Genomic DNA, 54,909 nt, shown 5'->3' with positions numbered 1-54,909 from the left:
AGGAGGAGTACTACCGGGCCGGCGCGCCGCTGCGTGTCTCGCAGAACGGGATCTTCCTTCTCGCACCGATCCTCTTCGAGCACGGGACCAAGGACCAGCAGGACCGCTTCCTGCCGTCGATGGCCACCGGTGAGCGGATCTGGGCGCAGTGCTGGAGCGAGCCCGAGGCCGGCTCCGACCTCGCGTCCCTGAGGTCGACGGCCCGTCGCGACGACACGCGCGGGGGCTGGGTGCTCAACGGCCAGAAGATCTGGTGCTCGCGTGCCGCCCTGGCCCACTGGGGCTTCGGCCTGTTCCGCAGCGACCCGGAGGCGCAGAAGCACGCCGGCCTGACCTACTTCCTCTTCCCGCTCGACGCCGAGGGCGTCACGGTGCGCCCGATCGCCCAGCTCGACGGCGAGGAGGGCTTCGCCGAGGTCTTCTTCGACGACGTCTTCGTGCCCGACTCCGACGTCCTCGGCGCGCCGGGCGACGGCTGGCGGGTCGCGATGAGCACCGCGGGCAACGAGCGCGGCCTGTCGCTGCGCTCCCCCGGCCGGTTCACCGCGGCCGCCGACCGCCTGGTGGCGCTGTACGACGAGAACCCGGACCCGCGCGTCGCGGACCGGGTCGTCGAGGCCTGGCTCCGGGCCGAGGCGTACCGCCTCTACACCTGGGGCACGGTCACCAGGCTGAAGGACGGCGGTGACATCGGGGCAGCGGGCTCGGTGAACAAGGTGTGGTGGAGCGAGCTCGACATCGCCCTCCACGAGACCGCCCTCGACCTGCTCGGCCCGGACGCCGAGCTCGCGTCGACCTGGCTCGATGGCTACACCTTCTCGCTGTCCGGCCCGATCTACGCCGGCACCAACGAGATCCAGCGCAACATCGTCGCCGAACGGATCCTCGGCCTGCCCCGCGAGCCCAAGGGAGTCCAGCGATGAGGTTCGAGCTCACGACCGACCAGCGGGACTTCGCCGCATCGCTCGACTCCCTGCTGGCTGCCGCCGACTCCGTCGCCGCCGCCCGCAGCTGGGCCGAGGGCGACCACGCCGCGGGCCTCAAGCTCTGGGAGCGGCTGGCCGAGCAGGGTCTCACCATGCTCGCCACCGAGGCGACGCCGGTCGAGGTCTGCGTCGCGTTCGAGGCCCTCGGCCGGCACGCCGTGCCCGGGCCCTGGGTCGAGTCGGCGGCCTACCTGCCGCTCGCCCTCGGCGCGGAGGTGGAGGGTGTCGCCACCGTCGCGGCGCCTCCGCACACGCCGTACGCCCTCGACGCCGACGTCGCGGACCGGGTGTACGTCGTCGACGAGGCCACCCTGCGCGCCGCCACCGTGGGTGCGAGCCACGTCTCCGTCGACCGGACCCGCCACCTGTTCGAAGTGGCGGCCGGCGAGGTCGTGGAGACCGCCGGGAGCACCGACGCGGCGTACGACCTCGCGGTGCTCGCCACCGCGGCCCAGCTCCTGGGCGCCGGTGAGCGGGTGCTCGCCGACTCCGTCGCCTATGTGAAGCAGCGCAGGCAGTTCGGCCGCGAGATCGGCTCCTACCAGGCGATCAAGCACCAGCTCGCCGACGTGCGGATCGCGCTCGACTTCGCCCGCCCGCTGGTCTACGGCGCGGCCATCGAGCCGACACCGCGCGCGGTGTCGGCGGCCAAGGTGGCGTGCGCGGACGCGGCGTATCTCGCCTCCCGCACGGGACTCCAGGTGCACGGCGCGATCGGCTACACCCAGGAGTTCGACCTCAGCGTCTGGATCACCAAGATCCGCGCCCTCGTCACCGCATGGGGCACGCCGGCCGATCACCGGGCCCGCATCCTCGAGTCGCTGCGGAGCGCGCGATGAGGTTCGAGCTCAGCGAGGAGCAGGCCGAGCTGGCGGCGACCGTCCGCGCGCTGCTGACCAAGCGCGCCGACTCGGCCGCGGTCCGCGCCGCGTCGACCTCGGAGACCGGATACGACGAGGCGCTCTGGGCGACTCTGTGCGAGCAGATCGGGGTGGCGGCGCTCGCCGTCCCCGAGGAGTACGACGGCGTGGGCGCGTCCTTCTTCGAGACCGCCGTGGTGCTCGAGGAGCTGGGCCGCACCGTCGCACCGAGCCCGTTGCTCGCGACCACGGTCGCCACCGAGGCGCTGCTGGCCGGCGGCGGCGAGGAGGCGAAGAGGCGGCTGCTCCCCCGCATCGCCGCCGGTGCGATCGCGACCATCGCGCTCGACGACGGCCCTGTGCTCGACGCGGACCGTGCCGACGTGGTGCTCGCGGTCCGTGGCGACGACCTGGTCGAGGTGAGCGGCGCGACGCCGACCTGGCTGGAGTCGATGGACCAGAGCATCCGACTGGCCCGGCTCGACCTGTCGGGTGCCGAGCTCACCGTGATCGGCGACGCGCGCAGAGCCCGGGCGCGCGCCGAGCTCGTCGGAGCCGCCGCCGCCTCCGCTCTCGCGGTCGGCCTGGCCGACCGCGCACTGCAGATGACGGTCGGCTACCTCAAGGAGCGGGTCCAGTTCGGCCGTCCGATCGGCTCCTTCCAGGCGCTCAAGCACCGGATGGCCGACCTGCTCGCGCGCGTCGAGATGTCCCGCTCCGCGAGCTGGGCGGCGTCCTACGCCCTCGCCGACCCGGCGTCCGACCCCGCCGAGGCCGCCTTCCTGACCCACTCGGCCGCGTCGTACGCCCTCGGGACGGCGACCCTGGCCGCGAGCGAGTGCGTGCAGCTGCATGGCGGCATCGCCATCACGTGGGAGCACGACGCCCACCTGGTGTTCAAGCGCGCGCACGCACTCGGGCAGCTGTACGGCGCACCGCACGCGCACCGGGCAGCCGTGGAGCTCTGAGCCCGGGCAGACGCCGCCGGGTCGGGCCGGCGGAGGTCGGTCCCTCGGGCCGCACCGCGGCCGGGGAGAACGCGTCCTCACCCTGGAGCGCCGCGCTCAGCGACGGCGCGGCGAGGCGCACCACCTCGTCCACGGACGCCGACGCGATCGGCTCCAGGCGCAGGACGTAGCGGGTCATCGCCAGCCCGATCAGCTGGGAGGCCACGAGCTCGGCCTTCATCGCCGACAGGGCACGCCGCTCCACCACGGGCTGGAAGCGGGGGTTGAGGACGGCCCGGTTGATCCAGCCGTAGAGCTTGGGCGCGTCCGGTCCGACCTGGGTCGACTGGCGCACGAGCCGCAGCATGCGCTGACGCGTGCGCGGGTGCTCGCACAGGAGCAGGAAGCGCCGCAGGAGGCGGATCGCGAAGTCCTCGGTGGGGTCCAGGCTGTGCATCGGCATGGTGCCTCGATGGTGCCCGACGACGGACCCGGTCGGTCAGCCGACGGGGCTGGTGCATCGGGTGGCGCTCACCACATCGGGACTGCGGTCGAGCGGCACGGGACAGGGGCCGACGGTCACCGTGACGGGCGCGCTGCGCCGGGAGCCGCCGCGCACCTTGACCCGGTACGCCAGGGTGCCCGGTGACGGCGCCTGGGTGAACACGGTGACGCGACCCCGGACCCGCGCCTTCGCGATCCGGTGCCACGACCCGCCGGGCACGGTCCGGACCTGGAGCACGATGCGTCGCACCCGCCGGGTGCGGGCGACGAGCTGGTAGGCCTCGCCGTAGCCGACCCACGGCGTGCTCGCGGCCAGCCGGAGCCGCTGCCTGCGCGGCGGCCGCTCCGCCGACTCCGGCACCCGACGGCCGGCCACCGGTCGGGCGACGCCCGTGCCGGCGAGCGCGAGCAGGCCCTCGATCGAGGAGTCGAACGGCGTGGCGAGCAGGATCGAGGGGCCCGACGTCGTGCGGCGCGAGGTGACGGCGAAGATGAACCCGGTGTCGGCGCCGGCCATCCGCACGAACCACGGGCCGCCGCTGGCCCCGCCCGTCAGCGGACACGACATCTGGGCGTCGGTCGGCGTCTCCGGGAACTGGGTGGCGAACGTCGAGCCGACGCACTCCTGGCGGCTCTGCCCGTCGTACGGCGCCTGGGCCGGCCAGCCGACCACCCGGACACCGTCCTCGCGCACCGGGTAGTTCCAGGCCAGCGCGTTGCCGCCCACGACGTCGACGAGATTGAACCCGCCGACCGGCGCGACCCGGATCAGCGCCTGGTCGCGTGCCACGGGATCGTCGCACCGGTTCACCCACTCGCTCTGCGCGATCGCAGCGGTGCCGACCCAGGTGCCGTAGGGACGGGCGTTGTGGTCGTAGCCGGGCACGAACAGGAAGCTGCTGAAGTAGGTGCCCGCACGGCACCCGAACAGGACCGGCGTTCCGCCCGGATTGACGCAGTGCCCGGCGGTGACGACGAGATCCCTCTCGGGGGTGTTGATCGCGGCGGCGGAGCAGACGTAGTCGGCGCGGCCGTCGGTGAAGAAGAGCTTGCCCGTGCTGCGCAGCCCCTCGCCGGCCCGCGCGACGGACCGGCCCGTGGTGGACGTCGACGCCGCCGCCGGGAGCACGGCCCCGGAGGGGTCCAGGTCGAGGGGACGGGCCTGGCGCATCCGCTCGGCCGTCCAGTAGGCCCGGACGTCGGTGTGCTGCAGCGCAGCCACCACTGCGCCGGAGCCTCCCGTGGGCGAGGGTGGCGGGTCGGCCGCCGCGGCCGGTGTCGGGGCCGCCAACGGCGCACTGACCAGCCCGGTGAGCTGCACGGTGAGCATCCCGGCCAGGAGCACCGTGAGCAGCCGGCCCGGCCGCACCGACCTGCGCGTCATCGATCCCCCCAGATCGGTTCGTCGTCCTCGGTCAGGGGCTCAACGTCCGCGCTCGGCGGAGGTCACGAGTCGGTGGTGCGGTAGCGGCCCTTGAAGTAGAGCAGCGGCTCCGTGACGGCCGCGTCGTCGGGATGCGCCTCGAGATGCTCGACCTTGCCGACCACGATGAAGTGGTCGCCGCCCTCGTAGACGGCGTGGATGGTGCAGTCGAGGTGGGCCAGGGTGCCGGCGAGAACCGGTGACCCGGTGGCCGCTGCCGGCGTCCAGTCGAGCCCGGCGAACTTGTCGATGCCCTTGGTCGCCATCCGCCCGGAGACGTCCTCCTGGTCGGCGGCGAGGATGTTGACGCAGAACCGGCCCGAGCGCTGGATCGCGGGCCAGGCCCGGGAGCTGCGCGCGGGGACGAAGGTGATCAGCGGCGGGTCGAGGGAGACGCTCGCGAAGGACTGGCAGGTCATCCCCACCGGCTCGTCCCCGCTCATCGTGGTGATGACGGTGATGCCCGAGGCGAAGCAGCCGAGGGTGTCGCGAAACCGGCGAGCCGCGGCCTGGGCCTCCGGGTCGTCGTGGACCGCGACCTCCTCGCCGGGGCGCAGCTCGAAGTCGACCTCGGCGTCCCCGAGCCAGGACTGGATCAGCTCGGGATGCGGCCAGGTCTCCCGCGCGTCAGGACTGATGCCCTCGGGGATCTCGCTCACGTCCCTCACGCTAGTAGCCACTCACTGGCCGCCGAACACGTGGCCCCAGTACGAGACCGCGGTGGACTCCCGCGCGACCCAGCGGGCGTCGTCGACGGTCATCCCCTCGGTGCCGAACTCGACGTCGAAGCCCCCGGGCGACTTCACGTAGAACGAGATCATCTCGTCGTTCATGTGCCGACCGAGCGTGGCCGACAGCGGTGCACCGTGCTTGCGGACCCGCTCCAGCGCCCGCCCGACGTGGTCGAGCTTGTCGACCTCGAGCATGACGTGCACGCACTTGCTCGGGTTGGGCATCGGCAGGAACGCCAGCGAGTGGTGGCGCGGGTTGACGCCGAGGAAGCGCAGCCACACCTTGGTGCCGGGCTCCTTGCCGACGAACTCGCCGGGCATGCTCATCGAGTCGCGCAGCCGGAAGCCGAGGACCTCGGTGTAGAACCGCAGCGCCTCCACGTCGTCGAGCACCGGCACCACGATGTGCCCCATCCCCTGGTCGCCGGTGACGAAGGTCGCGGCGTACGGCGTGACGACGGGGCGCGCCTCGTAGGTGATGCCGTGGAAGAGCTCGAAGACGTTGTCCCACGGGTCGCGGAACCGGATCAGCTCCTGGACCCGGCGCTCGTCGAGCTCGTCGGCGCTGCCCTCCTCGAACTCCACGCCCGCCTTCTGCAGGTGCTCGCGGGCCGACTGCAGCGCCTGGTGGTCGGCGAGCTCCCAGCCGGTGCAGTCGAGCTGGTCGACGTCGGAGGGGAACACCACGATCCGCGCGGAGACCTGGTCGATGCGCCAGTACTGGTGCGCCGGGTTCGGGCCGCGACCCTCGGCGAGGCCGAGGACCTTGCCGGCGAAGGTCTGCCACGCGTCCAGGTCGGTGCTCGCGACCCGGATGTAGCCCATGGACTTGATGTCGATCGTCATGAACGCTCCTTGTGACGGGCGAGGAAGGCGGTGCAGACGTCGGCGAACTCCTCGGCCGCCTCGATCTGGGCCCAGTGCCCGCAGTTGGGGAAGACGTGCAGCTGCGCCTTCGGGATCTGCTTGAGCGCGACGAGCGCGCCGTCGAGCGGGTTCACCCGGTCCTCGCGGCCCCAGGTCAGCAGGGTGTGCTTGCGCAGCCGGTGCGCGTCGCGCCACAGCATGCCGTCCTCGGCCCACTCGGGGTTCCAGAACGATGCGCCCATCGAGCGCATGGCCTCGAGCGAGCCGGGTGCGGTCGCGTCGGCGAAGCGCTCCTCGACGAGCTCGTCGGTGACGAGCGCCTGGTTGACCACCATGGTCGAGATGAACGCCCGCAGCGCCTCCCGGCTCGGGTTCATGGAGAAGTCCATCAACCGCTGCACGCCCTCGGTCGGGTCGGCGTGGAACAGGTTCACCGACAGCCCGCCCGGGCCCATCAGGACCAGCCGGCCCACGCGGTCGGGGTGCTCCAGCGCGAACCGCATCGCGGTGCCGCCGCCCAGCGAGTTGCCGAGCAGGTGGACCCGCTCGATCCGCAGCTCGTCGAGCAGCGCGAGGAGGTACGACGCCGAGTGGCGGAAGTAGTTGGCCCGCACCTCGGGCTTGTCCGAGGCGCCGAAGCCGGGCTGGTCGACCAGAAGGGTCCGGAAGCTCGCGGCGAACCGCGGCAGCGCGGAGCCGAAGTTGCTCCACGCCGAGGCGCCCGGGCCGCCGCCGTGCAGCAGCACGAACGGCAGGCCGCCACCGACCTCGCCCGGCTCCCCCGCCTCGTAGTAGTTGAGGGTGATGTCGCCCGCCTTCGCCGAGCGACGGGTCGCCTCCTTGGAGAGGTCCATCAGTACATCCCCGGGTCGACCTTGTGCCCGAACTGCTGGCCGCCGTACATCTGCAGCGCGCGCTCCGGGTCGTTGGCCGCGTGCACGCGGCCCGCGTGCGCGTCGCGCCAAGCGCGCTGCAGGTAGGTGCCCTCGGCGAGCGCGCGGCCGCCGGAGGCCTCGAAGAGGGTGTCGATCGCCTCGATCGAGCGGGCAGTGCCGAGCACCTGGTCGCGCCGCACGCGCAGCCGCAGCTCGAGCGGGATCTGCTCGCCCTTGGCGACGTGGGCCTGCTCCTCGCGGATGTTGCTGATCAGCAGCGCCCAGGCGGCGTCGATCTCGGAGGAGGCGCGGGCGATGCGGACCGCGGCGAACGGGTCGAGGGAGGCCTTCTCGCCGAGGTAGGCGGCACGGACGCGCTTGCGCTGCATCTCGACGTGCTCGGCGTAGGCGCCCTTCGCCATGCCGATGATCGGGGTGGCGATCGTCGAGGTGAAGATCGAGTGGAAGGGCAACTTGTAGAGGTCGCTGGTGTTGACCGCCTGACCCGGGCCGCGGCAGGCGCCGGTCTCCCCCATCGAGAGCGTGAACGCCTCGGGGATGAAGGTCTCCTCGACGAGGATGTCGTTGGAGCCGGTGCCGCGCAGGCCGACGACGTTCCAGACGTCGACGATCTGGTACTTCTCCCGCGGGACCATGAAGGTGCGGAAGTCGACGACCTGACCCTCCTCGTTGAACACCAGCCCGCCGAGCAGCACCCAGCTGCAGTGGTCGGAGCCGGACGAGAAGCTCCACTTGCCGGAGAGCCTGAAGCCGCCCTCGGTGATGACGGCCTTGCCGGTCGGCGCGTACGACGACGACAGCCGCACCCTCTGGTCCTCGCCCCACACGGCCTGCTGGGCCTCGTCGGCGAAGAGGGCGACCTGCCACGGGTGCACCCCCACGACGCTGGCCACCCATCCGGTGGCGCCGTCGGCGGAGGCGAGGTCGCGCACGGCGGTGTAGAACGCGACGGGGTCGGCCTCCAGGCCGCCGTACCGCTTCGGCTGGAGGAGCCGGAAGAAGCCGGTCTCCTCGAGCTCCTTGATCGAGGAGTCCGGGATGACCCGGAGTCGCTCGCCCTCCTCGGCCCGCTCGCGGATGGTCGGGAGGAGGTCGCGCACGCCGTCGAGGACGGCGGCCACCTCGGGCGCGAGGTCGTGGTTCATGGGAGCTCCTGGGTCTGCGACAGTGGATGCAGCACCAGATTAGAACAGGTTCTACTTTTGGCACAAGCGGACCCCCCGACGCCGAACGGGGCGCCGGACCCGAAGGTCCGGCGCCCCGCCGTCAACGCGTTGGCCCGAAGGCCGGCTGAGCGATCAGCCGAGCTGACGCCACCACACGTCCTGGGCGCCCTCGGCGTCCCAGTGCAGCGCGTCCTTGCCGTAGATCACGGTCTCGCAGCCCTTGGCCTTGACCTTCTTCACCTTGACGTTGAAGTAGATCGTGTCGAGGCCGCTGCCGCACTTGATCTTCATGCCCTTGTAGGGGTTCTTGACGTAGACCTTGTCGTTGCCGGCGCCCGGCTTGACGACGGTGTCCTCGGTCGGGTCGGCGATGACGAGGGTGTCGTCGCCGCCGCCGCCGATGGCCTTCACGAAGCCGGTCAGGTACCCGCCCTCGGGGTCGCCGAGCAGGTCGTTGCCCGCGCCACCCTTGATGACGTCACCCTCGCCGGTCTCCTCGTAGAACCGGTCGTTGCCGACTCCGCCGATGACCTTGTCCTTGCCGGGGCCGCCGGCAAGGGAGTCGTCGCCGGCCGAGCCCTTGAGCTTGTCCTCGCCCGAGCCGCCGTAGAGCGAGTCGTAGCCGTTGCCGGCCTTGAGCTTGTCGTTGCCGGAGCCGCCGTCGAGGCTGTCGCTGCCCTCGGAGCCCTTCAGCTTGTCGTTGTCGTCGCCGCCGTCGAGGAAGTCGTTGCCGAAGCCGCCGAAGAGCTTGTCCTTGCCCTCGTCGCCGCTCAGCGAGGCGCCGCGGTAGCCGTCGGGGACGCTGGTGTTGGTGACGTAATCCCAGCGGGTCTCGGTCTGGGTCGGGTCGCCGTTGCCGGCACGGAGCTTGTCGTTGCCCTCGCCGCCGGCCGCGAAGTCGTCACCGTCGCCGGTGTTGATCTTGTCGTTGTCGAGGCCGCCGTCGATCCGGTCGTGGCCGGCCTCGCCGAAGATCTTGTCCTTGCCGTCGCCACCGGCCAGGCGCCAGTCGTTGCCGTTGCCGCCGAAGATCTTGTCCTTGCCGGTGCCGCCCTCGATGCGGTCGTCGCCCTCGCTGCCCCAGATCTTGTCGTTGCCGCCCATGCCCAGGATCTGGTCGCCCTCGACGGTGCCGAGGAGCTTGTCCTTCTTCGGCGTGCCGGCGATGTCGGCGGCCAGGGCCGGAGCGGCCGTGCCGAGTGCCAGGGTCGCCGCGAGGGCGCACCCGAGCGCGTTCATCTTCTTCATGTCGTCTCCCAAGACGTTACGAGAGTTGGAGTGTGATGGTGCGAGGACGAACTGCCCCGCCCCCGTCGTGCGCAAACGTACCGTCCCAAGTCCGGATTCTGTGCACCGGCCCACACGTCGAAGTAGAACCTGTTACAGTTTTGGCCATGAAGGACTCGTACGACGTCGTCGTGGTCGGCGCCGGCGGCGCCGGCATGTCCGCCGCACTCGCCGCTGCTCACCGCGGTCTCGACACCCTCCTCATCGAGAAGAGCGGACACTTCGGCGGCTCGACCGCCCGCTCCGGCGGCGGCGTGTGGATCCCCGGCAACTACGCGCTCCGCGACGCCGGCCAGGTCGACGAGGGCGACCTGGCGGCCGCGAAGACCTACCTCGACTCGATCGTGGGCGACGTCGTGCCGAAGGTGCGTCGCGACACCTATCTCGACCGGGGTCCCGAGGTGCTCGACTTCCTGAGGGAGACGACGCCGCTGCGCTTCGCCTGGGTCCCCGAGTACGCCGACTACCTGCCCGAGCAGCCGGGAGGACGTCCGCGCGGGCGCAGTGTCGAGCCGGTCCCGATGGACGCCCGCTTCCTCGGCGAGGAGCTGGGGAGGCTGCATCCGCCGTACACCAAGGCTCCGGCGAACCTGATCGTCACCCAGGCCGACTTCCGCAGGCTCAGCCTGGGCCTGCGCACCCTCCGCGGCCCGCTGACGATGCTCAAGGTGATGGTCAAGCGGCTGCTGGCCATCCTCACCGGCAAGCGGATGTACGCGATGGGCAACGCGATCGCCATCGGACTGCGCAAGGGCCTGGTCGACGCGGGCGTGCCCGTCGCCTACGACACCCCACTCCAGGACCTGCTCGTCGAGGACGGTCGCGTCGTCGGCGTCGTGGTCGAGCATCAGGGCCGCCGCCGCGAGATCCGGGCGCGACGAGGGGTGATCCTCGGGTCCGGCGGCTTCGAGCACAGCCAGGAGCTGCGCGAGAAGTTCCTCCCCCAGCCGACCTCGGCCGCCTGGTCCACCGGTGCGGCCTCCAACACGGGTGGCGGTCTGCTGGCCGGCACCGCGGCCGGCGCCGCGACCGACCTGCTGGACGACGCCTGGTGGGGACCGACCATCCCCCTGCCCGGGCGTGCGTGGTTCTGCCTGGCCGAGCGCAACCTGCCGGGCTCGATCATCGTGAACTCGGCCGGCGCGCGGTTCATGAACGAGGCCCTCCCCTATGTCGAGGCGACCCACGAGATCTACCGCGGCGAGAGGACCGGCGTCAGCCACGTCCCGTCGTACATGGTCTTCGACCAGACCTACCGCAACCGCTACCTGTTCGCCGGCGTCCCGGGGCGCCAGCCGTTCCCCGGCCGTTGGTACAAGGAGGGCGTCGTCGTGCGCGCCGACACGCTGGCCGAGCTCGCCGCTCGGATCGGGCTGCCCGAGGGCACTCTCGAGGCCACCGTGCAGCGGTTCAACGGGTTCGCGCGCTCGGGGGTCGACGCGGACTTCCGTCGGGGCGAGTCGGCCTACGACAAGTACTACTCCGACCCGACGGTGAGGCCGAACTGCTCGCTGGCCCCGATCGAGAAGGGCCCGTTCTACGCCGTCAAGGTCGTCCCCGGCGACCTGGGCACGAAGGGCGGCCTGGTCACCGACGAGCGCGCGCGCGTGCTCCGCGAGGACGGCTCGGTCCTGCCCGGCCTGTACGCCGCGGGCAACGTGTCCGCGGCCGTCATGGGCAACACCTACCCCGGACCGGGCGGCACGATCGGGCCCGCCCTCGTGTTCGGCTACCTCGCTGCGGAGGACATCGCCCATGCCGATTGACCCGTCGATCGCGATCGGGGCCGACCTCGGCTCGCGCACCTTCTCGTGGACCGAGTCCGACGTCCTGCTCTACCACCTGGCTGTCGGCGCAGGATCCCGGCCGGGGGACAACCTCTCCCCCACCGCGCTGCGCTACACGCTCGACGACGCCGCCCTGCAGGTGCTGCCGTCCTTCGGCGTCGTCGCCCCGACCTTCCACGAGACCGACCCGCCACCGCTCGACCTCCCCGGCTGCGACATCGACCTGGCCCAGGTCGTGCACGGCTCCCAGTCGATCTCCGTCTCCGGTCCGCTCCCGACGTCCGGTACGGCGAGCGTGCGCACCACGCTCACCGACGTCTGGGACAAGGGCAAGGCGGCCGTCATCTGGCAGGAGGGCGTCGCGACCGCCGGCCCGGACGGAGCCGGCGAGGAGCTGTGGCGGGTGCGCTCGTCCATCTTCGTCAAGGGCGAGGGCGGCTGGGGCGGCGAGCGCGGCTCGGCCACCCCGGTGCTCACCCCCGAGCGCGAGCCCGACCACCTGTCGTCGTACGCCGTCACTCCGCACCAGGCGCTGCTCTACCGGCTCTGCGGCGACCGCAATCCCCTGCATGCCGACCCCGCCTTCGCAGCGGCTGCGGGCTTCCCCGCGCCGATCCTGCACGGCCTCTGCTCCTACGGCATCGTGCTGCGCGAGCTCACCGACGGACTGCTCGGGGGCGACGCCTCGCGAGTGGGCGGGTTCACCGGCCGGTTCGCCGGCGTGGTGCTCCCCGGCGAGACGATCCGGGTGGCCGGTTGGCGCGACGGCGGGCAGGTCATCGGGTCCGCGACCATCGCGGGCGGCGAGCGGGACGGCTCCCCCGTCCTCGCCGACTGCGTGCTGTCGCTGGCATAGGTCGCGCCGCTACGTTGGGCAGGTCTCCGACGAAAGGACCCACCATGCCCACTCGCACCGGACGCACCGCCTGGAACGGCGGCCTCCAGGACGGCACCGGCCAGGTCGAGCTGACCTCCTCCGGCGCCGGCACCTTCGACGTCTCGTTCCCCAAGCGGGCCGCGGACGACGCCGACGGCACGACGAGCCCCGAGGAGCTCATCGCCGCGGCCCACTCGGCGTGCTACGCCATGTCGCTGTCGAACGAGATCGCCCAGGCGGGAGGGACGCCGGTCGCACTCGACGTGTCGGCCGACGTCACGCTCGGCCCTGACCCGGCCGGCGGCTTCCGGCTGACCGGCATCGTGCTCACCGTCCGCGGCGAGGTCGAGGGGCTCGACGCCGCCGGCTTCGAGGCCGCGGCGGGCGCGGCCAAGGTCGGCTGCCCCGTGAGCAAGGCGCTCTCCGACGTTCCGATCACCCTGGACGCGGCGCTGGAGGGCTGACGGCCAGGTCGACCGGGTCACCGACCCGGATCGTTCCTCCCTCGAGGACCCGCAGCACGGTCCCGGCCCGGCGTCGGAGCGCCTCCTGCGCTCCGGCGCCGATCGTGTCGTCGAGCAGCTTGCACGGCGCCGCGACCCGCACCACCTCCAGGAGCACCTCGCCGACCCGGATCCGCGCGCCCGGCTCCCGCGGCACGATCCCGTGGCTGAGGGTGATGTTGCGCCGGGTCAGCGCGCTCGGCACGTCGCTGCCGAAGACGGCGGCCGCCTCGTCCAGGCTCTGCCGGCTCTGCACGGTGACGTGCCGGTGCCGGGTGCCGTGGTAGCGGTCGCCCACGATGCCCTTGCCCGCCTCGACCTCGACGACCTCCCTGGTCTGCATCGGCAGGCGGCTCGCCTTCGCGATGTGGATCGCCTCCACCACCGCGGTCGCGGCGTCGAGGGTCACGACCGTGCCGCCGCGGCCCTCTCCCGCAGCGCGGCGACCATCGCGTCGGGATCCTGGGCGGAGTAGACGGCCGAGCCCGCCACGAACACGTCGGCGCCGGCCTCGGCGCAGCGCTCGATGGTCTCCAGGGAGACACCGCCGTCGACCTGGAGCCAGGTCTCGAGGCCGTGCTTGTCCATCATGGCCCTCGCCCGGCGGATCTTGGGCAGGCACAGGTCGAGGAACCGCTGGCCGCCGAAGCCGGGCTCGACGGTCATGATCAGCACCATGTCCAGCTCGGACAGCAGGTCCTCGTAGGGCTCGATCGGGGTCGCGGGCTTGAGCGCCATCGACGCCCGCGCGCCGGCGGCGCGGATCTCCCGGGCGAGCCGGACGGGCGCCTTGGCCGCCTCGACGTGGAAGGTCACCGAGCCGCAGCCCGCCTCGACGTACGCCGGTGCGTTGCGGTCGGCGTCCTCGATCATCAGGTGCGCGTCCAGCGGCACGGGGCTCACCCGCGCGAGCGCCTCGACCATGGCCGGCCCGAAGGTCAGGTTGGGCACGAAGTGGTTGTCCATCACGTCCACGTGGACCCAGTCGGCGCCGGGGATGCGGGCGACCTCTTCGCCGAGGCGCGCGAAGTCGGAGTTGAGGATCGACGGAGTGATCTGGATGTGGCCCACGGGCGGCCAGTCTAGACGCGCGCGCCGGAACGACTGACGACGGATCTGTGGATTCCGCTCCGCAAGGGCCGTGAGCGGCGGATCATGGAGGGAACCGACGATCCAGGGGGGAGGCAGACCATGCCGATGATGAACAGCGAGGCCCGCAAGCGGGCTGTCGAGCGGGAGCTGATGGCGGACCCTCGCGCCGACGCCCGCCGCCTCGCCGACGAGTGGGACCGGGAGGCCGACCACGAGGACGCCTGCGGCAACGGCTTCGCGGCCGTCATCCTGCACGCGCACGCCCGTGAGCTGCGCGCCGCCCTCGACGAGCCGGACCAGCCCGCTCAGCCGCTCAGCGCCTGACCGATCGCGGCCACCCCGTCCGCCACCTCCCCGAACGAGGTGGAGAGCGGCGAAAGCCCGATCCGCAGTCCGTCGGGCATGCGGAAGTCGGGGATGACGTCGCGCTCCCACAGGGACGCGGTCACCTCCCGCATCCGCGGATGGGCGATCGTGATGTGTCCGCCGCGGACGGCGGGGGCGCGCGGGGAGGCGACGCGGACGTCCGGCAGGTCGCGGTCGACCAGCGCGACGGCGTACTCGGTCAGCGCCACGGACTTCGCCCGGACCGCCTCGATGCCGGCCTCGGCGAGGAGCTCGACCATGTCCTCCAGGCCGAGCATCCCGACGATGGGCGGAGTCCCGCTGAGCAGTCGGCGAATCCCCCGCGCCGGCGCGTACGACGGTCCCATCGTGAACGAGTCCGCCGCACCCATCCAGCCCTGGACCGGCTGCGCGAAGGAGCCGTCCTCGAGGTGCCGGGAGGCGACGTACCCGAAGGCGGGTGAGCCGGGACCGCCGTTGAGGTACTTGTAGGTGCACCCGACCGCGACATCGACCTGCCATGCGTCGAGCTGCACCGGGACGGCGCCGCTGGAGTGACAGAGGTCGACGAGGATCCAGGCGCCCGCGTCGTGCGCGAGCCGGGCGAGCCCCTCGACATCGGCCAGGTAGCCCGACCGGTAGGCGACATGGCTGACCACGACGAGCGCGGTCTCGGGCCCGAGCACCGGCGCGAGATCCTCCGCGGTCACTCCGCCGTCCGGGTCGGCCTCGATCCAGCGGACCGTCAGTCCGCACTCGGCGGCGACCCCCTCGACGACATAGCGATCCGTCGGGAAGTTATCGCGGTCGACCACGATCTCCGAGCGACCGGGTCGGGCGGCCACGGCGGCCCGCGCCATCTTGTAGAGCAGGACCGTCGTCGAGTCGCCGACCGCCACCTGGCCGGGCGCGGCGCCGAGGACGACCTCGCCGAGGCGGTCGCCCAGCGTGAGCGGGAGGTCGTACCAGCGCTCGTCCCACCCGCGGATCAGCCGACCTCCCCACTCGTCCTCGACGAACGCGCGCACCCGCTGCGCGGTCGCCCGCAGCGGACGGCCCAGCGAGTTCCCGTCGAGATAGACGAGCGGGGTGTCGGCCCCGACGAAGCGCTCACGGAGCGGGGCGAGGGGGTCGCCGGCGTCCAGCGTCGCGGCATCGAGGGTCATCCGCGCAACCTACTCCGGCGGCGGCTCCGTGGCTCCCGCCGCCTCGTCGCGGTCGGCCCACTCGAGCAGCGGCGCGATGTCGAAGACGTGGTCGTCGATGTCGTGGTGGAGGTCGCCGAGCTCGGCGAAGCGCGCTGGCACCGTCCGGATCGTGAAGTCGCGCGGGTCCGCGTCGTCGATCTCGTCCCAGCGGATCGGCGTCGAGACGCGCGCATCCGGCAGGCCGCGCACGGAGTACGCCGCCGCGATGGTGTGATCGCGGGCGTTCTGGTTGTAGTCGACGAAGACCGCGGCCGGGTCGCGGTCCTTCTTCCACCAGGCCGTGGTGACCAGCTCCGGAGCGCGACGCTCCACCTCGCGGGCGAACCCGAGCGCGGCCCGTCGAACGCCCGCATGGTCGTGCTCGGGCCTGATCCGGACATAGACGTGCAGGCCCTTGCTGCCGCTGGTCTTCGGGTAGCCGACCGCGCCGAGCTCGTCGAGGACCTCGTGGGCGACGTGGGCGACGCGGCGGATGTCGTCGTACGACGCCGCCGGACCGGGGTCGAGGTCAATGCGCCACTCGTCGGGCGTCTCGGTGGCGCCGCGCCGGCTGTTCCAGGGATGGAACTCGACGGTGGACATCTGCACCGCCCAGATCACCGAGGCCAGCTCGGTGACGCAGAGCTCGTCGGCGGTGCGCTTCCAGCGCGGGAAGAAGAGCTGCACCGTCTCGACCCAGTCCGGTGCCCCGGCCGGCAGCCGCTTCTGGTGCACCTTGTCGCCGTCGAGGCCCTTCGGGAAGCGGTGCAGCATGCACGGGCGCTCCCACAGCGCGTTGACGATCCCCTCGCCGACGGCGAGGTAGTACTCGACGAGATCGAGCTTCGTCGCCCCGATCTCGGGGAAGTAGACGCGATCGGGGTTGCTCACCCGCACGACGCGGTTCTCGACCTCGATCTCCACCGCAGGGGACGCCATGGCGCGACAGTACCGAGGCCGGCGGACACCGGCACCGGGCTCGCCCGAACGGACTATTGCGGCCACTCGGAGCCGGGCCTAGCGTCGAGATGACCGTCGTCCCCGACCGCACTCGGGTCTCTCGCTCACGCGGCCATCTCTCCCTCCGCTCCCTGGAAGAAGGTCATGCCCATGCGTATGTGTCTGCGCGCGCTCGGGACCGCCCTCGCGGCCCTGTTCGCGCTCCTCCTCAGCACCGGGCCGGCACTCGCCGACAGCCCGCACTTCGTCAGCGCGTCGCTCAGCACGAGCGGCTTCGGCCTCACGGCCACGTTCAAGGAGGCCGGGCTCGGATCCGGCACCACCGTCACCATCACCCTCAACGCGTCGTACGACGCCGTGTTCCAGTGCATCAACGGCGGCAGGAAGAACCCCAGCGCCAGCAACAAGACCACGATCTCCGGCGACGCCACGGCATCGGGACAGTTCACCTCCGGCAAGAACGGCAACGTCAACGGCTCCCTGACCCTGTCCGCACCGTCGGCCGACAGCAACGGGTTCAGCTGCCCGAAGGGACAGACCGAGACGCTGACCCAGATCACCTGGTCCGATGTCTCCCTGGTGGACGCCACGAGCGGTGCGAGCGAGACCTTCCCCGGCACGTGGACGTTCGGGCAGGCGCTCTGATCCGACCCCGGCCGCCAGCCGGACCCAGCCGGCTGGCGCACGGATCGGTCCGTCAGCGCACGCGACCCAGCGCGACGAGGGCGAGCAGGATGCAGGCCAGACTCTCGCCGTCGGTGATCTCGCCGCGAGCGACCCGGGCGAGGAGCTCGTCGAGCGGAATCCGGTGCACGGCCCGGATCCCGTCCTCGAGCATGGCGTCGTCGCCGACGTAGGTCAGCCCCCGCGCGAGGTAGACGACCTCGGGCGCGTGCGCCACGCCGATGAGGGCGTTCATCCGCCCGATCTCCTGCCACTGCGCCGCCGCGAGCCCGGTCTCCTCACGAAGCTCCCGCTGTGCGGCCACCAGCGGGGCCTGACCGTCGGCTCCCCCGGCCGGCAGCTCCAAGGAGGCGCGATCGCCCGTCGTATAGCGGTCGATCTCGACCAGCACGACCTCGTCGTCGTCGGTGAGCGGGACGACGAACACGGCCGGCTGCCGCACCTCGACCACCCCGTAGATCCCGTCGCTGCCGTCGGGCCGGACCACCTCGTCCTCGCGGACCCGGATCCACGGGTTCTCGTAGGCGATCCGGGTCGAGCGACACTGCCACGGCTGCATCCGGCCAACCTAGACGACCCGGTCGCCGTAGCGTGGGCCCGTGGACTTCGACCAGCCGCCCGTCGTCCGGGTCACCGCCGAGGACCGGCTCGACCCCACCGCATGGCCGATGACGATCCCCGCCGTCGCGCAGGTGGTGCGGGAGGGCCTGGAGCTCGGGAAGGGAGTCACCTTCCTCGTCGGCGAGAACGGGTCCGGGAAGTCCACGCTCGTCGAGGCCGTCGCGGTGGCCTACGGGCTCTCGCCCGAGGGCGGCACGAACCAGGGCCGGCACACGACCAGGGAGTCGGAGTCCCCACTCCACCGCGCACTCAGGATCCAGCGGGGGCTGGGTTCCGGCCGATGGGGGTTCTTCCTGCGCGCGGAGACGATGCACGGCTGGTACAGCTTCCTGGAGAGCAATCCCGCCGACAACGACCGAGATCCGGTGTTCCACGAGATGAGTCACGGCGAGTCGTTCCTGGAGGTGCTGCGCACCCGGTTCGACTCCCCCGGGTTCTACTGTCTCGACGAGCCGGAGGCGGCGCTGTCGTTCTCGTCGTCGCTCGGGCTGATCTCGGTGCTGGACCGGGTGGTCCGGGAGGGCGGCCAGGTGCTGTGCGCGACGCACTCCCCCGTGCTCGCGGCGATGCCCGGCGCCACGATCCTCGAGGTCGGCGACTGGGGCCTTCGTCGTACGACGTGGGAGGAGCTGGAGCTCGTCCAGCACTGGCGCCGCTATCTCGACGACCCGCAGCGCTACCTGCGCCACGTGCTGGACTGAGCTGTCACACGGGCAGGGGTCTGGAGCGTCAGGTGGGTGTGAAGGCAGACCGGCAGGCCGAGGAGTTCGCGGCGTTCGTGCGCGAGACCGGCACCCATCTCCACCATGCGGCGATGCTGCTGACCGGTGACCACCACCTCGCGGAGGACCTGACCCAGGCGACGTACGCCAAGGTGTTCGTGCACTGGCGTCGGGTCCAGTCCGCGGAGAGCCCGGCCGCCTACGCACGGACGATGCTGCTCAACACCTTCCTGTCGCACCGCCGGCTGCGGCGCACCGGCGAACGGCCCCGGGACCTCACCGAGGCGGACATCGGCCCGCCGCTCGCCGTACCCGACCCGGACCTGCGGGTCGACCTGCTGGCGGCTCTGGCCGGCCTCGCCCCGCTCGACCGCGCCGTGGTGGTCCTGCGCTACTGGGAGGACCACAGCGTCGCCGAGACCGCCGCCCACCTCGGGATCAGCGAGTCGGCGGTGCGCACCCGCGCCCGCCGCGCCCTGCAGCGGCTGCGCCCCCTGATCGACCCGATCTCCGAGAGGACCCACCCATGACCGACCTCGACTTCCTCGACCCGCTGGTGGGACCTGCCCTTCGTGAGCGGCTGAGCGACGAGCGCCCCGACCTCGAGCACCTCGCCGCCTCCTCCCTCGCCTCCGGCCGGGCGCTGCGCCGCCGGCGACTCGCCGTCTCCGGAGCCGTCCTCGGCGTGGCCACGGCCACCGCGGTCGCGGTGGCGGCCGGCCTGCTGTCCGGTGGCGGTACGGCGGCCCGCGACCGCTCGGTCGCCACCGCCCCGACCACGGCTCCGGCCGCCGCGCTGCGGGTCGGGCAGGTCCTCGATCTCGGCAACGGCCTGACCGCGACGATCCGCACCGACACGACCGGGCTGTACGAGCTGGGCTCGAGCACCCTGCCCGGCGCCGGCACCGGCTTCGTCGCCCTCGTCTCCGGTCCCACCGACCAGATCGAGACCTGGTGGTCCGGGGGCTTCGGCACCCTGACCGAGGACTGGCCCGGCATCACGGTGGCGGTCAGCATGGCCGATGCGGACGCCCTCGGGATGCTCGGCAAGGTCGACCAGGCGCCGGTCACAGCCCCCGCCGGGTGGACCTGCGAGTGGTTCCTCGTCGATGACAAGGCCTCCTGCACCTCCACCGACGGGGGCGTGGCCGGCCTCGTGATCCGCGACGCCGCCGAGCGCGACGCGTGGCTGTCCTCGGCCGACAAGGGTGCCGACCCGGGCGTCTACACGACCGAGGCGCGCGACGGGATCTTCATCAGCGTCCAGGGCGGCCAGGGCACCACGAGCGCCGAGATCAAGGCGCTCGGGGAGGGCCTGGTCTGGGTCGACTGACCACCCTGGCGTTTCGGGCTGGTGCCAGGTGGCAGCATTCCCCCGTGCGTCGGATCTCCCTGCCCTTCCTGATGGTCGCGATCGCGATCTGCGCTGGGTGCGACAGCGGCTCGTCGAGCGAGTCCGTGGCCTGGCAGCACAGCGAGGACCCGGTCACCACCGCGGGGATCGCCTTCGCGGTCGGCTCGGTGGCCCATCTGCCCGACGACGAGATCGACGTGGGCGTGCCGATAGCGACGATCGTCGTCGCCGGTGACGGCGTCTACTTCACCGAGGACGAGGATCCCGACGACGACACGCTGCCGACCAGCGGCGAGCAGGAGCTGCTGTTCGCCGGGCGCGACGGCGACGTCGTACGGACGGGGGTCGAGGTGCTCGTCGGCACGACCCGCGCCTCGCCCGATGGACGCTATCTCGCCGCGCTCGACATGGAGAGCGGCGAGGAGGACGCGTTCGGGACCCCGCAGGCCGCGTTGGTGGTCTGGGACCTGGCCGAGGGCAAGGAGATCATCAGGTCGACCGACGCCACCGGCGACCCCGCCGAGGACGACTTCGCCGACCTCTACCCCGAGCTCGAGATGCAGATCAGCACGATCACCGACGACGGCCTGACGCTCAGGGCCGCCGGGATCTGGACCTACGACTTCGCCACCGGGAAGGCACAGGAGATCGGGATCGGTGACCTTCCTCCGCGGCCGACCTCCTCCCTGGTCAACCCGGACAGCCCGTGGCGCATCGACCACGAGGGCACGGGGCAACTCCTCCTCGGTCCCGACGGAGCGCAGGTCGCGCCGCAGGCTGACAGCACCCGGTTGGAGCTTCGAGCCTGGCTCGACCAAGACACGGCATACGGCCTGCTGCGCGGAGCGCAGACCGAGGTCATGACATGCGACGTGCCCTCCGGCCGTTGCGAGGCTCTCGCCGGCACTGCCGGCGAGCGCGTCGTCCTTCCCAACGGGCTGCCCATATCCGGGTTCGATCTCAGGCCGCCGCAGCAGTGACGGACCCCGAGCTCACCTACCAGGCGCTCGTCTCCGGCAACCCCAGCGGACTCCGCGGCGACGCCGAGACCCTGATGAGCGTCAGCGCCAAGCTGAACGACGCCCGCACCGGCATCGAGACCGCCGCGGGCGTGCCGGTGTGGGTGGGCGGCGCCGCCAACGCCTACACGATGCGCGCCTCGAGCCTCGTCTACGGCGTCTCCGTCGTACGCGAGGCGGTGGTGCGTGCTCAGGGCGCGCTCCTCACCGCGGAGGCCGCCTACCTGGACCTGGAGTCGCAGGCCATCACCATCATCGGCAAGTGGCGCCAGCGGGACACCGCGATGCCGGCCCTGCTCACCCAGCTCTACGCCTACCTCGTCCAGGGCGCCCTCCTGGCCGTCGGACGCAGCTACAACCGACAGCTCGCCGCGATCGCAGCCGCCCTGAAGGGCGAGCCGGTCGACACCTCCGAGCTCGACGAGGAGACCCGCGCCTGGGTCGAAAAGGGAGCGGCACGGACCGAGGGCTGGGCGGGCGGCGGGCTCGGGCCGATGATCCCCAATATCGCCGCCAACGGCGACGACCGAGGTCTCATCCCCCAGGGGCTCGGCTACGATCCGGAGACCCGGAGCCTGCTGCAGACCTACTATCCCGAAGCAGGTGGCGACTCGGTGCTGTCGGTCGTCGACGAGGTGACCGGCAACGAGCAGACCGAGGTCAAGCTCGGCGGGTTCGGCGAAGAGGTCGACAAACCCAACCATCACGCCGGCGGCGTCGCCGTCGACGGCGACAGCGTCTACGTCACCGACAACGGCAAGGTCTTCGAGTACTCGCTGAAGGACATCCAGGCCGCCGTCCCCGGCACCACGGTGCAGCAGACGAGGCCACCCACCTTCGTCGACGCCCACTCATACTCGGCGGTCCACGACGGGACCCTCTATGTCGGCGACCACTACCAGAACGTCATGTACGCCTACCAGAAGGACGCCACCGGAACGTGGCAGCAGGTGCGCGCGCCGGACGGCGCTCCCCTCACGATCCCCACCCCGGACCGCGTACAGGGGGTCCTGGTGAGGGACGGCGAGTTCGTCTTCAGCACCTCCTTCGGACGCACCAACGAGAGCGCCGTGGTCGTCCAGGACCGGGACACCGGCGAACGGTCCGACGAGTACCCGTTCCCGAACATGGCCGAAGGCATTGTCGAGGTCGATGGCCAGGTCTACGTCACCTACGAGTCCGGCGCCGCCAAGTACGACCACGTCAACTCCAAGACCCCGTGGTGGCCCTTCGACGAAGAGGACAACCCCGACGACCTCTGGGCGATGCGCTACCTGACGGCCACGCCGCTCGGCGAGCTCGGGCTGGAGTCCGAGGTGGAGGTCGAGCCCGCCACCCTACGCAGCGCGTCGAGCGACCTCGACGACGCCGCCTTCGTCGTGAACAAGCAGCACACCGAGATCTCCGACGTCGACGTCGCGGCCACCGACTTCGGAATGGTCCCAGCAGCCGCCGCCCTCGCGAAGGCGATCGACACCCTGGTCACGGAGGCGGCTGCGCAGCTCAAGCTCGGCGGCCTGGCCGTCGCCGACCTCGCCGACGGACTGTGGAACAGCGGCAAGGACTACGACGTGACCGACCTGGCGGTGCAGGCGGCGTTCGACAGCCTCCGCAGCACTGCGTAGTTCATTGCCCGTCAGCGCCAGCCCAGCTCCGGCGCCACGTGGGTGAGGATCGTCTCGATCACGTGGGCGTTGTAGTCGACGCCGAGCTGGTTGGGGACGGTGAGCAGCAGCGTGTCCGCCTCGGCGATCGCCTCGTCCTCGCGCAACTGCTCGACCAGCTGGTCGGGCTCGGCGGCGTACGAGCGGCCGAAGATCGCGCGCATGTTGTCGATCTGGCCGACCTGGTCGTCCTCGGGGCGGCCGCCGAAGTACATCCGGTCCTCGTCCGAGACCAGCGGGAAGATCGAGCGGCTCACCGAGACGCGGGCCTCGCCCTGGTGTCCCGCCTCGGCCCAGGCGTCGCGGAAGACCCGGATCTGCTCGGCCTGCTGGACGTGGAACGGCTGGCCGCTCTCGTCCTCCTTGAGGGTGGAGCTCATCAGGTTCATGCCGACCTCGGCGGCCCAGCGGGCGGTGCCGTTGGACGCAGCGCCCCACCAGATCCGCTCGCGCAGACCCTCGGAGTGCGGCTCCAGACGCAGCAGGCCCGGCGGGTTGGCGAACATCGGGCGCGGGTTCGGCTGCGCGAACCCCTCACCCTTGAGCGCCTCGAGGAACACCTGGGTGTGCCGGCGCGCCATGTCGGCCTCGGTCTCGCCCTCGGCGGGGGCGTACCCGAAGTACCGCCAGCCGTCGATCACCTGCTCCGGTGACCCGCGGGAGATGCCGAGCTGCAGTCGCCCGCCGGAGATCAGGTCGGCGGCGCTGGCGTCCTCGACCATGTACAGGGGGTTCTCGTAGCGCATGTCGATGACACCGGTGCCGATCTCGATCCGGCTGGTGCGCGCGCCGATCGCCGCGAGCAGCGGGAACGGGCTGGCGAGCTGGCGGGCGAAGTGGTGCACCCGGAAGTACGCGCCGTCCGCACCGAGCTCCTCGGCCGCGACGGCGAGGTCGATGGACTGCAGCAGCGTGTCGGAGGCCGAGCGCGTCTGCGAGTGCGGGCCGGGCGTCCAGTGACCGAAGGAGAGGAAGCCGATCTTCTTCATGATGGTTGAACCGTCAACTTGTTGCGTTCATTCCTTGCGGAGCAGCGCCAGGAACATCGCGTCCGTGCCGTGCCGGTGCGGCCAGAGCTGGACCGTGCCGGGCAGCGGCCCCTCGGCATCGGGTACGGCGGGCAGGTGCGCGCCCACGTCGTCGAGCCGCACCTCCGGGTGGTCCGCGAGGGTTGCGGCCACGACGCTGGCGGTCTCGGCCAGCACGGGCGAGCAGGTCGCATAGAGCAGCGCTCCGCCGGGACGCAGCACCCGGACCGCCTCGGTCAGCAGGGCCCGCTGCAGCGTCACGAGCTCGGTCACGTCTCCGGGCCGACGGCGCCAGCGGGCCTCGGGCCGCCGGCGCAGCGCACCGAGGCCGGTGCACGGGGCGTCGAGCAGGATCCGGTCGGCGCTGGCGTCGGCGAAGGGCGCCCGGGTGGCGTCGGCCTGCACCACACCGGCCAGTCCGCTGCCGGCGGCGGCGCCCGCACGGGCCACCAGGCGGGCGCGGTGGTGGTGCAGCTCCACGCCGGTCAGCGCGGCACCCCGCGAGGAAGCCAGCGCGGCCAGCAGGGACGCCTTGCCGCCGGGGCCGGCGCACAGGTCGACCCACCGCTCGTCGCGGCCCTCGACCGGAGCAGTCGCCAGCGCGAGCGCGACCAGCTGCGAGCCCTCGTCTTGGACGCCGGCCCTGCCCTCGGCGACCGCGACGATGCCGGCCGGGTCGCCGCCGTCGAGCACGACGCCGTAGGGCGAGTACGGGGTCGGCGTGCCGGGGAGCTCGTCGCGCGCGGACAGGCCCGGCCGGGCCACCAGCGTGACCCGCGGCGCGTCGTTGTCGGCTGCCAGCAGCGCCGGGAGCTCCTCGGCGCGCCCGCCCAGCGCGCGCCGGAGCTCGTCGACCACCCAGGCCGGGTGGCTGTGGGCGACGGCGAGGTCGTCGCCTGCGACCTGCGAGAGCCACGCGGCCAGGTCCTGCGAGGCGACCTTGCGCAGCACGGCGTTGCTGAAGCCCGCGGCGCCCTGGTTGACCTGCTCGCGGACCAGCGTGACGGTGGTGTCGATCGCGGCATGGGTCGGGACCCGCATCGCGAGCAGCTGGTGCGCACCGAGGCGCAGGGCGTCGAGCACCTTCGCCTCGACCTTGCGCAGCGGCCGGTCGATGCACGCGGCGAGCACGGCGTCGTACGTCCCCTGCCTCCGGATCGTCCCCGAGGCCAGCTCGGTGACGAAGGCCGCGTCACGCCCGGTCAGCCCGTGCCGCGCGAGCGTGGCCGGCAGCAGCAGGTTGGTGTAGCCGTCATCTACCCGGACCGCCTTCAGCACCTCGAAGGCGGCCAGCCGGGCCGGGTCGACCGCCCGCCGCCTCTGCCTACTCAAAGCTCGCGGTCTCGGGGAGTCGTACGCCGCGGGCCCAGTCGGCAGCGGCCATCTGCCTCTTCCCGAACGCCTTGACGTCCGTGAGCCGGACCGGGTCGGTGGCGGTGCCGACGAGGACGGCGCTCTTGCCGACCTCGATGGCGCCCGGGGGCAACGACGGCCCACCGCCGACGATCTCCACCCGGTCGAGCTTGACCCGCTCGCCGTCGAGTGTGGTCCAGGCGCCGGGCCCCGGGGTGCAGGCGCGGATCCGGCGGTCGACGCCGACGGCGGGCTCCGTCCAGTCGACGCGGGCGTCGTCGACGGTGATCTTCGGCGCCAGGCTGACGCCCTCGTCGGGCTGCTCGCGCGCCTCGACCGCGCCGGTGGCGATGCCGTCCAGGGTGGCGACGAGCAGGCTCGCACCGCCCTCGGCGAGGCGGCCGAGCAGGTCGCCGGCGGTGTCGGTGGGCCGGATCCGCTCGGTCATCACGCCGAAGACCGGACCGGCGTCGAGTGCCTCGACGATGCGGAACGTGGTGGCGCCGGTGTATTCGTCGCCGGCCCAGATCGAGTGCTGGACCGGCGCGGCGCCGCGCCAGGACGGCAGCACGGAGAAGTGCAGGTTGACCCAGCCGTGGCGCGGGATGTCGAGCGCGCTGCGTGGCAGGAGGGCGCCGTAGGCCACCACCGGGCAGCAGTCCGGCTCCCACGCCCTCAGCTGGTCCTGGAACTCGGGGTCGCGGGGATGTGCGGGCTTGAGGACGGGTACGCCGAGCTCTTGGGCGCGCTGCGCGACGGGACTCGGCGTCAGCCTCCGCCCGCGGCCGGCGGGCGCGTCGGGACGGGTCACGACGCCGACCAGCTCGTGCGGCGACGCGGCGATGGCGTCGAGTGCGGGTACGGCGACCTCCGGGGTCCCCGCGAACACCAGCCGCAGCGGCGTCATCGGCCGAAGCCGCCGGTCGCGTGGGGCGAGAGCTTGATCGTCGGCTTCTCCAGGCCGAACCACTCCGACTCGCGGATCTCTCGCATCGCCGCCTTGCGTGCGGCCTGGTCGAGCCGGTCGATGAACAGGATCCCGTCGAGATGGTCGGTCTCGTGCTGGATCGCCCGCGCCAGCAGGTCGGATCCCTCGACGGTCACCGGGTCGCCGTGCATGGTGAACCCGCTCGCCACGACCGACAGCGCGCGCAGGCAGTCGTAGGTCAGCTCGGGCAGGGACAGGCAGCCCTCGGGCCCGTCCTGGGTCTCGTCGGACAGACGCAGCTCGGGGTTGACGAGGTGTCCGACCTCGCCGTCGACGTACCACGTGAAGACCCGCAGGCCGACCCCGATCTGAGGTGCGGCCAGACCGGCGCCGGGTGCGTCGAGCATGGTGTCGGTCAGGTCGGTGACCAGTTGGCGCAGCTCGGCGTCGAAGTGGACGACCTCGATCGCGGGCTTGCGCAGGACGGGGTCGCCGAAGAGTCGGATGGGTCGGATGGCCACTGATTCAGCCTATCGACCACGCCCGCCCGCGCGTCGAGCGCCCGCGCCGCCGACGCGGGGCCGTCCCTCACAGCTCCCAGGGGTCGACCTGGATGCGGACCGGATCCATCTTGCGTGCCGAGCGCAGCCGCTGCACCTCCCCGAGCGCGCGGGCCAGGGAGACGCCGTCGGCGCGCGGGACACGCAGCACGATCCGCTCGACGTCGGCGTCGCGGGTGGGGACCGGGCCGAGGACCTCCGCGCTCGGCGGGAGCTCGAGCAGCGCCCGCAGGTCGTCGAGGGCGCCCGGCGGACCGGTCACGGTGGCGATCCGGGCGGCCGGCGGCAGATGCGCCTCGCGCCGCTCCTCGGCCTCGCGGACGGCGAAGCCGGCCATGTCCCAGCGCACCAGCGCCCGCAGCGCGGGGTGGGCGGGATCACCCACGGCCAGCGCCCGGCCGCCCGGGCCCAGCAGGCCGACCGCGTTGCACCAGCGGCGCAGGGCCTCCTCCGGCGCGCGCATGCTGTCGCGGCCCAGGGCCCACCAGGTGTCGAGAAGGACCACGACGGCGTACCCGCCGTCGGCGACGGGCTCGGCCCCCGGGGTCGCGACCACGATCCGGGGCTCCGGGCCGACCCCGGCCCGGACCTGGTCGCCGGAGGACGACACGACGGCGACCTTCGCGAAGCTGCGACCGAGCTCGTCCGCGGTGCGGGCATCACCGACCACCGGGGCGCGCAGACCGGAGGCACCGCACTCCGCGCAGGACCAGCCGGGCGCCTCGGTCGCGCACCAGCGACAGCGCGGCGCAGTGGTCGGGCCGGTCAGCTCGAGCGGACCGGAGCAGGCCTTGCACCGCGCCGGGGTCCGGCACCGCTCGCACGCCAGCCTCAGGGCGTAGCCGGCCCGCGGGGTCTGCACCAGGACCGGTCCGCGCTCGAGCCCCCAGCGCAGGGCGTCGTGGGCCTCCTTCGGCACTCGCGCCGCGTTAGCGGTGGGATCGCGCTCGAGGGCGACGTCGCTGGCGCCGCTCACCCCGATCAGGGCTCGCTCCCGGACGGTCGCGCGAGGCAGCGCGATCTCCTTGGCCCAGCCCGTGTGGAGGAGGTGCTGCGCCTCGACGGTGCGGGCGAACCCGCCGACCAGGGCGGCGGTGCGCTCCTGTTCCGCGCGCAGGAGCAGCACCTCGCGCACGTGCGGGTAGGGCGCGCGCGGCTCGGCGTGCAGGTCGTCGCCGTCGTCCCACACCACGACGAGGCCGAGGTCGCGCACGGGCGCGAACGCCGCGGAGCGGGTGCCGACCACGATCCTGCGTCGACCCCGGCTGACGGCGAGGAACTCGCGGTAGCGGGCGGCCGGTCCGGGGTCGGCGCGCAGCGCGACATGATGTCCCGCGCCGAGGAGCGCGGTGAGGGCGGCGTCGACCCGGGCGACATCGCGGTGGTCGGGCAGGCACAGGATGCTCCCCCGTCCGGCAGCCAGCGCGGCGCCGGCCAGGTGGGCGAGCAGGGCAGGCCAGTCCTCGCCCGGGCCGGCGGACCACACCGCGCGGGGCGGGTGACCGTCGCGCAGGTGGGCGAGGAAGGGCGCCGCGGCGGGGTAGTCGGCCCAGGCCCGCTCCGCGTCGACGCCGTCGTAGGTCAGCGGCGGCTCGGCCGGGGTCGGCTCCTTCTCGGTCGTGGCGTGCCGCGGCGGCACGGCGAGCCGGCGTACGTCGGCGCTCACGCCGGCGTAGCGCTCGGCCACCCGGTCGCAGAGGGTCGCCACGGCGGCGCTGAGCACCGGCTCCGGGCTGACCAGCCGCTTGAGCGGTGTGAGACGCCCGTCGTGGTCGGAGGCCGCGCCGCGCGCGACCACGAAGCCGTCGGCGTCCTGCCCCGCGAAGCGGACCTTGACCCGGGCGCCGGGAACGGCGCCGTCGGCCATGGCGGCGGGCACGGCGTAGTCGAAGACCCGGTCGAGGTGGGCCAGCGGGAGGTCGAGCACCACCCGGGCCACCGGGTCGACCTCGGCGATCTCGGCCTCGGCCGCCTTGCGCGCCCGCGTGGCGGCCGCCTTGGCCCGACCCTCGGCGACCCGGTCCCGGACGAGGCCGGGCAGCTCCAGGGCCGGCTCGTCGGGGGTGGGGGTCATGGCCGAAGTTCTACCAGCGGCGTCCGACCCATCGTCGACCCGGCGCGAACTAGCTCCGAGAACGCGACGACCCGGCGCAAAATGACCTCTCGCGAGGTCAGTCTGCGCCGGGTCGGCGTTGATCCCGGGTCAGTTTGCGCCGGGTGACGAGAATCAGATGCCGACGGCGGCCTTGAGGGCGTCCGCGCGGTCGGTCCGCTCCCAGGTGAACTCGGGCAGCTCGCGGCCGAAGTGGCCGTAGGCGGCCGTCTTGGCGTAGATCGGGCGGCGCAGGTCGAGGTCGCGCAGGATCGCGGCGGGACGCAGGTCGAAGACCTCGAGCACCGCCTCCTGGATCCTCTCGTCCGGGACGACGCCGGTGCCGAAGGTCTCGACGAAGACGCCGACCGGCTTGGCGACGCCGATCGCGTAGGCGACCTGGACCTCGGCACGCCGGGCGAGGCCCGCGGCGACGATGTTCTTGGCGACCCAGCGCATGGCGTAGGCGGCCGAGCGGTCGACCTTGGACGGGTCCTTGCCGGAGAACGCGCCGCCACCGTGGCGCGCCATGCCGCCGTAGGTGTCGACGATGATCTTGCGGCCGGTCAGGCCGGCGTCGCCCATCGGGCCGCCGACGACGAACTTGCCGGTCGGGTTGATGTGCAGCTTGTAGCCGTCGAACGGGACGCTGGTCTTGAACTGCTCGAGCACCGGCTCGATGACCTTCGCCTTGATGTCGGCGGCGATCTGCTCCTGGCTGACGTCCTCGGAGTGCTGCGTGGAGAGCACGACGGTGTCCACGCGCACGGCGCGGTCGTCCTCGTCGTACTCGATGGTGACCTGGGTCTTGCCGTCAGGACGCAGGTAGGAGAGCGTGCCGTCCTTGCGCACCTCGGTGAGCTTCTCCGCGAGGGTCTGCGCGATCTTGATCGGCAGCGGGAAGAGCTCCGGGGTGTCGTCGCAGGCGTAGCCGAACATCAGGCCCTGGTCGCCGGCGCCCTGCTTGTCGAGCTCGTCCGAGGAGCCGCCGAGGCGGACGTCCTCGGCGGTGTCGACGCCCTGGGCGATGTCCGGGGACTGGGCGCCGATGGCGACCTGCACGCCACAGGAGTTGCCGTCGAAGCCCTTGTCGGAGGAGTCGTAGCCGATCTCGAGGATCTTCTCGCGCACCAGCTGGGCGACCGGGGCGTAGGCCTCGGTGGTCACCTCGCCGGCAACCACGACCAGCCCGGTGGTGAGCAGGGTCTCGACGGCGACCCGGCTCTTGGGGTCGTGCTCGAGCAGGTAGTCGAGCACGGTGTCGCTGATCTGGTCGGCGATCTTGTCCGGGTGACCCTCGGTCACCGACTCCGACGTGAACAGACGTCCGGTCATGGTGGTGGGAACTCCTGTATGGGGGGCTGATGGGCGCTTCATTGGTGGTGGTCCAACGATACGGACCGGGTGAGGTGATGCTTGGTCGTCTCAGGAAAGCCGGGCGACGACCTGGTCCCAGATCTGGTGGGCGAGAGCCGATTTCGTGCCGTGAGGTACGTCGACCGCGGACCCGTCGGCGCCGAGGATCACGGCCTCGTTGTCCGTGCTCCCGAAGACCGCTCCCCCGCTGACGTCGTTGACGACGAGCAGGTCGCAGCCCTTGCGGGCGAGCTTGGCGCGGGCCAGGTCGAGCACTCCGCCGGTGGCATCGCCCGTCTCGGCCGCGAATCCGACGATCACGGCCCCGGGGCGGGCCCGGTGGGTCGAGATCTCCTTGAGGATGTCGGGATTCTGTCGCAGCGTGATCGTCGGAGCCGATCCGTCGTCGGCCTTCTTGATCTTCACGTCCGACAGCGCGGTGGGGCGGAAGTCGGCCGGGGCGGCTGCCATGACGACCGCGTCGGCGCCGGCCGTCGCGGACAGCACCGCGTCGCGCAGCTCGGCGGTGGACTCGACCCGCACGACCTTCACCCCGGCGGGATCGCGCAGGTCGACGTTGGCGGCGACGAGGGTGACCTCGGCCCCCCGGGCCACCGCGGCCCGGGCCAGGGCGTAGCCCTGCCGGCCGGAGGACCGGTTGCCGAGGAAGCGCACCGGGTCGAGCCGCTCGCGGGTGCCGCCGGCGGAGACGACGACGTGACGTCCCGCCAGGTCGAGAGCGGCGGACTGGCCGCCCTGTGCGCGGGCGAGCACGTCGCGGGCGACCTCGAAGATCTCCTCGGGGTCGGGCAGCCGGCCCTTGCCCGTGTCGGCGCCGGTGAGCCGGCCCTCGGCGGGCTCGATCACGAGCACGCCGCGCGAGCGCAGCGTCGCCACGTTGGCCGCGGTGGCCGGGTGCTCCCACATCTCGGTGTGCATGGCGGGAGCCAGCACGACCGGGCACCGCGCGGTGAGCAGGGTGTTGGTGAGCAGGTCGTCGGCGAGGCCGTGGGCGGCCTTGGCCAGCAGGTCGGCGGTCGCCGGCGCGACCACGACCAGGTCGGCGCTCTGGCCGAGCCGGACGTGGGGCACCTCGTGGACGCCGTCCCAGACCTCGGCGGACACCGGCTTGCCCGACAGCGCCGCCCACGTGGGGGCGCCGACGAACTCCAGTGCCGCCGCGGTCGGGACGACCGTCACGTCGTGGCCGGACTCGGTGAGCCGGCGCAGCAGCTCGCACGCCTTGTAGGCGGCGATGCCGCCCGAGACGCCCAGCACCACGCGGGGTCGGTCGTCCGGCCCGGACCGCGTCATCGAGAGGTCAGATCACTCGGTGTCGGCGACCGCGGACTCGGCGGCAGCCGCAGCGGCCGCGGCCTCGGCGGCGAGCTCGGCCGGGTCGATGTCCTCGCAGGTCAGCAGGTCCTCGTTGATCTCGCGCAGCGCGATCGAGAGCGGCTTCTCCTGGACGTGGGTCTCCACGAGCGGGCCGACGTACTCGAGCAGGCCCTCGCCGAGCTGCGAGTAGTAGGCGTTGATCTGCCGCGCGCGCTTGGCGCTGTAGAGCACCAGCTTGTACTTGCTGTCGGTCTTGGACAGCAGGTCGTCGATGGGAGGGTTGGTGACACCCTCGGCGGCGATGTTCGGGGCAGACACGTGAAGAGGCCTCACAGAAGATGGGCGGGATCGACCGGTCGGTCGATCAATGGTGATCAACCATCAAGGCTACCAAGTCCTCGACAGCAGCGTGAACTTCGCGGTTGACGATGGTCACGTCGAACTCCGCCTCCGCGGCCAGCTCCTCGCGCGCGGTGGTCAGCCGGCGCTCGCGCTCCTCCTCGTCCTCGGTCCCGCGGCCGACGAGCCGGCGGACCAGCTCCTCCCACGACGGGGGCTTGAGGAAGACGAAGACGGCCTCGGGCATCGACTCGCGGACCTGCCGTGCGCCCTGGAGGTCGATCTCGAGCAGCGCGGGCCGGCCGGCCGCCAGCGCGGCCTCGACGGGACCGCGGGGAGTGCCGTAGCGGTTGACGCCGTGCACGACGGCCCACTCGAGCATCTGCCCCTCGGCGACCATGCGGTCGAACTCGTCGGCGCTCACGAAGTGGTAGTGGACGCCGTCCACCTCGCCCGGCCGCGGCCGGCGGGTGGTGGCCGAGACCGAGAGGAAGATCTCGGGGTGCTGCTCGCGCATGGCGGCAGCGACCGTGCCCTTGCCGACCGCGGTGGGTCCGGCGAGGACGAAGAGCTTCGCCGTCACAGGTGGCTCATGCCTCGGGGGCGAACTCGCGCTCGAGGGCGGCGACCTGCTTGGCGCCGAGGCCGCGCACGCGGCGGGACTCGGCGATCCCGAGCCGCTCCATGACCTGGCGGGCCCGCACCTTGCCGAGCCCGGGCACCGACTGGAGCAGGTCGAGGACCTTCATCTTGCCGATGACCTCGTTGACCTGGCCCTGCTGGAGCACCTCGCTGATGGAGGCGCCGGAGTTCTTGAGCCGGTTCTTGACCTCGGCTCGCTCCCGGCGGGCGGCTGCGGCCTTCTCGAGGGCTGCCTGGCGCTGTTCGGGGGTCAGAGGGGGCAGAGCCACGGGTGAGGTGTCCTTCGGTCAAGGGTCAGCGAGCGGGCGGGCCGCGCCCGTCAATCTAGTCATGGCCCCGCCCGGCGGGCAATGCGGGTCCCGTTGGCGGCGCGCCCGCGGCTACATGCTGAGCGGCGTCTTGCAGACGTCGCGCGCCTGCTGGTCGACGTGGGACAGCGCGGTCGAGGTCTCCGGGGAGCCGAGACGCACGGCGGCGGTCTCGATCGCCTTCCGGTCGGCGGCGGGCACGTCGGCGGGCGGATCGTCGAAGCTGTACGCCGACGCGTCCACGCCGGCTGCGTCGAGGGCCTCCTCGAGCGCGGTGATCCGCTCGATGACGAGCCGCCAGTCGCCCGCGATGTCCTCGGGCGACTCCTCGGCCAGCGCCTCGAAGCTCGGCAGCGCCCGGAGCAGGCCGGTGGTCGGACCCGCGCCCAGGGCGGCGCCGATGTCCTCGCGATGCTCGGCGACCGCGGCGCAGTAGTCGGCGAACGGGTCGTCCGTCCCCCGCTGCAGCCAGAGGCCGGCCGCCAGCACCGCACCGGCGAGCAGCACCAGCGCCAGCAGGCTGCGACGCACGGTCAGCCCCGCAGCTCGCGCAGCTCGTCGTTGGTGCGCAGCACGGCCGCGCGCATCGCCGCCGGGTCGGGGCCGAGCCGCAGAACGCCGCGGGAGGAGCTGGCGAGGACGTTGCGGGCGCTGGCCCCGAAGATGCGGCGCAGGTCGGCCGTGGTGCCGCCCTGCTCGCCGTACCCGGGCGCGAGGATGGGGCCGTTGAACGCCAGATCGAGGCCGCGGTCGTCGGCCAACGTGGCGCCGACGACGGCACCGAACGAGCCGAGCGGCTCCGCGTCGGCGTTGAGGCGGCGCAGGTGGTCGAGCATCGTGCCCGAGACGGTGCGGCCCCCCGGTCCGTCCGTCACCGCCTCCTGCACCTCGGGGCCCTCCTTGTTGGAGGTCGCGGCCAGCACGAACAGGCCGGCGTCGTGCTTGACCGCGGTGTCGACGAAGGGCTGCAGCGATCCGAACCCGAGGAACGGGCTGACCGTGACCGCGTCGGAGGCCAGCGGCGAGGCGGGGTCGAGGTAGGCGTCGGCGTACGCCTGCGAGGTGGAGCCGATGTCGCCGCGCTTGATGTCGAGCAGGACCAGCGCGCCTGCCGCACGGGATTCGGCGATCACCCGCTCGAGCACGGCGACGCCGCGGCTGCCGAAGCGCTCGTAGAAGGCCGACTGCGGCTTCACGACGCTGCAGTGGGGCGCCACGGCCTCGACGGTGCCGAGGGCGAACCGCTCGAGACCGGCGACGTCGTCGTCGAAGCCCCAGTCGCGCAGCAGGCTGGCGTGCGGGTCGATCCCCACGCAGAAGGGGCCGCGGGCGGCGACGGCGGCGTGCAGCCGCTTGCCAAAGCTCATCAGGGGATCTTCCTCAGGGCGTCGGGGCCGAGGTCGGCCAGCGTGGGATAGCCGTCGACCGCCATGATCAGGTCGGCCTCGGCCTGCAGGGAGCGCACGAGGTGGACGGCGCCGGGCACGCCGCCGAGGGCGAGCGCGTAGGCGTACGGGCGGCCGATCGCTACGGCGTCGGCGCCGAGCGCGAGCGCCTTGATCACGTCGGCTCCGGTGCGGACACCGGAGTCGAACACGATCGGCGCCCGGCCGTCGACCGCTGTCACGACGTCCGGCAGCCAGTCGAGGGCCGCTCCCCCGCCGTTGGCCTGGCGCCCGCCGTGGTTGGAGCAGTAGATCCCGTCCACGCCCTCGTCGAGCGCGCGGCGGGCGTCGTCGGGATGGCAGATGCCCTTGAGCACGATCGGCAGGTCGGTCAACGACCGCAGCCAGGGCAGGTCGTCCCAGGTCAGCGGGTGGCCGAAGGTGCCGACCCAGGTCATCACGACCGTGCCGGGATCGGGGTCGGGCCCGGTCATCTCACCGAACACCGGGTCGGAGGTGTAGTTGGCCAGCGCCTTGCCCCGCAGCTGCGGGAAGTTCCCGCTCGCGAGGTCCCGCGGTCGCCAGCCGGGCAGCCAGGTGTCGAGGGTGACGACGATGGCCTCGTAGCCGGCCTTCTCGGCGCGCCGGACCAGGCTGGCGGCGAGGTCGCGGTTCTTCGGCGTGTAGAGCTGGAACCACTTCCCGGCGTCGCCGGCGGCGGCGGCGACGTCCTCGAGGGGGTCGCTCATCAGCGTCGAGCCGATGAGAGGTACGCCGGTCGCGGCGGCCACCTCGGCGGCGTGGACGTCGCCGTGCTGGTCGGGCGTGCAGATGCCGATGACGCCGACGGGCGCCAGCAGCAGCGGGCTCTCCAGGCGCCGGCCGAACAGCTCGACCGACAGGTCCCGCTCGGCCGAGGCCCGCAGCATCCGCGGGATCAGCGCATAGCGCTGGAAGGCCGCGACATTGGCGCGCTGGGTCGCCTCGTCACCCGCTCCCCCGGCGACGTACGTGCGCAGCTCCGGCGGAAGCGCCGCGACGGCACGGGCCTCCAGATCGGCGTAGTCGAACGGGTGCGCGGGGAGCACGCCGCCGAGCGCCCCGAGGTAGAGCTCGATCTGGTAGTCACCGAAGGCCACCGGACACTCCCTTCGTCACAGGCCCTTGAGGATCGTGCGGGGCCACGTCGGGCCACCGTAGATGAGGGCGCTGTAGGCCTGCACCAGGTCCGCGCCGGCCGCGATCCGTTCGCGCGCCTGCTCGGGGGTGCCGATGCCGCCGACGCCGATCAGGGTGAGCTCGGGTCCGACCCGGTCGCGCAACAGGCGCAGCACGGCGGTCGAGCGCCCGGTGAGCGGTGCCCCGGACAGTCCCCCCGCGCCGATCCGCCCGACCTCGGCGGCGGGCGTGCGCAGGCCCTCGCGGGAGATGGTGGTGTTGGTCGCGATGATGCCGGCGAGGCCCAGGTCGAGGGCCATGTCGGCGACCGCGAGGACGTCGTCGTCGGACAGGTCCGGCGCGATCTTGACCAGGAGCGGCAGCGCGCGCGTGGTGACCTGGTCGGCGGTACGCCGGACGTGCGCCAGCAGCGGCGCGAGCTTCTCGACCGCCTGCAGGTTGCGCAGGCCGGGGGTGTTGGGCGAGCTCACGTTGACCACGAGGTAGTCGGCGTGCGGGGCGAGCAGCCGGGTCGAGGTCTCGTAGTCGGCCTCGACGGCCGCCTGGTCGTCGTCGGGGACGACCTTGGACTTGCCGATGTTGACGCCCAGCACCAGGCCGCCGGGCCGTCGGCGGCGCTTCGCCAGCCTGGCTGCGACGGCGGTGGCGCCGTCGTTGTTGAAGCCCATCCGGTTGACGATGGCGCGGTCCTCGGGCAGCCGGAACAGCCGCGGCCGCGGGTTGCCGGGCTGCGCGAGGGCGGTGACGGTGCCGATCTCGACGTGACCGAACCCGAACGCGCCCATCCGGTCGTAGACCTGCGCGTTCTTGTCGAAGCCCGGCGCCAGGCCGAGCCGGTTGGGGAAGGTCAGGCCCATCGCCCGCACCGGGGACCCGCCGGGGATCGGCGCACGGGAGAGCACCGGCCCGGCGGCGCGCAGGGCGTCGTAGGTCAGGTGGTGCGCCCTCTCGGCGTCCATCTTGACCAGGACGTGGTCGAACAGCCTGTCGTAGACGCTCACCGCTGGTGCCACTCCTGCAGGGAGCGGACGCCGATCGAGCCGGCGCGGATGGCGGCGATGCCCTGCACGGCGGCGGCCAGTCCCTGCACCGTGGTGATGCACGGCGTGCCGGTCAGCACGGCGGACGAGCGGATCTCGTAGCCGTCGATGCGGGCGTCGCCCCCGCCGCCCTCGGCGACCGTGTTGCCGTGGGGGGTGTTGACGATCAGGTCGATCTCTCCGTCGAGGATCATCCGCACGACCGTGGGCTCGCCGTCGGGGCCGGGGCCCTCGAAGTGCTTGCGCACGACGGTGGCCTGGATGCCGTTGCGGCGCAGCACCTCGGCGGTGCCCTGGGTGGCGAGGATCTCGAAGCCGTAGTCGGCCAGCACCCGGGCGGGGAACACCATCGTCCGCTTGTCGCGGTTGGCGATCGAGATGAACACCTTGCCGGAGGTGGGCAGTGAGCCGTACGCCGCCGCCTGCGACTTGCTGAACGCGGTGCCGAAGTCGGCGTCGAAGCCCATCACCTCGCCGGTGGACTTCATCTCCGGGCCGAGCACGGTGTCGACGAACTGGCCGTCCTTGGTGCGGAACCGGTTGAACGGCAGCACCGCCTCCTTGACCGCGATGGGGGCGTCGGCCGGCAGCGTGCCGCCGTCGCCCTCGGCCGGGAGCACGCCGCCGGCGCGCAGCTCGGCGATGGACTCACCGAGCATCAGCCGGGCCGCCGCCTTGGCGAGCTGGGTGCCGGTCGCCTTGGACACGAACGGGACGGTGCGCGAGGCGCGCGGGTTGGCCTCGAGGACGTAGAGCACGTCGGAGCTGAGGGCGAACTGGATGTTGATCAGGCCCCGCACCCCCACGCCGCGGGCGATGCCCTCGGTGGCCGCGCGGATCCGGGCGATCTCGGCCGCGCCGAGGGTGATCGGCGGCAGCGCGCAGGAGGAGTCGCCGGAGTGGATGCCGGCCTCCTCGATGTGCTCCATCACGCCGCCGAGGAAGAGCTCGGTGCCGTCGTAGAGCGCGTCGACGTCGATCTCGACCGCGTCGTCGATGAACCGGTCGACGAGCACCGGCCGGTCGGGGCTGATCTCGGTCGCCGCCTCGATGTAGGACTTCAGCGCGTCGTCGCTGTAGACGATCTGCATGCCCCGCCCGCCGAGGACGTACGACGGCCGCACGAGCACCGGGTAGCCGATCGTGTGCGCGATCGCCTGGGCGTCGTCGTACGACACCGCGGTGCCGTGCTTGGGCGCGACCAGTCCGGCCTCGGCGAGGACCCGGCCGAACGCGCCGCGCTCCTCGGCGAGGTCGATCGCCTCGGGGCTGGTGCCGACGATCGGGACGCCGGCGTCCTGCAGGCCCTGCGCGAGGCCGAGCGGGGTCTGGCCGCCGAGGGTCGCGATGACCCCGGCGATCGGGCCGGCGGCACGCTCGGCCTCGTAGATCTCGAGCACGTCCTCGAGCGTGAGCGGCTCGAAGTAGAGCCGGTCGGAGGTGTCGTAGTCGGTCGACACGGTCTCGGGGTTGCAGTTGACCATGATCGTCTCGTAGCCGGCCTCGGCCAGCGCGAGCGAGGCGTGGACGCAGGAGTAGTCGAACTCGATGCCCTGGCCGATCCGGTTCGGCCCGGAGCCGAGGATGATCACGGCCTCCTTGCCCTCGGCGCGCGGCTGCACTTCGGTCTCCTCGTCGTAGGAGGAGTAGTAGTACGGCGTCTGCGCGGCGAACTCCGCGGCGCAGGTGTCGACGGTCTTGTAGACGGGCCGCACACCGAGCGTCTGCCGGGCGATGCGGACCTCCGACTCCTGGAGACCGCGGATCGCCGCGATCTGGGCGTCGGAGAGGCCGTGCCGCTTGGCCAGGCGCAGGGCGCCGGCGTCGAGGGTCTCCGACGCAGCGACCTTCTGGGCGATCTCGTCGATGAGGAAGAGCTGGTCGACGAACCACGGGTCGATCTTGGTCGCCTCGTGGATCTCCTCCTGGGTGGCGCCGGCACGGATCGCCTGCATCACCTCCTGCAGGCGGCCGTCGTGCGGGACCCTGATGGTCTCGAGCAGCGCGGCCTTGTCGCCGACCGGAGAGGCCCAGTCGAACGGCGCGTGCTTGTTCTCCAGCGAGCGCAGCGCCTTGTTGAGCGCCTCGGTGAAGCTGCGCCCGATCGCCATCGCCTCGCCGACCGACTTCATGTGCGTGGTCAGCGTCGGGTCGGCGGTCGGGAACTTCTCGAACGCGAACCGCGGCACCTTCACCACGACGTAGTCGAGGCTGGGCTCGAAGGAGGCCGGGGTCTCCTTCGTGATGTCGTTGGGGATCTCGTCGAGGGTGTAGCCCACGGCGACCTTGGCGGCGATCTTGGCGATCGGGAATCCGGTCGCCTTGGACGCCAGCGCCGAGGACCGCGAGACCCGCGGGTTCATCTCGATCACGATCACCCGGCCGTCGGCGGGGTTGACGGCGTACTGGATGTTGCAGCCGCCGGTGTCGACGCCGACCTCGCGGATGATGCCGATGGCCAGGTCGCGCAGGTGCTGGTACTCGCGGTCGGTCAGCGTCATCGCGGGCGCGACGGTGATCGAGTCGCCGGTGTGCACGCCCATCGGGTCGAAGTTCTCGATCGAGCAGATGATGACGACGTTGTCGGCCTTGTCGCGCATCACCTCCAGCTCGTACTCCTTCCAGCCGATGATCGACTCCTCGATCAGGACCTCGGTGGTCGGGCTGGCGGACAGACCCGCGCCGGCGATGCGGTGCATGTCGGCCTCGTCGTAGGCGATGCCGGAGCCGAGCCCGCCCATCGTGAACGACGGGCGGACGACGATCGGGAAGCCCAGCTCGCCGGCGGCCCTCTCGACCTCGTCCATCGAGTGGCACACGAAGGAGCGGGCGACCTCGCCGCCGACCTTCTCGACGATCGCGTTGAACAGCTCGCGGTTCTCGCCGCGGTGGATCGCGTCGAAGCTGGCGCCGATCATCTCGACGCCGTACTTCTCCAGCACGCCGCTCTCGTGGGCGGCGATCGCGGCGTTGAGCGCGGTCTGGCCGCCCAACGTCGGGAGGATGGCGTCGGGCCGCTCCTTGGCGATGACCTTCTCGACGAACTCGGGGGTGATCGGCTCGACGTAGGTCGCGTCGGCGAACTCCGGGTCGGTCATGATCGTGGCCGGGTTGGAGTTGATCAGGATGACCCGCAGGCCCTCCTCCTTGAGCACCCGGCAGGCCTGGGTGCCGGAGTAGTCGAACTCGCAGGCCTGTCCGATCACGATCGGGCCGGAGCCGATCACCAGAACCGACTGGATGTCGTCGCGCTTGGGCATCAGGCGGTCTCCTCGAGCAGGGTGACGAACCGGTCGAAGAGGTACGCCGCGTCGTGCGGACCGGCGGCGGCCTCGGGGTGGTACTGGACCGAGAAGGACTTCAGGCGCCCGTCCGCGTCGCGGAGCTCGAGGCCCTCGACGACGTCGTCGTTGAGGCACACGTGGCTGACGGTCGCGATGCCGTACGGCGTCTCGGTGGACTCGCCGATCGGGGCGTCGACGGCGAACCCGTGGTTGTGCGCGGTGACCTCCACCTTGCGGGTGGTCAGGTCCATCACCGGCTGGTTGATGCCGCGGTGGCCGTACTTCAGCTTGTAGGTGCCGAACCCCAGCGCGCGCCCGAAGAGCTGGTTGCCGAAGCAGATGCCGAAGTAGGGCAGATCCCGCTCCAACCCCTGCCGGAGCAGCTCGACCTGGCCCGTGGTGGCCGCCGGGTCGCCCGGTCCGTTGGAGAAGAACAGCCCGTCGGGCTGGACCGCCAGCACGTCGTCGATCGTGGCGGTGGCCGGCAGGACGTGCACCTCGATGCCGCGCTCGGCCATGCGGTGGGGCGTCATGTCCTTGATGCCGAGGTCGAGGGCGGCGACGGTGAACCGCTTCTCCCCCTGCGCCGCGACGACGTACGTCTCGCTCGTGGAGACGGCCTCGGACAGGTTGGCTCCGGCCATCTCGGCCGACGCCTTGACCTTCGCGAGCAGCCGGTCGGGATCGGTCTCGACGGTGGAGATGCCGACCCGCATCGCGCCGCGCTCGCGCAGGTGGCGGGTGAGCGCGCGGGTGTCGATGCCGGAGATGCCGACGACACCCTGGGCCCGGAGCTCGTCGTCGAGCGAGCGTCGCGAGCGCCAGTTGCTCGGGATCCGGGCGGGCTCGCGCACGACATAGCCGGCGACCCAGATCCGCTTGGACTCGGGGTCCTCGTCGTTGACGCCGGTGTTGCCGATGTGCGGGGCGGTCATGACGACGACCTGGCGGTGGTACGACGGGTCGGTGAGCGTCTCCTGGTAGCCGGTCATGCCGGTGTTGAAGACGGCCTCGCCGAAGGTCTCGCCCTCGGCGCCGTACGCCTCCCCGCGGAAGGTGCGGCCGTCCTCGAGGACGAGGAGGGCGGGCTGGACGGGGGCGCTCATGCCAGGGCTCCTTCGAGGACGGTGGGCGTGCCGCGCAGCAGCGTGGCGACCACGCGGCCGGTCAGCTTGCGGTCGTGCCACGGGTTGTTGCGGCTCAGGGAGACGCTGGCGTCGCGGTCGACGACGACCTTGGCCGCAGGGTCGACCAGGGTGAGGTTGGCCGGCTCGCCGACCGCGATCGGGCGGCCGTGCTCGCCGTCGAGGCCCGCGATCCGGGCCGGGTTGGCGCTCATCACCCGCGCCACGCCGGCCCAGTCGAGCAGGCCGCTCTCGACCATCACCGTCGTGACGACGGGCAGTGCGGTCTCGAGGCCCAGCATGCCGAAGGCCGCGTCGACGAAGGCGTGCTCCTTGTCGTGACGGGCGTGCGGGGCGTGGTCGGTGGCGACGGCGTCGATGGTGCCGTCGGCGAGAGCCTCGCGCAGCGCCTGCACGTCCTCGTCCGGGCGCAGCGGCGGGTTGACCTTGAAGGTCGGGTCGTAGCCGGTGAGCAGGTCGGTGGTCAGCAGCAGGTGGTGGGGCGTGACCTCGGCGGTCACGTCGATCCCCTGGGCCTTGGCCCAGCGGACCACCTCGACCGATCCTGCGGTCGAGACATGGGCGACGTGCACGCGGCTGCCGGTGTGACGGGCCAGCATCACGTCGCGCGCGACGATGACCTCCTCGGCGACGCCGGGCCAGCCGGGCAGGCCGAGACGCCCGGACAGCTCGCCCTCGTGGCAGCACGCGGTGGCGCCGGCCAGCGTCGGGTCCTGGCTGTGCTGGCTGACGACGCCGCCGAACGCCTTGACGTACTCCAGCGCGCGGCGCATCACCCGGGCGTCGTGGACGCACTTGCCGTCGTCGGAGAAGACCCGGACCTTCGCGCGGCTGCGGGCCATCAGGCCGAGCTCGGCGAGCTCCTCGCCGGCGAGACCCTTGGTGACGGCGCCGACGGGCTGGACGTCGACCAGGCCGGCCTGCCTGCCGAGGTCGAACACCCGCTCGGCGGCCTCGGCGGTGTCCGTGACGGGGTGGGTGTTGGCCATCGCCAGGACCGCGGTGTAGCCGCCGACCGCGGCGGCCCGGGAGCCGGTCAGCACCGTCTCGGCGTCCTCGCGGCCCGGCTCGCGCAGGTGGGTGTGCAGGTCGACCAGGCCGGGCAGCAGGCGCAGGCCGTCGGCGGCGATGGTCTGCTCGGCCTTGGTGGTGACGGCACCCAGCTGGGCGATGGTGCCGTCCTCGACGAGCAGGTCGGTCGTCGTACCGTCGGGCAGGGTGGCGCCCTTGATCAGGATGCTCATGCGCTGGTCTCCTCGCCGGCGAGCAGGTGGTAGAGCACGGACATGCGGACGGCGACGCCGGCGGAGACCTGGTCGAGCACGACCGAGTCGAGGGCGTCGGCGGCGTCCGCGGAGATCTCCAGGCCGCGGTTCATCGGGCCCGGGTGCAGGATCGGCGTGCCCGGCTTGAGCGTCGCGAGCCGGTCGCGGGTCAGCCCGTAGCCGACGGTGTACTCCCGGGCGGTCGGGAAGAAGCCGCCGCTCATCCGCTCGCGCTGGACGCGCAGCATCATCACCGCGTCGGCCTCGGGGAGGACGGCGTCGAGGTCGTACGCCGTCGCGAAGCCGGCCGCTTTCGACCAGTCCCCCACACCGGCGGGCATCAGCGTCGGCGGGGCGACCGCGGTGACCGTGGCGCCGAGCTTGGTGAGGCTCTTGACGTTGCTGCGGAACACCCGGCTGTGGGTCAGGTCGCCGACGATCGCGACGTGCTTGCCCTCCAGCGTGCCCAGGCGCCGGGTCAGCGTGTAGCCGTCGAGCAGCGCCTGGGTGGGGTGCTCGTGGGTGCCGTCGCCGGCGTTGATCACCGGGACGTCGATCCACCGGCTGATCTGCTCGGCCGCACCGCTCGCCGCGTGCCGCACGACCAGGCCGTCGATGCCCATCGCGGTCACGGTCAGCACGGTGTCGCGCAGCGACTCGCCCTTGCTGGCGCTGCTGCCCTTGGCGGACAGGTTGATCACGTCGGCCGAGAGCCACTTGCCGGCGATCTCGAAGCTCGAGCGGGTGCGGGTGGAGTCCTCGAAGAAGAGGTTGATGACCGTGCGACCGCGCAGGGCGGGCAGCTTCTTGACCTGGCGCTTCTGCACGTCGTGCATCTCCGCGGCGGTGGTGAAGATCTGCTGGATGTCGCTCGGGTCCAGGTCGTCGATGCTGAGCAGGTGGCGGTTCATGCGATGCGCACCTCGTCCTCGCCGTCGGTCTCGACCAGCCGCAGGCTGACATGCTCGCTGCGCGCGGTCGGGAGGTTCTTGCCGACATGGTCGGCACGGATGGGGAGCTCGCGGTGTCCGCGGTCCACCAGCACGGCCAGGCGTACGACGGCCGGCCGGCCCAGGTCGGAGAGCGCGTCGAGCGCGGAGCGGATCGTGCGGCCGGAGTAGAGCACGTCGTCGACCAGGACCACGGTCTTGCCGTCGATCCCCCCGGCGGGCACCTGGGTGCGGTGCGGGGCGCGGGTCGGGTGGGAGCGCAGGTCGTCGCGGTACATCGTGACGTCGAGCTCGCCGGTCGCGACCGTCGTACCCTCGACGGCGGCGATGTTGTCGGCCAGTCGTCGGGCGAGCGGGACGCCGCGGGTGTGCAGCCCGAGAAGCAGAAGATCCTCGGCGCCCTTGTTGCGCTCGAGGATCTCGTGGGAGATGCGGATCAACGCCCGGCTGATGTCGCCGGCGTCGAGGACGACGCGGCCGCTGACGGTGCCATCGTGTGCCTTCGAGGTCTGCTGTGCAGGCATAGCTGGACGGCCCTCCTTCTCCGCCTCACAGGACGGCTCGTTAAAGGATGTCGATCGGGGCCGACTGTACCGCGTCGTCGGCGGAGCGGACGAACCGGGCCCGGTGGCGCCGGCACCCGGACATGCCGGAGGGACCCGGCCGGGGCAGGGTCCCTCCTTCGACGTGTTCGCGGGGTCTACTTGAAGGCGTCCTTCACCTTCTCGCCGGCCTGCTTGAGGCTCCCCTTCATCTGGTCGCCCTTGCCCTCGGCCTCGAGGTCCTCGTCGTCGGTGGCCTTGCCCACCGCCTCCTTGGCCTCGCCCTTCTTCTCCTCGAACGCGTTGTCGATCTTGTCGTCGAGACCCATCGAGGGCTCCTCTCGTCGTCGGTCTGCTGACCCACGGGAGGTACCCGTCGTCGTGCGGCCGATCCGGGTCAGAGCGCCGTCGCCATGGCCGCGCACGCGCGCAGCCACGAGCGGCGGGTGTCGGCGGAGAGCTCGGCGTACGGGACGACCGAGCCGGAGACCAGAGCCGGGTCGTAGGGCACGCGGTAGACGCCGCGGGTGCGCTGCTCGTAGACCTGCACCAGGTCACGGGCGAGGCCCTCGTCCACCTTGGGGCTCGGGTCCGACAAGACGGTGATCGTCTTGTACTTCAGGTTCTCGTGACCGGCGTCCTGGAGCGCGTCGAGCATCCACAGGCCGCTGAAGCCCGTGTCCTCGCGGACCGTGCTCGTGACGACGAGGAGGTCGGCGGCGCCGGCGGCGGCCAGCCAGTTCTCGGCGCGGAGGTTGTTGCCGGTGTCGATCAACAGGATCCGGTAGAACCGCTCGAGCAGCTGGTGGACCTCGGCGAAGTCACTGGCGTGGATGACCCCGGTGACGTCGGGCCGCTCGTCGGAGGCCAGGACGTCGAAGTGGGCGTCGCCCTGGGAGCGCACGAACGCGCCCAGGTCGCCGATCCGGGACTGGTAGACGTCCTTGAACCGGCCGAGGTCCTCGAGGAGCTCGCGGGTGGTGTTGCGGTGGCTGCCGCGGGTCCCGCGCATGCCCAACGTGCCGCGGGTCTCGTTGTTGTCCCAGGCGACCACCCCGCCGCCGCGGACGGTCCCGAACGTGTAGCCGGCCGCGAGCACACCCGTGGTCTTCGCCGCGCCGCCCTTGGGGTTGACGAAGGCGATGGTGCGCGGCCCGTCGAAGTCCTTCTGGATGGCGGAGCGGTCGGCCTCGTAGGCCCGCTCCTTCGCCCCCATCGCGGGCTTGACCAGTCCCCCGCTCCAGCGGCGTACCCGTCCGCGCCAGCCCCAGGTCGCGGGGCCGAGGGTCGTCTCGCTGTCCCGGCGGTCGAGGAAGTCGGTGGCCGTCATGAACCGCCGGGGCTCCGCGGGCGCCTCGGCGGTGGGCACGGCAGTAGGCCCGGCAGTGGGCCCGGCAGTGGGCGTGGCGGGTGGCGCAGCCGGCGGAGGGGGCGGCGGGCTCGTCGGCGGCGGACCCGCCGGAGAGAGGTGGCTCCCGCGCATCGCCGTGTGCTCGTCGACCGGGGGCGGGGCGACCGGGGGCGGCGCGACCGTCTCCGGGGCGGGGCGGTCGCTGACCGGACCGGTGAGAGGGTCGAACAGGGGGTCGGTCGACGGATGACTCACGAGTACCTCCGAGATAGGCAGCGGTCGCCCGCCAACCTACCCGAGCACGCCGGTCACGACACGTCGCCCAGCGCGGTCTCGATCGCCCTGTGGAAGGTCGGGTAGGCGAAGTGCATCCTGCGCAGCTTGGCGAGGGGGACCCGGGCGTGGACGGCGGTCACGAGCATCCCGATGATCTCGCCGCCGCAGGGCCCGACCGCCGTCGCCCCGACGAGCACCCCGCGGTCGAGGTCGGCGACCACCTTGATCAGGCCGTCGTTGCCGACCTTGTGGATCGAGCCCCGGCTGGACGCGGGCAGCTCGGCCCGCCCGACGCCGACGCGCAGCTTGGCATCGCGCGCCTGCTGCTCGGTCATCCCCACGGATCCGACCTCCGGATCGGTGAAGGTGGCACGGGAGACCGCGCGGTAGTCGGCCCACGGTCCCTTCTCGCCGGTGAGGTCCCGGATCGCGACGTCGGCCTGGTACATCGACATGTGCGTGAACGCGCCCTTGCCGGTGATGTCGCCGATCGCCCACAGTCCCTTGGCACCCTTGACCCGCATCCGCTTGCCGACCTCGATCGCCCGGGCCTCCGGATCCAGCCCGACGGTCTCCAGACCGATGTCGCCCAGGTTGGCGCGACGACCGGCCGCCACCAGCAGCGCGTCGGCCCCGACCGACGTACCGTCGGCGAGCCCGATGCTGAACGCGCCCTCGTGCGCGACCGCCGTGACGCCGACGCCGGTGCGCACGGCGATGCCCTCGGCCTCGAACGCCGCGTGCACGACGGCGCTGGCCTCGGGCTCCTCCGGGCCGAGGATCCGGTCGAACGCCTCGATCACGGTCACCGAGACACCGAACCGCGCGAACGCCTGCGCCAACTCGCACCCGATCGCTCCCCCGCCGAGCACCGCGAGGCTCTCCGGCAGGTCCCGGACCCGCACGGCGTCGCGATTGGTCCAGTACGGCGTCCCGGCCAGGCCGGGGATCGGGGGAACGGCGGGCTCGGTGCCGGAGTTGAGCACCACGCCCCGGCGTACGGCGATCTCGCGGTCACCCTCGTCGGTGGACACGACGACCCGGCCCGGACCGGCGAGCCGGGCGTGGCCGCGCACGAAGCGCGCTCCGGATCTCTCGAGGCGCTCGACGGCGACCGCGTCGTCCCAGTCGTCGGTCGCCTCGTCACGGATGCGGTCGGCCACGGTGGTCCAGTCCGGCGCCACGTCGGCGGCGCCGCCGAGCTCGGGGACGCGCCGCGCCTCGGCGAGCGCGCCGGCCGCGCGGATCATCATCTTCGACGGGATGCACCCGAAGTAGGGGCACTCGCCGCCCACGAGGCGCCGGTCGACGCCGACGACACTGAGTCCCGCCGTGGCCAGTGACGAGGCGAGGTGCTCACCGCCCGGCCCGAGTCCGATGACGGCGACGTCCACAACCTCAGGCTCGGGCATACCGCCAGACTGGCACATCGGCCAAGGCGCCGACCAGTCTCCTCAGGCCCGCCGATCGGGCACGAACCGCAGGTTCCGGGCCGCGAATTGCGCGGTTCGGTCCCCAATCGCGTGCGGTCAGGCGGTCAGACCAGCGTCGCCTTGCGCCGCTGGATCGCACCGAGCACGCCGTTGACGAACGCGGGCGACTCGTCGGTCGACAGCTCGCGGACCAGGCCCATGGCCTCGGTGACGGCGACGGTGTCGGGAACGTCGTCGGCCCACAGCAGCTCCCAGACGCCGATGCGCAGGACGTTGCGGTCGACCGCGGGCATGCGGGCCAGGGTCCAGTCGGTCGAGAACTCCTCGAGGACCTCGTCGATCCGCTCGAGTCGCTCGGTGACCCCGCGCACCAGGACGGCGGTGTAGGGGTTCGTGAGCGGCTCACCCTCGGCGGCGACCCGGTCGAGCGCCTCGACGCCGGTCTCGCCGCGCATGTCGGCGGAGTACAGGACGTCGAGGGCCCGCTTGCGGGCCTTGGTGCGGGCTCCCACGGGGCGGGTCAGCCCTTCACGCGGGAGAGGTACGAGCCACCGTCGCGGGTGTCGACCTTGATCTTCTCGCCCTGCTCGATGAAGAGCGGGACCTGGATCTCGGCGCCGGTCTCGAGGGTCGCCGGCTTGGTGCGGCCGGTGGCGGAGTCGCCGACGACGCCGGGCTCGGTGTAGGACACCAGGAGCTCGACCGAGGCGGGCATCTCGATGAACAGCACGCGGCCCTCGTTGGTGGCCAGGATGACCTCCTGGTTCTCCAGGAGGAAGCCGGCGGCGGTGCCGACGATGGCGGGGTCGACCTCGACCTGGTCGTAGTCCTGCACGTCCATGAAGACGAAGTTGTTGCCGTCGTTGTAGAGGTACTGGAACGAGCGGCGGTCGACCGTGGCGGTCTCGACCTTGGTGCCGGCGTTGAAGGTCTTGTCGACGTTCTTGCCGGTCTCGACGTGCTTGAGCTTGGTGCGGACGAACGCGGGGCCCTTGCCCGGCTTCACGTGCTGGAACTCCACCACCTGCCAGAGCTGGCCCTCCAGGTTGAGAACCATGCCGTTCTTGAGGTCGTTCGTGGTTGCCATGCGTCAGCCTTCTTTTGCAGATGTCCAAGATCAGGGAGGCCCCGGCAGCCGGTGCCGGGCCAGCGGTGAAGTCTAGTGGCCGCCCTGGGCTGCGATGAATTCGAGCGCCTGTCGGTAGCCGTCGATGCCCTGCCCGGCGATCGTCAGGCCGGCGTGCGGCTCGACGTACGACGTGTGCCGGAACTCCTCGGCCCGCTGCTTGGGCTCGGAGATGTGCACCTCGACGAGCGGCGCCGTGAGCTGGGCGCAGGCGTCGTAGAGCGCGAGGGAGTAGTGGGTCCACGCGGCCGCGTTGAGCACGACCGGGGTCTCCTGGTCGGCGGCCGTGTTGAGCCAGTCGAGCAGCTCGCCCTCGTGGTTCGTCTGCCGCATCTCGACCTCGAGTCCCAGGTCCCGGCCCCAACCGGCGCAGAGAGCGGCGAGCTGGTCGTGGGTGGTGTGGCCGTAGATCTCCGGCTGCCGGCGACCGAGGCGGCCGAGGTTGGGGCCGTTGAGGACGAGGACCCTCATGCGGCACCCTCGCCGATCGCCGCGTACGCCGCGCGCAGGTCGTCCTCGGAGGGCCCGGCGAGCACCACCGGCCGGGCGAGGTCCTGCAGGACGACGAAGCGCAGCTGGTTGCCGCGCGCCTTCTTGTCGACGCGCATCGTGGCGAGCAGGGTGTCGAAGTCGGCGCCGCTCCACGAGACCGGCAGCCCCACCCGGGAGAACGCGGCGCGGTGACGCCCGACCACCTCGGGCGCCAGGCCGCCTGCGCGGGCGGCCAGCTCGGCGACGTACACGCAGCCGATGGCGACCGCCTCGCCGTGCCGGATGCCGTAGTCGGTGGCGCGCTCGATCGCGTGGGCGAGGGTGTGGCCGTAGTTGAGGACCTCGCGGCCCGGGTGGCCGTCGGCGCCGCCGGTCTCCTTCAGGTCACCGGCGACGACCTCCGCCTTCACCCGGATCGCGCGCTCGACGAGCTCGCGCAGCACGGGCGAGTCCGGTGTGAGGGAGGCCGGCTCCGTGGTCTCGACGAGCTCGAGGATCCGCGGGTCGGCGATGAAGCCGCACTTCACGACCTCCCCGAGACCGGCGACGATCTCGGCGCGCGGCAGCGTGTCGAGCAGTGCCAGGTCGCACAGCACCCCGACGGGCTCGTGGAAGGAGCCGACGAGGTTCTTGCCCGCGGGGGTGTTGATGCCGGTCTTGCCGCCCACCGCGGCGTCGACCATGGCGAGGACCGTGGTGGGCACGTGCACGACGGCCACCCCGCGCAGCCAGGTGGCGGCGACGAAGCCGCCCAGGTCGGTGGTCGCTCCCCCGCCGAGGGTGACGACGGCGTCCGAGCGGGTGAAGCCCTCCTCGCCGAGCGACTCCCAGCAGGCCGCGGCGACCTCCCAGTCCTTGGCCTCCTCGCCGTCGGGCACCTGCAGCACGATCACGTCGAGCCCGTCGAGCAGCTCTGCGAACGGCTCGAGCAGGTCCTCGAGCGACTCGGGCGTGATGATCGCGACCCGCTGGACGCCGGCGGGCAGCAGACCCCGGAGCCGGTCGAGGACGCCGTGGCCGACCACGACGTCGTACGGCGCCGCGGTGGCGACGCGGATGGTGGTGGCACTCACGAAGGGGCTCCCTGGATGGCGATGAGGATCTCGGCGGCGACCTCCGCGGGCTCCCGGCCGTCGGTGTCGACGGTGTGCCGGGCGAGACCCTCGTAGATCGGCGTGCGCTCGTCGAGCAGATGCTTCACCCGGGCCCGGACGTTGCCCAGCAGCAGGGGACGGCCGGTGCCGAGGCCCACCCGCTTGACGGCGTCGGCGAGTCCGACCCGTAGGAACACGACCCGGTGCGGCGCGAGCAGGGCCTGGGTGGCGGGGTCGAGGACGGCGCCGCCGCCGAGCGACAGCACGCCGTCGTGCTCCTCGAGGGCCTGCGCGACCGTCGCGCGCTCGGCGGCACGGAAGGCGGCCTCGCCGTCCTCGACGAAGATGTCCTGCACCGCCTTGCCGCTGCGCTCCTCGATGAGCTCGTCGGTGTCGGCGAAGCCGACGTCGAGCTGCTGCGCCAGCAGCCGGCCCACCGTGGTCTTCCCGGCGCCCATCGTGCCGATCAGGATGCACACAGGGCCCCCGCCCGCGCGGCTCACTTGAAGCGGAGGGTGTCGAGGTAGGACTGCACGTTGCGGCGGGTCTCCTGGACCGAGTCGCCGCCGAACTTCTCCAGCACCGCCTCGGCGAGCACGAGCGCGACCATCGCCTCCGCGACGATGCCGGCCGCGGGGACGGCACACACGTCGGAGCGCTGGTGGTGGGCGACGGCCTCCTCGCCGGTGGCGAGGTCGACGGTGCGCAGCGCGCGCGGAACGGTCGCGATCGGCTTCATCCCGGCACGCACCCGGAGGATCTCACCGGTGGTCATGCCGCCCTCGGTGCCGCCGGAGCGGCCGGAGACCCGGCGCAGGCCGTCCTCGGTGGGGACGATCTCGTCGTGGGCGAGCGAGCCCGGCGTCGCGGCGAGCTCGAAGCCGGCGCCGACCTCCACGCCCTTGATCGCCTGGATCCCCAGGAGCGCGCCCGCGAGCCGGGCGTCGAGGCGGCGGTCCCAGTGCACGTGGGAGCCGAGGCCCGGCGGCAGGCCGTGGACGACGACCTCGACGCCGCCGCCCAGGGTGTCGCCCTCCTTGTGGTCCTGGTCGATCCGCTCGACCATGAGCTTGGAGCCGTCGGGGTCCAGGCAGCGCACCGGGTCGGCGTCGAGGCGCTCGACGTCGCCGGGGGCGGGGAGCTCGGCGGACGGCGTACGGACGCCGCCGATCTCGAGCACGTGGCTCACGATCCGCGCGCCGGTGGCCTGCTCGAGGAAGTTGCTCGCCACGCGGCCGAGCGCGACCCGGGCCGCCGTCTCGCGGGCGGAGGCGCGCTCGAGGATCGGGCGGGCGTCGGGGAAGTCGTACTTCTGCATGCCGGCCAGGTCGGCGTGGCCGGGCCGCGGGCGGGTCAGTGGGGCGTTGCGGGCCTGGGCCTCGAGCACGGCCGGGTCGACGGGGTCGGCCGCCATCACGGTCTCCCACTTGGGCCACTCGGTGTTGCCGACCTGGATCGCGACCGGACCGCCCTGCGTGCGCCCGTGCCGCACGCCGCCGGTGATGGTCACCTCGTCGGCCTCGAACTTCATCCGGGCGCCCCGGCCGTAGCCGAGGCGGCGACGGGCCAGCGAGTCGGAGATGTCGTCGGTCGTGACCTCGACGTGGGCCGGCAGGCCCTCGAGGATCGCGACCAGGGAGGGGCCGTGGGACTCCCCCGCGGTCAGCCAGCGCAACATGGGCACCAGTCTCCCACGCATGCTTCAGCCGCCGAGGACCTGTCCCACGACATCACGTCGAGCGTGCAGCACTCGCAGGATGATGAGCGCGTCCGGACCGGGCCGGTAGAACACGCCGTACGGAAACCGCCGGACGCGGGCGCGGCGCACTCCGGGGAAACCGTCGACGGGCGGTGCGCCGTCGGGGAACATCAGCATGCGCTCGACAACGCGGTCGACGGCCCCGAGGAATTCGGTGCCGAGCCCGGCCGCCTGTTGGTCGTAGTGATGCACGGCATCCTCGAGATCGGCGACGGCCGCGCGGGTCAGTTGCACCCTCATCGACGCGACCGCAGGTCTCCTCGGACCTCGGTCCACTCCCGCAGCCCCTGCGGGTGCCGATCGACCTCGTCGAGGGCGGCCACCAATTGCTGCCGCTCCTCATCGGTGGGTACGTAGACGGCTTCTCCGAAGTGGGTGCGGATCGCCTCCTGGATGATCTCCGACCGGGAGCGATGCTCGACCGCCCGGGCCCGCTCGACGAGCTCATAAAGCTCCTCCGGCAGGGTGACCGCCACCTTGCGCACTGCCATGGCACCTCCTCGGTATGACAAAAGCATACCCTGTTGGTCAGGCGCCGAGGACCTGTCCCATCACCACCGCGACCAGCGCACCCAGCACGAGGAACGGCCCGTACGGCACCCGCCGCCGGATCATCGTGCCGCTGCGACGCATCGGCACCATGGCGAGAACACCGAGGAGAGCGGCGGCGACGACCGAGGCGAGGAGGGCGCCCGGGCCGAGCGGGCCGAGGGCGACGCCGAGCAGGGCACCGAGCCGGACGTCGCCGCCCGCCATCGCACGAGGGCTGATCAGCCGGATCAGCCCGTAGTAGCCGCCCAGCGCGAGGAACCCGATCACTCCCCACAGCGCCACCCGCGGGTCGCGGACGATCACCGCGACGACGCCGACCAGGAGTCCGGTGACCAGCCAGGACGGCCGGATCAGTCGCGAGGGCAGATACCACGTGACGTAGTCGATGACGGTGAGCGCGCAGCACACCGGCACGAGGGCGAGCAGCCACAGCAGCGCCCAGCTCCAACCCAGCGCGAGACCGAGGACGCCGGACACGACGCCGCATGCGACGGCGGCCCGCACCCGCAGGCCGGGACGAGCCGCGAGGGCGGCGAACGGCACGTGGTCGGGGTAGTCGGCCGGGTTCTCGGCCGGGTCGTGGTCCGGCTCCGGGCACCGCGCGATCAGCCAGGGGACGAGCAGGCCGCCCAGCGCGCCGAGCAACGCGCACACCAGCGCCGGGACCAGCTCCATGGACACCGAACCTATCGAGCCGCGAGCGCGGCCTCGCCGGCCGAGCGCATCGCGTCGAGTGGCCCGTCGTGACCAGTGAACATCCGGAACTGGAGCACCGCCTGGTGCACGAGCAGGTCGAGTCCGGAGACCACCGGCACCTCCGCGGCCCCCGCAGCCGCCACGAGCGGGGTCGGCCAGTCGTTGTAGGTCACCTCGAACACGACGCTCGCCGGAAGGGCCCGCGCGACCAGGTCCGGCGTCTGCGCGCCGGCCGGGACAGTGGAGACCACGATCCCGCCCGCGGAGCGCACGTCGTCCAGGGTCACCACGACCACCTCGGGAGCGGCCGGGTGGCGGCGGATCGCCGCGACCGCGTCGGCGGCGTTCGCAGGGTTGCGCGCCGCGACGGTGATCTGCGCCACGCCGAGATCGGCGAGGGCGAGGCCCACGCTGGCCGCGGTCGCGCCGCCGCCGAGGATCGTCGCGCAACGCAGGTCGTCAGGGAACCGCTCCCGGATCGCCGCGACCGCACCCGGCACGTCGGTGTTGTCGGCGAGCCAGCCGGCGTCGGTCCGCACCAGCGTGTTGGCGCCTCCGGCCAGTCGAGCCACGTCGGACGCCTCGTCGGCCAGCGCCAGCGCCTCCCGCTTGAGCGGCGCGGTGACCGACAGGCCCCGCCACTCGGGACCGAGACCGGCGACGAGGCCCGCCAGTCCTCCGGCCGGCACCCGCACGGCGTCGTACGTCGCCTCGATCCCGAGCGCGGCGTACCCGGCTCGGTGCAACGTGGGTGAGAGCGAGTGGGCGACCGGGTCGCCGACGACGGCACAGTGCATCGACGTCTCAGCAGGCGTCGGAGGTCTTGCAGTACTCACGCAGCCGCTCGGTCGCGGCGTTGTGCTCGGCCAGCGTCGACGAGAAGACGGTCTCGCCGGTCTTCAGGTCGACCACCACCCAGTAGAGCCAGGGTCCGTCGACCGGGTGCAGGGCGGCGTCGATCGTCGCCTCCCCCGGGTTGCCGATCGGACCCGGCGGCAGTCCCTCGTTGGCGTAGGTGTTGTACGGCGAGTCGATGTCGCGCTGGTCCGCTGTCGTCCAGACCTCTCCGGAGAGCCCGTTGGCGAAGGCCACGGTGGCGTCGGACTGCAGCGCCATGCCCTGGTCGAGTCGGTTGTAGATCGCGCGGGCGACCTTGGGGAAGTCCTCGTTCCGGCTGGCCTCGAACTCCAGCATGCTGGCGACGGTCAGCACCTCGTGGGCGCTCAGTCCGACCTTCTGCGCGGCGGCGTCGAGGTCCAGGTCGGCCATCACGGACTCGCCCTTGGCGACCATCGCGGCGAGGATCGTCTGCGGCGTGTCCGCCGGAGTGATCGTGTACGTCGCCGGGAACAGGTAGCCCTCCGGGTTGCCCCCGGCGGACGCGGGCAGCCCGAGCGCGGCCGGGTCGGCCAGCACCGCCTGGAACTCCTTGGCCTTGAAGTCGGTGCCCTTGGCGAGGATCTTGACGACGTCGGAGGTCCGCTTGCCCTCCGGGATGGTCACCGTGTCCTGGGCGATCTTCGAGGGGTCGACGAGGATCGCGACGACGTCGGCGGCCTTCATCTTGTTCTTGAGCAGGTAGGTGCCGGCCTGGATCTTCGTCGACCGGTCGTCCTTGGCCGCCGCGTCGACGAACGCGTCGGAGGACGCGACGACGCCGAGGTCCTCGAGCTCGGCGCCCATGGAGGCCACGGACTGGCCCGGGTCGATGACGAAGGTGACCTCTCCGCTGCCGGGTCCCGCGAAGTCCTCGGGCCCGGCGAGCATGTCCTTCACGTCGGCGATCGCGCCGCGCGCGAACCACGCGACGATGCCGCAGAAGAGCACGATCACGAGCAGCATCGGCAGGCACCCGCCGCGGCGGCTCCGCTCCGCCCGCCGGCGGCCACCCGCGTGCGTGCTCGAGGGGAGGATGTCGTGCCCTGCGTCCTCGGTGTGCTCGGGCAGCGGCTCAGTCATGCGTCTCCTCGTGCGTGGGGGGCACCAGCTCCCCCGGAGGGGTGCCGGTCGCGCGTTCTGCATCCAGCGCCTGCTGCAGGATGACGACGGCTGCGACCTGGTCGACCACGGCCCGGCGCTTGGCGCCCTTGCGCTGATCGCGCAGCATAGCCTCCGCGGTCACGGTGGTGAGCCGCTCGTCGACCAGGCGCAGGGGGACGGGGGCGATCCGGCGCGCCAGCCGTACGGCGAACTCCCGGGTCTTGACCGCGGCCGGTCCCTCGCCTCCGCCGAGCGAGCGGGGCAGGCCCATGACGACCTCGACCGCGCCCTCCTCGGCGAGGATCTGGTGGATCCGGCGCAGGTCGCCCCGGCCGCGTCGTACGGTCTCGACCGGGGTGGCCAGCATCCCGGACGGGTCGCTGCGGGCGACGCCGATCCGGGCGTCGCCCGGGTCCACGCCGAGGCGGACGCCCTGTCTCACCGGGTCACTGCCCCTGCGCCACCGCGGCGGTCACGGCGGCGAGGGCCTCGTCGATCCGGGTGACGTCGGTGCCGCCGCCCTGCGCCAGGTCGGCCTTGCCGCCGCCCTTCCCGTCGAGGAAGGGCGCCGCCGCGCGCACGAGCTCGCCGGCGGCCAGGCCGCGGGCCTGCGCGGCGTCGTTGAGGGCCGCCACGATCGCCGCCTTGCCGTCGGAGGTGCCGATGAGGACGACGACAGTGGGAGCGTCTCCGGACAGGCGGGCCCGCACGTCGGTGGCGAGGGTGCGCACGTCGCCACCGCCGGCTCCGTCGAGGCGCTGGGCGACCAGACGTACGCCGTTGACGTCCTGGGCACCCTCGGCGAGGGCGGCGCCACCGGACAGGAGCTGGGCGAGGCGGATCCGCTCCATCTCCTTCTCGGTCTGCTTGAGCCGCTCGACCAGGTCGCCCACGCGACCGACCAGGTCGTCGGGCTGGGTCTTGAGGAGGGTCG

Annotated in this window: 60 protein-coding genes (1 of these 60 only partly in view); 13 read left to right on the top strand and 47 right to left on the bottom strand. The window is 72.4% G+C overall.

The genetic code is table 11. The features are described 5' to 3' along the window. The 3 genes in view from FHP29_RS11790 to FHP29_RS11780 are tightly spaced (each overlapping or abutting the next) and all read left to right on the top strand, a layout consistent with a single transcriptional unit that may run on beyond the window. On the top strand, positions 1–923 hold the 3' portion of the coding sequence (locus tag FHP29_RS11790; protein ID WP_139623049.1) for an acyl-CoA dehydrogenase family protein. It extends 226 nt beyond the left edge of the window; 923 of the gene's 1,149 nt are visible here — the last part of the coding sequence; the start codon falls outside the window, past its left edge; the stop codon is at positions 921–923. Then, positions 920–1,825, top strand: a complete 906-nt coding sequence (locus FHP29_RS11785) for an acyl-CoA dehydrogenase family protein (protein WP_139623048.1) — start codon at positions 920–922, stop codon at positions 1,823–1,825. Before FHP29_RS11790 ends, FHP29_RS11785 begins: the two co-directional genes overlap by 4 nt. Beyond that, a complete protein-coding gene (locus tag FHP29_RS11780) occupies positions 1,822–2,814 on the top strand; it encodes an acyl-CoA dehydrogenase family protein (RefSeq protein WP_139623047.1) in 993 nt (330 codons plus the stop codon). The genes FHP29_RS11785 and FHP29_RS11780 overlap by 4 nt, the downstream gene beginning before the upstream one ends. Here FHP29_RS11780 and FHP29_RS11775 read toward each other — a convergent pair. The 7 genes from FHP29_RS11775 to FHP29_RS23125 all read right to left on the bottom strand — a co-directional run bounded on the left by FHP29_RS11775 (position 2,744) and on the right by FHP29_RS23125 (position 9,628). Beyond that, positions 2,744–3,256 carry a TetR/AcrR family transcriptional regulator gene (locus tag FHP29_RS11775; RefSeq protein ID WP_139623046.1) on the bottom strand — a complete coding sequence of 171 codons (513 nt, stop codon included), beginning with the start codon at positions 3,254–3,256 and terminating at the stop codon, positions 2,744–2,746. The genes FHP29_RS11780 and FHP29_RS11775 overlap by 71 nt on opposite strands. 36 nt (positions 3,257–3,292) lie before the next feature. After that, positions 3,293–4,681 (bottom strand): trypsin-like serine peptidase, encoded by a 1,389-nt coding sequence (locus tag FHP29_RS11770; RefSeq protein ID WP_139623045.1) that lies wholly within the window; start codon positions 4,679–4,681, stop codon positions 3,293–3,295. Positions 4,682–4,743: 62 nt separating this feature from the next. Beyond that, positions 4,744–5,379, bottom strand: coding sequence for a flavin reductase family protein (locus FHP29_RS11765; protein WP_240044457.1), 636 nt, complete (start codon positions 5,377–5,379; stop codon positions 4,744–4,746). Between the two features lie 21 nt (positions 5,380–5,400). Beyond that, a complete protein-coding gene (gene hsaC, locus FHP29_RS11760) occupies positions 5,401–6,297 on the bottom strand; it encodes an iron-dependent extradiol dioxygenase HsaC (RefSeq protein ID WP_139623044.1) in 897 nt (298 codons plus the stop codon). Next, on the bottom strand, positions 6,294–7,172 hold the full coding sequence (gene hsaD / locus FHP29_RS11755; RefSeq protein ID WP_139623043.1) for a 4,5:9,10-diseco-3-hydroxy-5,9,17-trioxoandrosta-1(10),2-diene-4-oate hydrolase: 879 nt from the start codon (positions 7,170–7,172) through the stop codon (positions 6,294–6,296). The genes hsaC and hsaD overlap by 4 nt, the downstream gene beginning before the upstream one ends. Next, positions 7,172–8,359: a 3-hydroxy-9,10-secoandrosta-1,3,5(10)-triene-9,17-dione monooxygenase oxygenase subunit gene (gene hsaA, locus FHP29_RS11750; protein ID WP_139623042.1), complete on the bottom strand. Its 1,188-nt coding sequence runs from the start codon at positions 8,357–8,359 to the stop codon at positions 7,172–7,174. The genes hsaD and hsaA overlap by 1 nt, the downstream gene beginning before the upstream one ends. Before the next feature lie 153 nt (positions 8,360–8,512). After that, positions 8,513–9,628 (bottom strand): calcium-binding protein, encoded by a 1,116-nt coding sequence (locus FHP29_RS23125; RefSeq protein ID WP_139623041.1) that lies wholly within the window; start codon positions 9,626–9,628, stop codon positions 8,513–8,515. Between the two features lie 146 nt (positions 9,629–9,774). Between FHP29_RS23125 and kstD the strand changes: the two genes are divergently transcribed. From kstD to FHP29_RS11730, 3 genes are read left to right on the top strand one after another with little or no spacing between them, the layout of a single operon-like run. Next, positions 9,775–11,433, top strand: coding sequence for a 3-oxosteroid 1-dehydrogenase (gene kstD / locus FHP29_RS11740; RefSeq protein ID WP_139623040.1), 1,659 nt, complete (start codon positions 9,775–9,777; stop codon positions 11,431–11,433). Further along, a complete protein-coding gene (locus tag FHP29_RS11735; protein WP_139623039.1) occupies positions 11,423–12,310 on the top strand; it encodes a MaoC/PaaZ C-terminal domain-containing protein in 888 nt (295 codons plus the stop codon). Before kstD ends, FHP29_RS11735 begins: the two co-directional genes overlap by 11 nt. 44 nt (positions 12,311–12,354) lie before the next feature. Next, positions 12,355–12,795: an OsmC family peroxiredoxin gene (locus FHP29_RS11730; protein ID WP_139623038.1), complete on the top strand. Its 441-nt coding sequence runs from the start codon at positions 12,355–12,357 to the stop codon at positions 12,793–12,795. On the opposite strand, the gene FHP29_RS11725 is transcribed toward FHP29_RS11730, so the two are convergent. Together FHP29_RS11725 and rpe are read right to left on the bottom strand one after the other, a co-directional pair. After that, positions 12,767–13,243: an MOSC domain-containing protein gene (locus tag FHP29_RS11725; RefSeq protein WP_205014047.1), complete on the bottom strand. Its 477-nt coding sequence runs from the start codon at positions 13,241–13,243 to the stop codon at positions 12,767–12,769. The genes FHP29_RS11730 and FHP29_RS11725 overlap by 29 nt on opposite strands. Further along, positions 13,240–13,905, bottom strand: a complete 666-nt coding sequence (gene rpe, locus FHP29_RS11720) for a ribulose-phosphate 3-epimerase (RefSeq protein ID WP_139623037.1) — start codon at positions 13,903–13,905, stop codon at positions 13,240–13,242. The genes FHP29_RS11725 and rpe overlap by 4 nt, the downstream gene beginning before the upstream one ends. Positions 13,906–14,025: 120 nt before the next feature. Between rpe and FHP29_RS11715 the strand changes: the two genes are divergently transcribed. Beyond that, on the top strand, positions 14,026–14,250 hold the full coding sequence (locus FHP29_RS11715; RefSeq protein WP_139623036.1) for a hypothetical protein: 225 nt from the start codon (positions 14,026–14,028) through the stop codon (positions 14,248–14,250). Here FHP29_RS11715 and FHP29_RS11710 read toward each other — a convergent pair. Together FHP29_RS11710 and ligD are read right to left on the bottom strand one after the other, a co-directional pair. Beyond that, complete coding sequence (locus FHP29_RS11710; protein ID WP_139623035.1) at positions 14,232–15,437, bottom strand: kynureninase; 1,206 nt, start codon at positions 15,435–15,437, stop codon at positions 14,232–14,234. The two genes, FHP29_RS11715 and FHP29_RS11710, sit on opposite strands and share 19 nt — an antisense overlap. Before the next feature lie 9 nt (positions 15,438–15,446). After that, a complete protein-coding gene (gene ligD, locus FHP29_RS11705) occupies positions 15,447–16,397 on the bottom strand; it encodes a non-homologous end-joining DNA ligase (protein WP_139623034.1) in 951 nt (316 codons plus the stop codon). A gap of 165 nt (positions 16,398–16,562) precedes the next feature. Between ligD and FHP29_RS11700 the strand changes: the two genes are divergently transcribed. After that, positions 16,563–17,063, top strand: a complete 501-nt coding sequence (locus FHP29_RS11700; RefSeq protein WP_139623033.1) for a hypothetical protein — start codon at positions 16,563–16,565, stop codon at positions 17,061–17,063. Positions 17,064–17,115: 52 nt separating this feature from the next. On the opposite strand, the gene FHP29_RS11695 is transcribed toward FHP29_RS11700, so the two are convergent. Beyond that, the gene (locus tag FHP29_RS11695) at positions 17,116–17,661 is read right to left on the bottom strand and encodes an NUDIX domain-containing protein (RefSeq protein WP_139623032.1); all 546 of its coding nucleotides are present in this window, start codon (positions 17,659–17,661) and stop codon (positions 17,116–17,118) included. Between the two features lie 40 nt (positions 17,662–17,701). Here FHP29_RS11695 and FHP29_RS11690 point away from each other — a divergent pair, with 40 nt between their 5' ends. The 5 genes from FHP29_RS11690 to FHP29_RS11670 are packed head-to-tail and all read left to right on the top strand — an operon-like array spanning position 17,702 to position 22,443. Next, a complete protein-coding gene (locus tag FHP29_RS11690) occupies positions 17,702–18,424 on the top strand; it encodes an AAA family ATPase (protein WP_240044456.1) in 723 nt (240 codons plus the stop codon). Between the two features lie 32 nt (positions 18,425–18,456). Continuing rightward, positions 18,457–18,975: a SigE family RNA polymerase sigma factor gene (locus FHP29_RS11685; RefSeq protein WP_240044455.1), complete on the top strand. Its 519-nt coding sequence runs from the start codon at positions 18,457–18,459 to the stop codon at positions 18,973–18,975. Continuing rightward, a complete protein-coding gene (locus FHP29_RS11680) occupies positions 18,972–19,778 on the top strand; it encodes a hypothetical protein (protein ID WP_139623031.1) in 807 nt (268 codons plus the stop codon). Before FHP29_RS11685 ends, FHP29_RS11680 begins: the two co-directional genes overlap by 4 nt. A 44-nt stretch (positions 19,779–19,822) precedes the next feature. Further along, positions 19,823–20,779: a hypothetical protein gene (locus FHP29_RS11675; protein WP_139623030.1), complete on the top strand. Its 957-nt coding sequence runs from the start codon at positions 19,823–19,825 to the stop codon at positions 20,777–20,779. Then, positions 20,776–22,443 (top strand): hypothetical protein, encoded by a 1,668-nt coding sequence (locus FHP29_RS11670; protein WP_139623029.1) that lies wholly within the window; start codon positions 20,776–20,778, stop codon positions 22,441–22,443. The genes FHP29_RS11675 and FHP29_RS11670 overlap by 4 nt, the downstream gene beginning before the upstream one ends. 11 nt (positions 22,444–22,454) lie before the next feature. Here the strand turns inward: FHP29_RS11670 and FHP29_RS11665 are convergent, their stop codons facing one another. From FHP29_RS11665 to FHP29_RS22675, 35 genes are all read right to left on the bottom strand, one after another. Then, complete coding sequence (locus FHP29_RS11665; protein ID WP_139623028.1) at positions 22,455–23,471, bottom strand: LLM class flavin-dependent oxidoreductase; 1,017 nt, start codon at positions 23,469–23,471, stop codon at positions 22,455–22,457. A gap of 27 nt (positions 23,472–23,498) precedes the next feature. Next, on the bottom strand, positions 23,499–24,842 hold the full coding sequence (locus FHP29_RS11660; protein ID WP_205014045.1) for an RsmB/NOP family class I SAM-dependent RNA methyltransferase: 1,344 nt from the start codon (positions 24,840–24,842) through the stop codon (positions 23,499–23,501). Further along, positions 24,835–25,761 (bottom strand): methionyl-tRNA formyltransferase, encoded by a 927-nt coding sequence (fmt, locus tag FHP29_RS11655; protein WP_139623322.1) that lies wholly within the window; start codon positions 25,759–25,761, stop codon positions 24,835–24,837. Before fmt ends, FHP29_RS11660 begins: the two co-directional genes overlap by 8 nt. A gap of 5 nt (positions 25,762–25,766) precedes the next feature. Then, positions 25,767–26,312: a peptide deformylase gene (gene def / locus FHP29_RS11650; protein WP_139623027.1), complete on the bottom strand. Its 546-nt coding sequence runs from the start codon at positions 26,310–26,312 to the stop codon at positions 25,767–25,769. Positions 26,313–26,379: 67 nt separating this feature from the next. Further along, positions 26,380–28,425, bottom strand: coding sequence for a primosomal protein N' (locus tag FHP29_RS23120; protein WP_139623026.1), 2,046 nt, complete (start codon positions 28,423–28,425; stop codon positions 26,380–26,382). Between the two features lie 153 nt (positions 28,426–28,578). Continuing rightward, the gene (metK, locus tag FHP29_RS11640) at positions 28,579–29,778 is read right to left on the bottom strand and encodes a methionine adenosyltransferase (protein ID WP_139623025.1); all 1,200 of its coding nucleotides are present in this window, start codon (positions 29,776–29,778) and stop codon (positions 28,579–28,581) included. 90 nt (positions 29,779–29,868) lie between these two features. Beyond that, positions 29,869–31,113, bottom strand: coding sequence for a bifunctional phosphopantothenoylcysteine decarboxylase/phosphopantothenate--cysteine ligase CoaBC (coaBC, locus tag FHP29_RS11635; protein WP_139623024.1), 1,245 nt, complete (start codon positions 31,111–31,113; stop codon positions 29,869–29,871). 12 nt (positions 31,114–31,125) lie between these two features. After that, positions 31,126–31,455 carry a DNA-directed RNA polymerase subunit omega gene (rpoZ, locus tag FHP29_RS11630; protein ID WP_139623023.1) on the bottom strand — a complete coding sequence of 110 codons (330 nt, stop codon included), beginning with the start codon at positions 31,453–31,455 and terminating at the stop codon, positions 31,126–31,128. A gap of 46 nt (positions 31,456–31,501) precedes the next feature. Next, on the bottom strand, positions 31,502–32,059 hold the full coding sequence (gene gmk / locus FHP29_RS11625) for a guanylate kinase (protein WP_139623022.1): 558 nt from the start codon (positions 32,057–32,059) through the stop codon (positions 31,502–31,504). Positions 32,060–32,066: 7 nt separating this feature from the next. Further along, positions 32,067–32,387 carry an integration host factor, actinobacterial type gene (gene mihF, locus FHP29_RS11620; RefSeq protein WP_139623021.1) on the bottom strand — a complete coding sequence of 107 codons (321 nt, stop codon included), beginning with the start codon at positions 32,385–32,387 and terminating at the stop codon, positions 32,067–32,069. A gap of 111 nt (positions 32,388–32,498) precedes the next feature. After that, on the bottom strand, positions 32,499–32,957 hold the full coding sequence (locus FHP29_RS11615) for a hypothetical protein (RefSeq protein ID WP_139623020.1): 459 nt from the start codon (positions 32,955–32,957) through the stop codon (positions 32,499–32,501). A gap of 2 nt (positions 32,958–32,959) precedes the next feature. Further along, positions 32,960–33,793 carry an orotidine-5'-phosphate decarboxylase gene (pyrF, locus tag FHP29_RS11610; protein WP_139623019.1) on the bottom strand — a complete coding sequence of 278 codons (834 nt, stop codon included), beginning with the start codon at positions 33,791–33,793 and terminating at the stop codon, positions 32,960–32,962. Continuing rightward, positions 33,793–34,950 (bottom strand): alpha-hydroxy-acid oxidizing protein, encoded by a 1,158-nt coding sequence (locus FHP29_RS11605; RefSeq protein WP_139623018.1) that lies wholly within the window; start codon positions 34,948–34,950, stop codon positions 33,793–33,795. The genes pyrF and FHP29_RS11605 overlap by 1 nt, the downstream gene beginning before the upstream one ends. Positions 34,951–34,965: 15 nt before the next feature. Continuing rightward, a complete protein-coding gene (locus tag FHP29_RS11600) occupies positions 34,966–35,991 on the bottom strand; it encodes a quinone-dependent dihydroorotate dehydrogenase (RefSeq protein ID WP_240044454.1) in 1,026 nt (341 codons plus the stop codon). Further along, a complete protein-coding gene (gene carB / locus FHP29_RS11595; protein WP_139623017.1) occupies positions 35,988–39,290 on the bottom strand; it encodes a carbamoyl-phosphate synthase large subunit in 3,303 nt (1,100 codons plus the stop codon). The genes FHP29_RS11600 and carB overlap by 4 nt, the downstream gene beginning before the upstream one ends. Then, positions 39,290–40,420, bottom strand: coding sequence for a glutamine-hydrolyzing carbamoyl-phosphate synthase small subunit (carA, locus tag FHP29_RS11590; RefSeq protein ID WP_139623016.1), 1,131 nt, complete (start codon positions 40,418–40,420; stop codon positions 39,290–39,292). The genes carB and carA overlap by 1 nt, the downstream gene beginning before the upstream one ends. Beyond that, entirely contained in the window at positions 40,417–41,703 is a 1,287-nt protein-coding gene (locus FHP29_RS11585) for a dihydroorotase (protein ID WP_139623015.1), read from the bottom strand. Before FHP29_RS11585 ends, carA begins: the two co-directional genes overlap by 4 nt. Further along, positions 41,700–42,635 carry an aspartate carbamoyltransferase catalytic subunit gene (locus FHP29_RS11580; RefSeq protein ID WP_139623014.1) on the bottom strand — a complete coding sequence of 312 codons (936 nt, stop codon included), beginning with the start codon at positions 42,633–42,635 and terminating at the stop codon, positions 41,700–41,702. The genes FHP29_RS11585 and FHP29_RS11580 overlap by 4 nt, the downstream gene beginning before the upstream one ends. Next, a complete protein-coding gene (gene pyrR / locus FHP29_RS11575; protein WP_139623013.1) occupies positions 42,632–43,198 on the bottom strand; it encodes a bifunctional pyr operon transcriptional regulator/uracil phosphoribosyltransferase PyrR in 567 nt (188 codons plus the stop codon). Before pyrR ends, FHP29_RS11580 begins: the two co-directional genes overlap by 4 nt. Before the next feature lie 176 nt (positions 43,199–43,374). Beyond that, entirely contained in the window at positions 43,375–43,545 is a 171-nt protein-coding gene (locus FHP29_RS11570; RefSeq protein WP_139623012.1) for a CsbD family protein, read from the bottom strand. 68 nt (positions 43,546–43,613) lie between these two features. Then, the gene (locus FHP29_RS11565) at positions 43,614–44,585 is read right to left on the bottom strand and encodes a MinD/ParA family ATP-binding protein (RefSeq protein WP_275669440.1); all 972 of its coding nucleotides are present in this window, start codon (positions 44,583–44,585) and stop codon (positions 43,614–43,616) included. A 290-nt stretch (positions 44,586–44,875) separates the two neighbouring features. After that, on the bottom strand, positions 44,876–46,255 hold the full coding sequence (locus FHP29_RS11560; RefSeq protein WP_139623010.1) for a dihydrolipoyl dehydrogenase family protein: 1,380 nt from the start codon (positions 46,253–46,255) through the stop codon (positions 44,876–44,878). Between the two features lie 125 nt (positions 46,256–46,380). Further along, entirely contained in the window at positions 46,381–46,788 is a 408-nt protein-coding gene (nusB, locus tag FHP29_RS11555) for a transcription antitermination factor NusB (protein WP_139623009.1), read from the bottom strand. Between the two features lie 8 nt (positions 46,789–46,796). Further along, the gene (gene efp, locus FHP29_RS11550; protein WP_139623008.1) at positions 46,797–47,363 is read right to left on the bottom strand and encodes an elongation factor P; all 567 of its coding nucleotides are present in this window, start codon (positions 47,361–47,363) and stop codon (positions 46,797–46,799) included. 72 nt (positions 47,364–47,435) lie between these two features. Beyond that, positions 47,436–47,873 carry a type II 3-dehydroquinate dehydratase gene (locus FHP29_RS11545; RefSeq protein WP_139623007.1) on the bottom strand — a complete coding sequence of 146 codons (438 nt, stop codon included), beginning with the start codon at positions 47,871–47,873 and terminating at the stop codon, positions 47,436–47,438. Then, positions 47,870–48,967 carry a 3-dehydroquinate synthase gene (gene aroB / locus FHP29_RS11540; RefSeq protein WP_139623006.1) on the bottom strand — a complete coding sequence of 366 codons (1,098 nt, stop codon included), beginning with the start codon at positions 48,965–48,967 and terminating at the stop codon, positions 47,870–47,872. The genes FHP29_RS11545 and aroB overlap by 4 nt, the downstream gene beginning before the upstream one ends. Further along, a complete protein-coding gene (locus tag FHP29_RS11535; RefSeq protein ID WP_338036848.1) occupies positions 48,964–49,467 on the bottom strand; it encodes a shikimate kinase in 504 nt (167 codons plus the stop codon). Before FHP29_RS11535 ends, aroB begins: the two co-directional genes overlap by 4 nt. A gap of 20 nt (positions 49,468–49,487) precedes the next feature. After that, complete coding sequence (gene aroC / locus FHP29_RS11530) at positions 49,488–50,666, bottom strand: chorismate synthase (RefSeq protein ID WP_205014043.1); 1,179 nt, start codon at positions 50,664–50,666, stop codon at positions 49,488–49,490. Between the two features lie 24 nt (positions 50,667–50,690). Further along, positions 50,691–50,987 (bottom strand): type II toxin-antitoxin system RelE/ParE family toxin, encoded by a 297-nt coding sequence (locus FHP29_RS11525; protein WP_139623004.1) that lies wholly within the window; start codon positions 50,985–50,987, stop codon positions 50,691–50,693. Further along, on the bottom strand, positions 50,984–51,238 hold the full coding sequence (locus tag FHP29_RS11520; protein ID WP_158296549.1) for a ribbon-helix-helix protein, CopG family: 255 nt from the start codon (positions 51,236–51,238) through the stop codon (positions 50,984–50,986). Before FHP29_RS11520 ends, FHP29_RS11525 begins: the two co-directional genes overlap by 4 nt. 37 nt (positions 51,239–51,275) lie before the next feature. Continuing rightward, positions 51,276–51,974, bottom strand: coding sequence for an A24 family peptidase (locus FHP29_RS11515; RefSeq protein WP_139623002.1), 699 nt, complete (start codon positions 51,972–51,974; stop codon positions 51,276–51,278). A gap of 11 nt (positions 51,975–51,985) precedes the next feature. Further along, a complete protein-coding gene (locus FHP29_RS11510; RefSeq protein WP_139623001.1) occupies positions 51,986–52,792 on the bottom strand; it encodes a shikimate dehydrogenase in 807 nt (268 codons plus the stop codon). 7 nt (positions 52,793–52,799) lie between these two features. Continuing rightward, a complete protein-coding gene (mltG, locus tag FHP29_RS11505; protein WP_139623000.1) occupies positions 52,800–53,954 on the bottom strand; it encodes an endolytic transglycosylase MltG in 1,155 nt (384 codons plus the stop codon). Further along, positions 53,947–54,417 carry a Holliday junction resolvase RuvX gene (gene ruvX, locus FHP29_RS11500; RefSeq protein WP_139622999.1) on the bottom strand — a complete coding sequence of 157 codons (471 nt, stop codon included), beginning with the start codon at positions 54,415–54,417 and terminating at the stop codon, positions 53,947–53,949. Before ruvX ends, mltG begins: the two co-directional genes overlap by 8 nt. 4 nt (positions 54,418–54,421) lie before the next feature. After that, a partial coding sequence (locus tag FHP29_RS22675; RefSeq protein ID WP_240044453.1) for a DHHA1 domain-containing protein occupies positions 54,422–54,909 on the bottom strand: 488 nt, incomplete at its 5' end.

The organism is Nocardioides albidus (assembly GCF_006335005.1).
GTDB classification, from domain to species: domain Bacteria; phylum Actinomycetota; class Actinomycetes; order Propionibacteriales; family Nocardioidaceae; genus Nocardioides; species Nocardioides albidus.
Note: the sequence above shows the minus strand (reverse complement) of the source record. Positions and strands in the feature narration are given on the sequence as shown.

What these genes read in the sequence shown, in the direction of transcription:
- FHP29_RS11785 (WP_139623048.1), top strand. Translation starts at nt 920, where the DNA reads ATGAGGTTCGAGCTCACGACCGACCAGCGGGACTTCGCCGCATCGCTC.
- FHP29_RS11780 (WP_139623047.1), top strand. Translation starts at nt 1,822, where the DNA reads ATGAGGTTCGAGCTCAGCGAGGAGCAGGCCGAGCTGGCGGCGACCGTC.
- FHP29_RS11775 (WP_139623046.1), bottom strand. Translation starts at nt 3,256, where the DNA reads ATGCCGATGCACAGCCTGGACCCCACCGAGGACTTCGCGATCCGCCTC.
- FHP29_RS11770 (WP_139623045.1), bottom strand. Translation starts at nt 4,681, where the DNA reads ATGACGCGCAGGTCGGTGCGGCCGGGCCGGCTGCTCACGGTGCTCCTG.
- hsaC (WP_139623044.1), bottom strand. Translation starts at nt 6,297, where the DNA reads ATGACGATCGACATCAAGTCCATGGGCTACATCCGGGTCGCGAGCACC.
- hsaD (WP_139623043.1), bottom strand. Translation starts at nt 7,172, where the DNA reads ATGGACCTCTCCAAGGAGGCGACCCGTCGCTCGGCGAAGGCGGGCGAC.
- hsaA (WP_139623042.1), bottom strand. Translation starts at nt 8,359, where the DNA reads ATGAACCACGACCTCGCGCCCGAGGTGGCCGCCGTCCTCGACGGCGTG.
- FHP29_RS23125 (WP_139623041.1), bottom strand. Translation starts at nt 9,628, where the DNA reads ATGAAGAAGATGAACGCGCTCGGGTGCGCCCTCGCGGCGACCCTGGCA.
- kstD (WP_139623040.1), top strand. Translation starts at nt 9,775, where the DNA reads ATGAAGGACTCGTACGACGTCGTCGTGGTCGGCGCCGGCGGCGCCGGC.
- FHP29_RS11735 (WP_139623039.1), top strand. Translation starts at nt 11,423, where the DNA reads ATGCCGATTGACCCGTCGATCGCGATCGGGGCCGACCTCGGCTCGCGC.
- FHP29_RS11730 (WP_139623038.1), top strand. Translation starts at nt 12,355, where the DNA reads ATGCCCACTCGCACCGGACGCACCGCCTGGAACGGCGGCCTCCAGGAC.
- FHP29_RS11715 (WP_139623036.1), top strand. Translation starts at nt 14,026, where the DNA reads ATGCCGATGATGAACAGCGAGGCCCGCAAGCGGGCTGTCGAGCGGGAG.
- FHP29_RS11710 (WP_139623035.1), bottom strand. Translation starts at nt 15,437, where the DNA reads ATGACCCTCGATGCCGCGACGCTGGACGCCGGCGACCCCCTCGCCCCG.
- ligD (WP_139623034.1), bottom strand. Translation starts at nt 16,397, where the DNA reads ATGGCGTCCCCTGCGGTGGAGATCGAGGTCGAGAACCGCGTCGTGCGG.
- FHP29_RS11700 (WP_139623033.1), top strand. Translation starts at nt 16,563, where the DNA reads ATGCCCATGCGTATGTGTCTGCGCGCGCTCGGGACCGCCCTCGCGGCC.
- FHP29_RS11695 (WP_139623032.1), bottom strand. Translation starts at nt 17,661, where the DNA reads ATGCAGCCGTGGCAGTGTCGCTCGACCCGGATCGCCTACGAGAACCCG.
- FHP29_RS11680 (WP_139623031.1), top strand. Translation starts at nt 18,972, where the DNA reads ATGACCGACCTCGACTTCCTCGACCCGCTGGTGGGACCTGCCCTTCGT.
- FHP29_RS11665 (WP_139623028.1), bottom strand. Translation starts at nt 23,471, where the DNA reads ATGAAGAAGATCGGCTTCCTCTCCTTCGGTCACTGGACGCCCGGCCCG.
- FHP29_RS23120 (WP_139623026.1), bottom strand. Translation starts at nt 28,425, where the DNA reads ATGACCCCCACCCCCGACGAGCCGGCCCTGGAGCTGCCCGGCCTCGTC.
- metK (WP_139623025.1), bottom strand. Translation starts at nt 29,778, where the DNA reads ATGACCGGACGTCTGTTCACGTCGGAGTCGGTGACCGAGGGTCACCCG.
- coaBC (WP_139623024.1), bottom strand. Translation starts at nt 31,113, where the DNA reads ATGACGCGGTCCGGGCCGGACGACCGACCCCGCGTGGTGCTGGGCGTC.
- pyrF (WP_139623019.1), bottom strand. Translation starts at nt 33,793, where the DNA reads ATGAGCTTTGGCAAGCGGCTGCACGCCGCCGTCGCCGCCCGCGGCCCC.
- carB (WP_139623017.1), bottom strand. Translation starts at nt 39,290, where the DNA reads ATGCCCAAGCGCGACGACATCCAGTCGGTTCTGGTGATCGGCTCCGGC.
- carA (WP_139623016.1), bottom strand. Translation starts at nt 40,420, where the DNA reads ATGAGCGCCCCCGTCCAGCCCGCCCTCCTCGTCCTCGAGGACGGCCGC.
- FHP29_RS11585 (WP_139623015.1), bottom strand. Translation starts at nt 41,703, where the DNA reads ATGAGCATCCTGATCAAGGGCGCCACCCTGCCCGACGGTACGACGACC.
- FHP29_RS11580 (WP_139623014.1), bottom strand. Translation starts at nt 42,635, where the DNA reads ATGAACCGCCACCTGCTCAGCATCGACGACCTGGACCCGAGCGACATC.
- pyrR (WP_139623013.1), bottom strand. Translation starts at nt 43,198, where the DNA reads ATGCCTGCACAGCAGACCTCGAAGGCACACGATGGCACCGTCAGCGGC.
- FHP29_RS11570 (WP_139623012.1), bottom strand. Translation starts at nt 43,545, where the DNA reads ATGGGTCTCGACGACAAGATCGACAACGCGTTCGAGGAGAAGAAGGGC.
- FHP29_RS11560 (WP_139623010.1), bottom strand. Translation starts at nt 46,255, where the DNA reads ATGCCCGAGCCTGAGGTTGTGGACGTCGCCGTCATCGGACTCGGGCCG.
- efp (WP_139623008.1), bottom strand. Translation starts at nt 47,363, where the DNA reads ATGGCAACCACGAACGACCTCAAGAACGGCATGGTTCTCAACCTGGAG.
- FHP29_RS11545 (WP_139623007.1), bottom strand. Translation starts at nt 47,873, where the DNA reads ATGAGGGTCCTCGTCCTCAACGGCCCCAACCTCGGCCGCCTCGGTCGC.
- aroC (WP_205014043.1), bottom strand. Translation starts at nt 50,666, where the DNA reads ATGTTGCGCTGGCTGACCGCGGGGGAGTCCCACGGCCCCTCCCTGGTC.
- FHP29_RS11525 (WP_139623004.1), bottom strand. Translation starts at nt 50,987, where the DNA reads ATGAGGGTGCAACTGACCCGCGCGGCCGTCGCCGATCTCGAGGATGCC.
- FHP29_RS11520 (WP_158296549.1), bottom strand. Translation starts at nt 51,238, where the DNA reads ATGGCAGTGCGCAAGGTGGCGGTCACCCTGCCGGAGGAGCTTTATGAG.
- FHP29_RS11515 (WP_139623002.1), bottom strand. Translation starts at nt 51,974, where the DNA reads ATGGAGCTGGTCCCGGCGCTGGTGTGCGCGTTGCTCGGCGCGCTGGGC.
- FHP29_RS11510 (WP_139623001.1), bottom strand. Translation starts at nt 52,792, where the DNA reads ATGCACTGTGCCGTCGTCGGCGACCCGGTCGCCCACTCGCTCTCACCC.
- mltG (WP_139623000.1), bottom strand. Translation starts at nt 53,954, where the DNA reads ATGACTGAGCCGCTGCCCGAGCACACCGAGGACGCAGGGCACGACATC.